Here is a 57,671-nt window from a genome sequence, read left to right on the forward strand (position 1 = left end):
CAGGAAGCTTCTTTTTTTGTTGCACGGCTTCGTGAAAAATTACCTAATATTGCGATTCAACTAGATGATATGCCCTCCCATGAAATGGAAAAACAGCTTCAAGAACATCAACTGCATATTGCCTTTACTCGCCACCTTGATACAGCCGCTACAAAAACACTTACAAGCCAGAAATTAAAACAGGAAGTACTCGCTCTTGCTATAGCCCAAGGTCATCAGAAGAAAAACACAATAAATGACTACTTAGCGCAATATCCATTACTTACATTGCGGGCTCAACGCGGTTTAGGTCTATATCAGCAAATTCAGCGCTACCTGCAATCTGAGGGGGTTAAAATTACCCCATTGCAGGAAGCTAATGATATTCAGACTCTTATTGCATTGGTTGCCGCTAAAGTAGGCGTAAGCCTTGTTCCATACAGTGCGAGGCATATTAGCCGGGAAGATATCTGCTTTATTCCTATTCAACATCACAAGCAAGCCCAATGGCAAATTGACGTTGTTTGGCAATCGTCATTACCTAAAGCATGGCAAACAGTTATTTACGCGCTAATTGACGAGGTTCATAAAGAGTTTACCGATAACAATAACTCCGTAATTCCTATATATTAAATGGTAGAACTCTGATATTTATTACCCCCATCTTTGTTAGATAGGCACTACTTTATATGTCTGGTAATAGCTTAATCACCCCACTTAAAATCATAGCTTCTGGTGTAGCACTGCCTAAGAATAAAATTTTTTCTTCAATGCTTGATGAAAAACTCAATAAATCGATAGGGTTTGTTGAAAAACATTCAGGCATTGAATACCGCTATCATGCCAGTAATACTGATTCGCAAGCCGAGCTGGCAGCTCAGGCGATCCAAAACACACTGGACGCTAGTCATATCAATCCTCAAAGTATTGATATGCTAATAAATGCCTCTGCTATCCCTGTTCAGGCGTTACCCTGCTCCGCAGCGCATATCCTAGAGCAATCAAACTTAAGGGAAGGCATTGCATGCTTTGATGTCAATGCCAGTTGTATTAGTTTTATTACCGCATTACAAGTTGCCGCGGGCTTACTCGCAACCAGTGCTTATCAGCGAATTGCTATCGTCTCTGCAGATATTGCTTCACGGGGAATTGATTGGCAGGACAAGGAATCATCATTGATTTTTGGGGATGGTGCAGCTTGTGTGATCGTTGAAAAAGGCGATGGAACTAGCGGTATTATTTCTTATACCCATACAACTTATACTGCTGGCATTGATTTTTGTGAAATCCGAGCTGGCGGTACAAGGCGTAATCCGCGTTCAGGTATGACTGAGGATGATTTCCTTTTCCATATGCAAGGTAAAAAACTATTCCGCTTAGCCTCCTCTTTAATTGAAGACTTTATGCAACAGGTTTTTCATGAATCAGGCTTACAACTCAAGCAAATAGAGACAGTTATTCCACACCAAGCTAGTCATTTATCGTTAGAGCATATGCGCCAACGTGTCGGGGTAACAACAGACCAATTGATTGATATCTATCGATATCGTGGTAACCAAGTCGCAGCATCTATCCCCTCAGCATTACATGAGGCGATTATTAGCGGTCGGTTTTATGAAAAGCAAAGTGCAATGTTAATCGGAACAGCAGCAGGATTAGCACTATGTGCAATGGTACTTATCCCGTGAAAATATTAGTCACCGGCGCAACCAGTGGGCTAGGACGCAATGCTAGCGAATATTTACTGCAAAGGGGGATTGAAGTCATTGCTTGTGGTCGTAATCAACAAGCAGGTCAACAACTGAGCCAAATGGGTGCTAAATTTATTTCAGTAGAATTGGCCGATTTAACCCAGCAAGATGCCAAAAAACTAATGGCCGGCTGTGATGCAATATGGCACTGTGCCGCACTTTCTTCGCCTTGGGGAAAGCGCCAAGACTTTGAAAAAACAAATATACATGCGACTCAAACCTTAGCAACTGCCGCTGGTGAAGCTAACGTTTCGCGCTTTATTCATATTTCTACCCCTGCAATTTATTTCAATTTCACACACCAGCAAGATATTAGTGAATCGACGGTTAATACCCATTTTGCCAATCAATATGCAAGAACAAAATATTTAGCAGAAACCGTTATCGAACAGTGTGTGAGCCAGTTTCCAACAACACGCTACACTATTTTACGTCCAAGGGGGTTATTTGGACCTCATGACCGTGTACTTTTACCGAGGTTATTAGCACAAATAAAATCATGCCAAGGTAAATTGATATTACCTAATGGGGGAAATAACCATTTCGACCTCACTTATGTGGGAAATGTGGTTCACAGTATGCAATTAGCGACTGTTAAAAATGGACTTAAAAGTGGAGCTGCCTACAATATCACTAATCAACAGCCTCAAGCGCTAAAGCAAACGCTTCAACAATTGTTTAGTGAATTGAATTTAAAGTGTGAAATTCGTTCTGCGCCTTACCCATTACTGTATGGTCTGGCAACTCTTTTAGAAGCGATTGGCTATATAACAGGAAAAGAACCCTTACTGACGCGTTATAGCCTTGGAGCCGCCTATTTCACCATGACACTTGATAACCAAAAAGCACAACAAGAACTCGGTTATTACCCTTTATATACGATGCAACAAGGGGTCAAATTAACGGCGAAATGGTTAAAACAGCAGGAGAATTTATGTTAACCATCCACCAGTATGAAGTGGGGTATTGCACACACCCAGGTTGCGTTGCCCTTAAAGGTGCGAGCTTTAAATCCTGTAAATTTCCTGCCAGAGCATGGTTAATTAACGATGAAAACCAACGTTGGTTATTTGATACTGGTTATGCGACGCATTTTTATGATCATACTCGCCACGGAATTATGCGGTTATATCGAGCCATTACCCCAGTTTACTTCGACAGTAAACAGGCATTAGTTAATCAACTGGCTGATGATGGAATAAAACCCGCAGATATTAATGCCGTTATTTTGTCTCACTTTCATGGTGACCATATCGCAGGGCTACGTGACTTCCCTGAGATCCCCATTATTTGCTCTGGTGATGGGTGGGCAAAAACACGTCACTTAACTGGTTTTGCCGCCTTAAAAAATGCCTTTGTCAGCGGGTTATTACCCGATGATTTTGAACAACGCACTGTGTTTTATGAAGGGTTTGAGCGTGTTTCTTTGCCTCATGAATTGCAAATATTAGGCGAAGGTTACGCCGTAAATAAGAAAAAGACCTTATTAATTGTACCGCTTCCTGGTCATGCAGCAGGTCATATTGGTTTATGCGTTTTAACGAATACAGGTTGGGTGCTCCTTGCGGGGGATGCCGCGTGGTCACCAACCAACTATAAACAATTACGTGGGCCAATGGCGATTGCTAATATCATCATGGATGATAAGCAAGCGTATTATGAAACGCTGAATAAATTACATGAAATTGATAAGCAAAATATTGTCATCCAACTTTGTCACGAGGGTGAATTGCAGTGATCTTTTCCATGCTTTGGCACTATTGGCGAGCACGCCGTCTAAAATTTGAAAACCGTGAACAACTTGAAGCCTATCAGCAAAAGCGCCTAACACAATTCAAGCAAAAAACATTGGCTAATAGCCGCTATTTTTCCCCGTATATTCATCAACCACTCCATGATTTTCCCATCATGAATAAACACATCATGATGAGTCATTTTGATACGATGAATACCGCAGGGCTTTCTCGCCAAACATTACTCGATTGTGCACAAAAAAGTGAGCAATCTCGCGATTTTGCCCCTAAAGTAGGGAAATATAGTGTTGGGTTATCCTCTGGGACATCAGGTCGCCGCGGCCTTTTTGTTGTTAGCCCTGAGGAGCAAAATATCTGGTCTGGCAGTATGTTAGCCAAAATGTTACCGAGTGGGCTGTTCAACGGTGAGCGTATTGCGTTATTTCTTAGAGCCAATAATAACCTGTATGAAAGCGTCAATAACCGCTGGATATCCCTGCGTTTTTATGACCTTTTCGCGGATTTTCAACAACAATTAATCGAACTAGAAAGATATCAACCTTCTATTATTGTTGCCCCAGCTCAAGTGCTGTGCGCTATTGCCCAAGCGATTAGCCGCCAACAAATTCAATTAAAAGTACAAAAAGTCATTTCAGTGGCGGAAGTGCTTGAACAACATGATAAACAAAAATTACAGAACTGCTTCCCGAGTGTTGGTGAGGTCTACCAAGCCACTGAAGGTTTTTTAGGCTGTACTTGTTCGCATGGAACTCTACATTTAAATGAAGCCTTTATTCATATTGAACCTAACTGGATCGATGATGAACGATTCTCTCCGATTATCACTGATTTCACGCGGAAAACTCAGCCGATTGTCCGTTATCAACTCGATGATGTTTTAGTTGTGAAAAAAACACCTTGCCCCTGCGGTTCCCCTGAATTAGCGATTGAACGTATCGAAGGCCGTTGTGATGACTTACTCCAACTCCCCGACCAAAAAGGGAATACGGTGACTATCTTTGCAGACCCCTGCGCCCGAGTCATTGCCAATAGCATACCCCTTACCGCTGACTTTCGGTTGACCCAGCAAGGCCAGTTATTAATTTTACAAGCGGAATGTACACAGCTTGAATTAAATGATTGCCAACAGCAACTCGAAAACTATTTCACTCGTCAGCAAGTCGATATCACTCAGTTACGTTGGCAATTATCATCTGAGCCAATTCAACAAGCTCTCTCTATTAAAAAACGCCGGATTATTCGAAAGGAAGAGCAATGAATATTAAAACGTTATTCATTAGGGCGTTATATTGTTTAATCGGCTGGGGAACAGTCGGCATTGTGTATAGTTATACTGGTCAAAATACAGATAATGTCCATCTACTGGCTCCAAGTGCGGTTGATAGCGCGGTGCCGTTCTCCCCTAGTGCGGTTTGGTTTTATCTATCCTTCTTTTTGTTTATCCCATTAGGCTATTTTTGCAGCCCAATAGAACGAACTCGGTCATTAATGTTTGCTATGCAATTATGTGCCTTAGTCTCTGGCGCTGTTTATTTACTGTATCCAACCACAATGCAATATTACGATTATGATTTAACCTCATTTTCGGCTCACGCTTTATCCGCTTTAATCAAGATTGATAGCCCTCAAAATTTATTACCTTCTCTACATGTCTCATTGACTCTTGTCGTACTGAATGCATTATGGTCGGTAAAATATAAATTTCGAACACTGTTGTACTTTTTATGGGCCGCAGCCATTTGTGTGTCTGTGTTGGTACTAAAACGCCACTTATTTATTGATGTTATCACTGGAGCAGTAACCGCTTGTGGAGCGCTGTTGGTTGTCCACATGGCAAAATACGGCTTAGAGAGAAAACGCTCATGAATGAATTAACCTTTCCGATTATTTTTATGTTAGCGGTCGTCATTGTTGAAGGCTTAGTGATCGCCAAAACACAAAAGGGGTCGGTAAGTTGGCAGGAATTGGTTTTTAACCTGAACTCTGGTCATATTATGTTGTGGCTATTTAGAGGGTTAGAGCTTTTTTGTTATGGCTTTGTCGTTACACACTACTCATTCAACCTTGTTGAAAACTGGCCAACAGCTTTAATTTGGATATTTGCTATTTTAGCGTGGGACTTTGGCTTTTACTGGCTGCATCGCTTACACCATACTTACCGCCTATTATGGGCAGTACATGTAGTACATCACCAAGGAGAACACTACAACCTATCATTAGGTGTACGTAATTCATGGTATTCATCTCTAACCTCAATCCCATTTTTTATGTTATTGGCTCTTATCGGGGTGCCTTTAGAAGTCTTTATTACTGTTTCCATTTTGCACTATACCATCCAATTTTTTAACCATAGCGCGTTGATCCCACGCCTTGGTTGGTTAGAAAAGTTTATGGTGACACCACAGCATCACCGAGTTCATCATGTAAAGGAAGGGCACTACTCAAACCGTAATTTTGCAGGTAGTTTTATTTTTTGGGATAAGCTATTTGGCACTTTTTCCAAGCTACCAGAAACAGAGCACCATTTTGGTATCAAGGGTGCACCAGCATCCGAGAACCCATTTATTGATAGCAATTTACCTTTTTGGAAAATTATTAATCGCCGCCGGCAGACAACCCAAAAACCATCACCGTTATTTCGCACTAACCAATTTGCTCTTGTGATAGGAACACTTCTGCTATTTATATTAGTAATTGGTTATGTCTACCTATACGGCTACGGTTATCAAGGTACAACACTGCAACAAGTCATTTTATTTGTTTTATTAGCACTGGGAACTATTGCCCTATCAGGGATATCTGATGGCCGTAAAAGTGGCTTAATAAGCTGGTTTTTTATAGCCTGCTTATTACTTATTTGTATTCTATTTATTTGGCAATGGACAAGCCCATTTTGGATAATTTCGACCAGTGCGCTGTGGTTACATAGTTTGCTGATGCTCATTGGCATTGGTCGTAAACCAGTGCAGGTGCTCAATGTCTAATGAGCCACTAAGACCATTAGGTTATCAACATCGCCATGATCAGGCTTTTCAAAAAGCATTAAACAATGCTGCTATGCAGTATTTAAAAGACCGTTCAGATCACCGTTTTGCAGATCTACGCTTCTATTTAAAAAGCCTAGTTTTAGTATTGTGCTGTTTCGGCAGTTACATCGTAGCCTTGTGCGCGAATGCGCAATGGGCTTTTTTCACTTTTTATCCGCTCTTTATCTGTTTTGCCCTGTTGTTGGCGATTAATTTGGTCCACGATGCCTCCCATAATGCGATTTTTAAACATGGGAAAGCCAACTATTGGCTTAATTTCTGGGTCACTATCCCACTTGGCCTAGACCCTGAGTGTTGGCGTGTTAGACACATTATTTTTCATCACGCCCACACGAATATTCGTCACTATGACCTAGATATTGAAGAAAATTTTGTGCTACGGCAGACCCCATACCAACGCTGGTACCCTTTTATGCGGGCGCAACATCTGTACTGGCCCTTGGTTGCAGCCATGACATTTCCGGCGTTGATCTGGTTTTTTGATTGGTTAGATAGGTTTCACTTCACGAGAGTCGCCCCACATATGCGCCATCAAGGGCAGAAAGGGCTTAGTACCTTTTTATTGGCAAAATTTCTCCATCTGTTTATCGCTATTATTATCCCTATCTTAGTTGTTAGTGATATCAGCTTAGGTACATTGCTGCTCACTTATTTGCTTAGCCAAATGTTTGCATCACTCATATTTGTTGTTTTGATACTCGGCACACACTGGGCAAAGGCAACCTTCTACACCCCACCCCAAGAAGGTAATATGCCCCACGGGTTTTATACACATACATTTTCAACCACTTATGATTGGCATACCACGCCTCGTTGGCTCACCTATTGGCTAGGTGGTTTAAACTTGCACTTAACTCATCATTTGTTTCCCAACTGGAATCACCGCCACTACCCTGCCCTTGCAAAGATCATCGAACAAACGGCAAAGCAGTTCTCAATGGAATATCACTGTATCAATGCCAAGGAACTGTTTATCTACCAGCAGCGGTTCTTAAAGGAAATGGGAACTGGCAAACAAGCCGATATGCACTGAATACCGATAAAAAGGAATTCAGTGCATTAAACGGGATATCACCTGTCGATAATAATATTTTGATTAACCACATTCTGTTCGCTATTCCCAACCATCTGAGAAAATTTGTCGAGGGGATCGGTACGAAATGCATACAAGCGTTTTAAAGCATATGGGTTATCCCCTAGCTTCACTTTCCCTTGAATTGTCGTCAAAGCTAGGTGTAAGCCCGCTTCTTTTGCGGCATCCATTGCAGATTGGTTATAGCCACCAAAGGGGTAGGCTAAATAGCGCTGCTCTGGCTCAAAATGGCTAAGTAGCCTCATTGAGCGTTTAAAATCCAACATGGCCGTGTGTTGTTTACGGCTAAAAATAATCGGTGAGTTATGGTTATCCAAACGATGTAAAAAGTGCGTGTGTGATTGAATATTAAATACATCTTGGCTATCTTTTATTTCTTGTTTGCTCATAAACTGTAACGAATCTGCAGACCACTTTTCTGGATGAGTTTTGACCCTTGAAGAAATAACAAACAAAGTTGCTTGCTGATGATTTTGCCTTAAAATCGGTAACGCATAACGGTATACGGATTTCAAACCATCATCGAACGTCAATACCACGGCTTTGCCGGGCAAGTTAGCTGATTTATTCAAATAATCTTCCACATCCTGCAAAGAAAGGGTTTGATAACCCGCTTGCTTGAGGTAATTCATTTGTTCACTGAATGCTTCCACTGAAGTGGCTGTCGATGTTTCACGAAACAGTTTATTTTCACTATCTTGTAAAATATGGTGATAAGTTAAGATTGGAATACCTTTATCCAACGCAACATCATCCAGATGAACATACCCTAGTCTGTCACCTAAGCGAATTGTCAGCCAAGCTGTCTTTGTACCTATTTTATCGGTTTTTATCATTCTAGCGACGACCGGATAACGTAAGTTTGCCCATAAAGAGGCAATTTGCCGGCCACTGCTATCAGCTGATTGATAAACAGGCGTTTTTTGCCGTGTGATTAGATAATCATAAACGGGTTTTTGTAAGTCATTTAACCTATCAATATCTGGAATATAACGAGGGGGTTTATTCGCAAGTGCTGTTGCCTTTACAAACGCATAATCATTACCAAATTGCATCGCGCTATAATCCCCTGAAGAGTTATAAGCATAGAACCCATGATTATGGTTAAGTTCAGCCACCGCACGCATTTCACCCGCGACCCTTGAAAAAATAATTTCTGTTTTTTGGGTTTGGATTAGTTTAGGGGGAATATCGGCTAACCGCCAATCCTGCGTATTATGCTCAACAACTGTGGCTAAAGATGGGGAAATAGAATTTATGAATAAGACTAAAAATAAAACAAGTAATTGTTTACACATTTTTTATCCATTACCAACAAAGTTTGCATTAATTATTCTAAACCTACTGAAGAATTAACCCTATACCCCATGAAAAATTTTTATTGAAAGGTCGCCCCCCTGTTACCTCACTCTCTTTATCAAGCAGCTACCCCCCCCTTACAGCTTAGCCCCAATACTCATTTTAATCAGTGTTTATTTCTTACGAAAGTTATTATACCAATTAGGTGATTTAACCTTGATGTATCATACAAAATAAAGAGATCTAGCTCATGTTTATCAGTAAAAAACGTTTTCAAGGTACGATCTGTAAATCATTTGACAGTTAATTCCATTTCCCACTGTTAGATTGGCAATCAACCACCTTTCAACACCTGGGAATAACAATGAAAATAAAAGAAATTAGTACCTTTATCATGCACGTTCCGGTCACTAATGATCTAATTGGTGATTCGACGCATAGCATTACCCATTGGGGAATGCCGGGTGTCATGATCAAAACTGAATGTGGGTTAGTCGGTTATGGTCATACAGGAACACATGCGGATATCACTACAGATCGTTTAATTACCACCATCATTGAAGATGTTTTTGGCCCCATGCTGCTGGGTGAAGACCCAACTGAAGTACGTTATTTACATCGTAAGCTCACTCGTAGTTCGACCAATATTTGGGTAGGCCGTGGTGGCTTGATGCAAATGGCTATCTCTGCCATTGATATTGCCTTGTGGGATCTCAAAGCGAAAGCTGCCGATCAGCCACTATGGCAACTGTTTGGCGGTTCAAAACACAATAAAGTGAACGCTTATAATACTGACTGCGGTTGGCTGGTTCGTAGCCAAGACGATCTCGTTGATGATTGTAAAAAAATGATCTTCGAAGAAGGTTTTAAAGCGATCAAAATGAAAATTGGCAAGCCAGATCCACGTGAAGATTTACAAAGAATCGAAGCCGTTCGCCATGCAATTGGCGATGATATTGACCTAATGGTCGATGCTAACGGTAAATGGGATATCAGCATCGCCAAACAATATGGCCACCGTTTAAATGATTTCAACATTAAATGGTTTGAAGAGCCACTGTGGCACGATGACGTGGCAAGTCACAAGCAGCTAGCAGCTTACATGGATACACCAATCGCGTTAGGTGAATTACTGTATCACAATGATTCATTTAAAGAATTTGTCCTTGCTGGCGCGGTTGATTACCTACAACCAGATGCAACCCGTTGTGGTGGTTTAACTGCAGTATGGGAAATTGCGGATTTAGGTATGGCATTTAACTTACCAGTAACACCGCACCATGGCGATATGATGCAAGCACAATTGCACTTAGTCATGGCACATCCAGCCTGTTCATTACTGGAATTTATTCCATGGACATTGGATTGCTTTGTTGACCCAGTTGAAGTCATTGATGGTGTTTATACCACCCCAACGGCTCCGGGAGCCGGTACGACGTTAAAACCGGAAGCATTGGCTAAATTTAACGTGAAATAATAATAATTCCCTTTTTCGCTATTTCATCACTAACACCACGAGAAAGGGAAATAAATAACAAGAATTATTCATTTTAAGTTACTTATTCATTAGCTCTATACTCTACCCTGCTGATAACTCAGCGGTGGGCTAAACACGTAATAAAAATGAATAGATAACATCATTACCTTACAAAACTGGGGTGAACCATGTCCACCAATACTGATCATTTATCATCGGCTACCAGCAAAGCAATACGAAAAATAATACCCATGGTGGTATTAATGTTCATATTAGCGTATTTAGACCGTTCAAATATCGGTTTTGCAAAGCAAGAATTTCAATTAACAACAGGGTTAAGTGACGCCGCCTATGCATTCGGTGCAGGGATCTTTTTTATTGGTTATGCACTATTTGAAGTACCAAGCAATATCTTACTGTACCGTATAGGTGCACGTGTATGGCTATCACGCATTATGGTCACATGGGGGTTAGTTTCAGCGGCAATGATGTTCGCTCACGATGAAACTACCTTTATTGTCTTGCGTTTCTTATTAGGCGTGAGTGAAGCGGGCTTCTTTCCAGGGGTTATTCTGTATTTAACTTTCTGGTTCCCACAAAATATTCGTGCCCGTGTCACTGGCTATTTTTTATTTGGTGCACCATTAGCCTTTATTATTGGAGGACCATTATCCGGTTCATTACTCGCACTAGAAGGCTCATCATTCGCATTCGGTTTATATGGCTGGCAGCTAATGTTTGTTGTCGAGGGGTTACTCGCCTCTCTCGTCGGGATTTGGGTATTTTTCTACCTTGATGACCGTCCAGAAAAAGCAAAATGGCTGACAGCAGAAGAAAAAAGTGCGCTTTCCGCTAAATTAGCCACAGAAGAAAATGCCAAAGCAGGGCATAGTCCAAAAGGCGCTTTAAGTGCGCTATTAGATATGCGAGTTCTCTATTTATGCTTAATTTGGTTCACTGTTCAAGTATGTGGTTACGGTATTTATTTCTTCCTGCCAACCCAAATCGGGACGCTATTAGGCAGTAAAGTTGGAATATTAGTCGGCTTCGTGACGGCAATTCCACCTCTGTGTGCGGCTATCGCAGTTTACTATGTCCCGCGCATTTCTGAACGCCTAAAAGAGCGTCGTAAAGTGGCTGCGATTACCTTTATGTTAGGGGCTGCGGGGATTGCTGTATCCGGCTTGTTCGATAGCATTCCAGTCATTGCCATTATTGCACTGTGTGTGGCAGCAGCAGGTCACTTAGCGATGCAACCTCTGTACTGGAGCTTCCCATCGGCTTACTTAGGTGGAACCGCTGCGGCATCCGGTATTGCCTTAATTAACTCCGTAGGCAACTTAGGCGGTTTTGTGGCACCAAACTTAAGAGTCTGGGCAGAAACGACGTTTGAATCTGCGCGAGCTGGGTTGTACTTTATCGCGCTCGTTGCCTTTATTGGCGGTCTTTTAATACTGACATTAAAACGATTAGGTATTGAAAAACGATTCGAAGATTAAATCTTTGTTCCCGGGCCACCATCGGTGGCTCGTTTTTACTTAATTAATGGCAACATTAGCTTTCATTTATTACACAAAGAGGTTTAATCAAATATTGCGGTGGTTCAGGATTGAACATACCCCTACCAAATGTCATGATAAAGTCAGCTTATTTCATGCAGGGAGCATTCAGATGAACATTGCAGTACAAAATAGCCAGTTAGTTTTGCCCCATGCAAACATTCTTGAAATTTTACAAACCAATAGCTGGTTTAATAACTTACCTGACTATTTGATTAGTATATTAATGGAATGCGCAACGCTACGTTTTTATAACGATGGCGAAATGGTTCACTACCAAGGCGACCCAGCTAGAGGGCTATACGCCGTCATTCAAGGCTCCGTTAAAGTGAGTTCCATCTCTACTGATGGGCGTGAATGTGTATTCCGCTATCTTTCCCCCGGGAACTGGTTTGGCGAAATTGCCATGTTAGATAAATCCGCCCGTACTCACGATGCAAAAGCGATTAGCCCAACAATTTTGTTGACGATTTCACCAAAAGACTTAGCTACAATCTTAGAGAAATACCCTGTTTTTTATCAATCATTGAATATCTTACTGTGTAAGGTCATTCGCAACGCTTTTACCATTATCAATGACAGCGCTTTATTGTCAGTTTCTGCTCGGTTAGCTAAACGGCTGCTTAGCTTAGCCGAAGGGTACGGAGAACCCCATGAGAAAGGCATCCAACTTAGCCTATACCTAACACAAGATGACCTAGCAACGATCATTAATACCACTCGACAAACCATCAATAAGCGCTTGGTTGCTTGGGAAAAATTAGGTTGGATCGATGCAAAATACGGGAAAATTATCTTAGTGAATCTCCCCGCATTAAAGCAAATCTCTGAAGATGATGAGGAATAACTAATCGTTATGATCGACGGTTGGACTATCCGCAAAAAAGTAACGATCCATGGTAAATTCGAAGTCATCACTAGTGGCATTAAACAACATTTTTTTAGTGTTTTCCAAGTGTTGCCACATTGCTTGCCTTGCCCCCTTTGCATCACGGCGTGCAAGTGCCTGTAAAATTTGGTCATGTTCATCACACCAACTTTCAATCGACCTATTATCAATGTGCTCATGAAGTTTTAACCAGTATGGGTTACGCAAGCGCTGGCTCCACATCTGCTCAACAATAATTACCATGGCGCTGTTATGAGTCGATGCTGCAATTTGCATATGGAATGCTAAATCCCACGTTGAATCACGAAAGCGGTCTTCTTTCCGTGCATTTTTTTGTATATCAACCAGTTTTAAAATATCTTCTTTAGTTGCTTGAGTCGCGGCAAACTCTGCAATATGGCTTTCAATCAATTGCCTTGCTTGTAGTAATTCAAATGGGCCACAACGACTAAACTCGAGCCCGCTGTCCGTATTAACCGAGTTGTTAGACCGATTACTAATAACATGTATACCTGAGCCTTTGCGAACATCCACATAACCTTCGACTTCTAACATAATAATGGCTTCACGGATCACCGTACGGCTGACATTCATTTCGTCTGCAAGTAAGCGTTCTGCGGGGAGTTTTGTCCCTATTGGGTACGCATCATTTTCAATTCTATCTTTAACCAAAGCGGCAACTTGCTGATATAAGCGTGGTTCACTCTCTTGTGAGCTCATCATTTTCTCCTTTCGCAATACAACCCTGTGTAACCAGCATCTAAACGCTCTAAGTATAACGAAATTTACCATGTCTGGGTGAAATAGAAAATGTTAAGAAAAGAAATTACAGTTAAATTGGTATAACACCTTTAAAAGATATAAACCAAATAGTATAATGCCTGAAATTTAGTCAATAAAATGATTGATCACACCTTGATATGATTGGTTGATCCCATTACATCCGATTTCCAGCCCAGGGAACTAAACATGATAAAAGATATAATTAAAATACATGCCAATGACAATGTCGCTGTTACGCTAACTGATAGGCAAGTAGGAGAAACTATCACTATTGATAACCACTCCGTCACCCTAAAACAGGATGTCGCCCGCGGTCATAAAATCGCATTAGTGCCGATTGAAAAAGATCACAATATCTTAAAATACGGTTCCCCAATTGGTCATGCAACCACTGCAATTAGTGCTGGTGAGCATGTGCATACTCATAATATTGCAACAAATTTAAGTGCATTAAATGACTATGAATATGACCCAGAATGTAACCTAATTGCGGCAACTCTCCCTGACCCTGAAGTACAAATTTATCGCCGCAATAACGGTGACATTGCCGTCCGTAATGAAATTTGGGTGATCCCAACGGTTGGATGCGTCAATGCCCTTGCAAGAAAAATGATCGAACGCTTCAATAAACAGCACAATGAAGCGACTGATATTGACGGGGTCTATCTTTACAACCATACCTTAGGCTGCTCTCAATTAGGCGATGACCACTTAACCACCCGTACTATTTTGCAAGATATGGTAAAACACCCTAATGCAGGGGGCGTTCTGGTGATTGGGTTGGGATGTGAAAATAACCAAGTGGCTGAGTTTAAAGCAACATTAGGTGATTTCGATACTGATCGCGTTAAATTTATGGTATGTCAACAATTGGAAGATGAAATTGAAGCGGGCGTTGAACACCTTAATGAACTTTATCAATTAGTTAGACAAGATAAACGTGTGTCAGGCAAGCTTAGTGAAGTGAAATTTGGCCTTGAGTGTGGTGGATCTGATGGGTTATCAGGGATCACCGCCAACCCACTATTAGGCTGTTTTTCTGATTTCCTTGTCAGCCATAATGGAACGACTGTTTTAACCGAAGTGCCAGAAATGTTTGGTGCTGAGCAGATTTTAATGAACCATTGTCATGACCAACAAACCTTCGAAAAAACAGTAAATATGATCAATGACTTCAAACAATATTTTATTGCTCATGATCAACCTATCTATGAGAACCCCTCTCCGGGTAATAAAGCAGGCGGTATCTCTACGCTAGAAGAAAAATCCCTTGGTTGTACTCAAAAAGCGGGAACCAGCCAAGTAATGGATGTATTAAAATACGGCGAACGCCTAACAAAACCGGGCTTTAACCTATTAAGTGCTCCAGGTAACGATGCGATTGCAACCAGTGCATTAGGCGCCGCAGGCTGCCATATAGTGCTATTTACTACGGGTCGTGGAACTCCTTATGGTGGGTTTGTACCAACATTAAAAATTGCCACTAATAATGAACTGGCCGCCAAAAAACCCCATTGGATTGATTTTAATGCAGGTGCCTTATTAACCGGTAAATCCATGGATCAGTTATTGGCTGACTTTATTCAACATGTGGTTAAGGTCGTAAATGGAGAACAAACCAAAAATGAAGTGAATGACTTCCGCGAATTAGCCATTTTTAAAATGGGCGTCACACTTTAGAATAAACTGCCCCTATTGTTTTCGCTATTAGGAAACAATAGGGGCGCTTCTAACCTATTCTATTGTCTTAATTTCATTTCCCTATAGATAATAATGAATTACCGCCTATTTTCTATTTTAGGATATGGGTATATAAACATTATATTTAAACTTTAATGAACAGTTTTATGATGGTATCTCTTTAAGGGGTATTATTTTAATAACAGTAATAATCACACTGCATTTCTTTGTGGTTATTTGTATAATAACCCCTTCCTTGACTATAATAAAAATCAAGAAATAGTATTTGTTATTTTTAATCAATTTATTATGTCAATTACACTACATTTAATTCTTTACTTTTGCCCATAATAGGCATTTTTACCATGCTTACGTAAATAATGTTTATCTAACAGTTCTTGCTGCATTGCCCCTACAGCAGGCTGTAATTGACGAGTAAATAAATTCATATAAGCGATTTCTTCTAAGACAACCGCATTATGCACCGCATTATCAGGGTTTGTCCCCCATGCAAATGGGCCGTGACTGTTAACTAATACTGCGGGAACATCTTTGGCTGTGATACCTTTTTCTTTAAATGTTTCAATGATGACATTACCCGTTTCCCTTTCGTAATCCCCAGCAATTTCATTTTCTGTCATTAAACGCGTGCACGGAATTTCACCATAAAAATAATCTGCATGTGTGGTGCCTAATGCACTTAATGGCTGCCCTGCTTGTGCCCAAATAGTGGCATGACGCGAATGAGTATGCACGATACCGCCAATTTCAGGGAATGCCTTGTAAAGTGCCAGATGGGTATCTGTATCAGAAGATGGTCGAAAATTACCTTCAACAACTTTTCCCGTTTCCAGTGAGACAACCACCATATCTTCTGCTTTCATGGTTTCATAATCCACACCGGATGGCTTAATTACCATTAACCCTGCTTGGCGATCAATGCCACTGACATTTCCCCAAGTAAAGGTCACTAGGTTATGTTTTGGTAATGCGAGGTTTGCTTCAAAGACTTGTTGCTTCAATTGTTCTAACATAATAATCCCCTAGCTATAAAATTTGCTTTAATATCAACAACAAAAATTTATTCTCTGGGTATATTTTGTGTGTTGATAACCTGTCTCTACCTATTAAGGTAAACAGATTTTGCTGATTTAAAAAGCGGTCACATTTACAAACTCGCAACAAACCACAGTCAATCGGTCATAATCAGTCATCATCGGTCACATTAAGTCAATATTTAGGCGTGGAAATATGACCGAGTTAGCCCATTTTTTTTTGTTTCTTATGAGTAACACAGAAAGATACTGCAAATAATGCGACTTAAATCACAACTAAATGTAACGATTACATATTGCTTTCAAATATAGCTATACAAGATCACTTTAAACGGCTTTGTTTTTTTCAAGAATGGAATACTTGAATCTAATCACGACAAAAAAAAAGCAACACAGGCAGAATAAATATCGTGGAAAAAATAGGAGTTAAACATGTTACAAGCCGAACGCCATAAATTAATTTGTTCTCATGTTTCACAAAATGGTTCGGCGTTAGTGCGTGAATTAGCTCAGTTATGTCTTGTTTCCCAAGAAACGATCCGCCGTGATTTAACAGTACTAGAGCGAGAAAACCGAATTATTCGTAGCTTCGGCGGTGCCGTTGCCATTGACCAAGAAGAAATGCCAATGGTCAATGTAATACCTTCTTCGGTCAAACTCAGTCAAATGGTCGATGGTGCAGAATCCTTTCGCAAAAGAACCGAAGAACACCCTGATGCGAAAATGAAAATTTCTAAGGCTGCACTGAAGTTTATCCAACCCGGCGACTGTATTATGCTAGATAACAGCAGTACTTGCTGGTTTTTAGCACGGCAAATACCTGATATCGATATTACTGTTGTCACTAATTCGGTCAAAATTATCCAAGCACTGGCTTGCCGTGATCGTGTACGAGTGATTGGGATTGGTGGTGAATACTCAGAACGTCATGATGATTTTCATGGCCCTATTGCAGAAAGTATTATTCGTAGCTTTCAGATAAAAACCTTATTTTTATCATGCCAAGGTTTTAATATTGAAAATGGTATTCGTGATGGTAGCGAAATAAATTCAAAGCTGAAAAATATTATGTTGCAAGTTTCAGAGAATAAAGTTTTGCTCGCCGACAACAGTAAACTCGGAAAATATGCTTTTAGCCAAGTTTGTACCTTTGAGGATATTAACGTACTCATTACTAACAAGCTTAATGATACTAATTTTCAAAAACAATTCCCGAATTTAAATATTATCGAGTGTGATAAGTAATTTATTAAAATATAAAAAGTCCGTAACCGTGATGTAAGTAAAATAATAATCATTCATTTATTTTCTGTATTAAAAAGTGCAGGGATATTATGTACCCATAATTCCTTAGCGCTTAATTATAGGCATACCTAAATGAGATAATAACATTGACCCTATGTTGATGAGAGATCTCGATTTAGTATCCATCTACACTAAGGAATACAACTATGAACATGAAAAAATTAGTTTTACCTTGTTTAATGAGCGTTGCACTGTTTTCCAATGTCGCAATGGCCGAATCACAAAAAGCACAAAAGCCATTCACGATGGGCGTAGTCGTTAAAGTCGGTGGTATTCCTTGGTTTAACGTTATGGAACAAGGGATCACCGAAGAAGGTAAAAAACTGGGCGTTAACGCATTCCAAGTTGGCCCTACAACGGCTGATCCAGCAGAACAAGTTCGTGCCATCGAAGATTTAATCGCCAAAAAAGTGGATGTCATTGGTGTCGTTCCTAACGATGCAAAAGTACTTGAGCCTGTATTAAAACGCGCTCAAGAAGCTGGTATTAAAGTCATTACTCACGAATCTCCAAATCAAACCAACGCAGACTGGGACTTTGAATTACTTGATACCCAAAGCATGGGAGCTAACCATATGAAAGATATGGCAGCTTGTATGGGTGAAGAAGGTAAATACGCCATGTTCGTCGGCAGTTTAACGGTCCCTCTTGTTAATGAGTGGGCGGATGCTGCCATTGCTTACCAAAAAGCCAATTACCCAAAAATGCAAATGGTAGATGACCGTTTTGGCGTTGCAGAATCCGTTGATGATTCAATGCGTACCGCTAATGACCTGTTATCTAAGCACAAAGACTTAAAAGGCATTATGTCATTTGGCTCGCAAGGCCCTATCGGTGCAGGTCGTGCTATTGATAAGCGCCGCAAAAATGATACCACCTGTGTATTCGGCACCTTTACCCCAGGCCAAGGCATTAAGTTACTAGAAAAAGGCGCTATTGATGGTGGCTACATTTCTAATCCTAAAGTTGCAGGACAAGTCTTCGTTCAAGTTGCGACTGCAATGATGAACGGTGAAGAAATTAAAGATGGCGTTTCAATCGGTGATATGGGTGAAATTAAAGTCAGTGGCAATACCATTTTAAGTGATAACCCTGTCAATCTGAATATCGAAAACACCAAAAAATTGGTTGAAGTCGGCCTGTAATTCTTCACTAGCAAAATAACATTTAAAACAAAAATACAATATTAATTAGCATTTTGAATTTACTGTTTTGTATAGCGCGAGTTGTAGCCAACAACGCAACAGCTTGCGCTATGACAAACAAGCCAACACCAATTTATTTGCAGTAGGAATTATACCTATGACAACCACCTCAAAAGCTGACAAATCCGACCCACTCATCACCTTACGAGACCTTTCCAAAAGCTTTGGGGGTCATCGTGCATTACGCAATATTGATTTGACGCTAAACAAAGGTGAGGTGCACTGTTTAGCAGGCACCAATGGGTGTGGAAAAAGTACCCTGATCAAAACTATCAGCGGTGTGTACGCTCCTGATAATGGCAGTAAAATCGAGATTGATGGCAAAAGTTACCACCGGTTAACACCCGATAAAGCTCGTGAATTAGGCGTACAGGTTATCTATCAAGACTTATCGCTATTCCCTAACTTAACGGTGGCTGAAAATATCGCTTTTGAGCTGAACCTCAAAGGGTATTTTGGTTGGTTCCAAAAAAAGAAATTGCGCGAAAAAGCGTTAGAAATACTCAATGAACTCGCTTTTTCCATTAACCCAGATACGCCAGTTCAATTTTTACCCATTGCTCAGCGCCAACAAGTCGCTATCTGCCGTGCCTTAGTCGCGGATGCTCGCCTAGTAATTATGGATGAGCCAACGGCGTCCCTCACTCGAACCGAAGTAAATCAATTACTATCGACAGTGAACTACTTAAAAAACAAAGGGATCACCGTCGTTTTTGTCAGTCATCGACTTGAAGAAGTCAAGGAAATATCTGACCGCATTACGGTGATCCGTGATGGGCAAAAAATTGGTACATGGCCTGCTGAAGGCTTAACCACCCGCAAAATTACCGAACTCATGACTGGTTTAGACATCGTTCATGAACGCAAACCCCCAAACAATGCGGAAGATAGACGTACGGTTCTAGAAATTAAAAACTTCAGCCGCTCAGGCCAATATCAAGATATTTCGTTGAGTTTAAAACGCGGTGAGGTATTAGGTTTATGTGGTTTGCTCGGTTCCGGCCGTACTGAACTAGCGCTCTCTTTATTTGGTATTACTCACCCCGATAATGGTGAGTTACGTATTGAAGGTAAACCCGTTAAGCTGAAGAACAATACCGAAGCGATTAAACACGGTATTGGCTATGTATCCGAAGACCGCCTAACGTTAGGTGCGATATTACAGCAATCTATCGCCGATAATATGGTCATTTCCATTCTTGATCGTTTAAAAACCCCATTGCATTTGATTGATGAAAAACAATGTCAAGACATTGTCCAAGAGTGGATTGCTGACTTAGATATTAAAGTAACTGACCCCAATAATCCCCTTTCCACGCTATCTGGCGGTAACCAACAAAAAGTGGTTCTTGCTAAATGGATTTTAACTCGCCCAAAAGTATTGATTTTAGACTCTCCAACTGTGGGTGTCGATATTGGTGCAAAAGACAGTATTTATAAATTAATTCACCGTTTATCTGGTGTGGGTATTTCAATTCTTCTAATTACCGATGAAGCCTCCGAAGCTTATTATAACTGCGACAGAATTTTACATATGAAACAAGGAACTATCGTCAAAGAAATCATGACAGATTCCATCAATGAGCAACAGTTGGAGGAAATCATCAATGGCTAATTGGCAAAAACTTCGACCACAATCAGTTGAAGGTTGGTTAATTTGGGTCATTATCATTATGGTGGTTTTCTTTACTGCTATGAGCCCACAATTTCTGACTATTCAAAACTTACTCGACCTAAGTGAAAGCTATGCAGTCACAGGTGTCTTTGCTTTAGGGTTATTTGTCGTCTTAGTCACTGGTGGGATAGATATTTCTTTTGCGGCCGTAGCTTCGGTCGTTCAATACGTCATAGCAACATGGTTATTACAAGGAATTATTGCTAGCCCAGCCCTGAGTATCACATTGGCGATTGTCATTGGTATCGCTTTTGGTTTAATCAATGCAATATTAATTTACTCCCTCAATGTGGTTTCCATCATTATCACCATCAGCATGCAATCATTGTTATTTGGCATGCTGATGTGGTTAACAAATGGCCATAGTATTTATGATTTACCCGATTGGTGGGTAGACCCTGTGACTATCTTGCCGTTCGAAGTCGATGGGGAATACTACCAAGTTGGCCTGCCTCTTTTAGTGATGCTTGGTATTGCCTTCCTGACTTGGGTTTTAATGAATAAAACCCATATTGGCCGCCAGTTATATGCGGTTGGGGGCAGCCAAGAGTCTGCGACTCGTATTGGTATTCGAGTTTCTGTCATTTATTTGTTCGCTTATGGCTATCTAGGTGCTATGGCAGCCATTGGTGGCATGTTGCAAACTTATCGAATGAGTGAAGTGGTACCCAGTGCCCTCGTAGGAGGAGAACTCGATGTACTTGCAGCGGCGGTGTTAGGAGGGGCAAGTTTGTCGGGGGGACGCGGTACGGTGATCGGTACGCTCATGGGGGTTTTCCTGATCGGTATCTTAAAGAATGGCCTCAACTTAATTGGCGTCTCTAACTATTTCGTCAATATCGTCATCGGCATGGTTATCCTCATTGCGATTTGTATTACTCACTACAAAAAACGCAAAGAGACGGACGTAGGTTTTGTTTAACAGGAATATCACCATGAAAAAACACGCTTTTTTTAAAATTGATGGCTCTGTTATCGGACTGCTTTCAATCTTCTTATTGGCGATTGCTGCATTCAGCATCGCTATGCCGGGGCATTTTTTTACGCAAAATACTTTTTTAAGTATTACCTTCCAATTACCTGAGCTAGGTTTACTCACTTTTGCCATGTTTGTCCCGATGTTAAGCGGTGGTTTAAACCTTGCGATTATCAGCACCTCTAACTTAACGGGCTTATTTATGGCGTGGGTCTTTATTAATTACCTACCCGTGGAGGCAGGAACTGGTACGCAATTAATGTGGTTATTATTGGCATTAGTCGGTGCAACGGTCATCGCGGTAATTATTGGCACACTCACAGGGCTAATGATTTCCCATATCGGTGCCCACCCAATTCTAGTCACACTTGGTACGATGACCATTATCAGTGGTATTGGGGTTTACCTTACTAAAGGTGCCGCACTCAGCGGTATGCCACCGATTGTACGTGCTATTGGTGCTGACACTGTATTTGGTGTCCCTATTGCTATGATTATCTTTATTGTCACCGCTATCTTGTTAGCCCTATTTTTAGGTTGTACACGCTTAGGGAAAAATATTTACATGAGTGGCAGTAATATCAATGCCACATGGTTCAGCGGTATTCGTACAGACCGCGTAATGATCGCCATCTATACCATTTCTAGCCTTCTGTGCGTACTTGCAGGCCTCATTATGATGGCACGCTTTAACTCTGCACGTATGGGCTATGGTGACTCTTATTTATTACTCACCATCCTTGCCATTGTATTAGGTGGGACTAACCCATTTGGCGGAGTTGGGAAAGTTAGCCGTGTATTCTGCGCTTTATTAGTTTTACAAGTCATCGCAACGGGTTTAAGCCTACTGGGAGTCAGCCTGCACTTTAACCTTGCGGTTTGGGGGATCACCCTAATTTTGGCACTGGCGTTCAAATTCTTCAAAGAAAGATGGAGTGCTAAACGAGCCATGACCCGCAACCAGCGCCTTAATAAAACATCACCACAAAGTTAAATTTTTCAGGGAGAACACCATGCGCAAGCATCCAATTGGAATTTATGAAAAAGCATTACCTAAAGATAGCAGTTGGTTAGAGAAATTAGCGTTAGCTAAAGCCGCTGGATTTGATTTTGTTGAAATGTCAGTGGATGAAACCGACGAACGCCTTGCACGCTTGGACTGGAGCCAAGCTGAGCGCCTAGACATTGTCAAAGCCATCCAGCAAACTGGCGTGCGTATTCCAACAATGTGTTTATCTGGTCACCGCCGTTTCCCTTTCGGTAGCCACGATGAAGCAACTCGCATGATGGCTTATTCCTTGATGGAAAAAGCCATCAAATTAGCGCAAGACCTTGGGATCCGGACTATCCAACTTGCAGGTTACGATGTCTATTATGAAGAGCAAGATGCACAGACCATTGCCCATTTTGAAAAAGGGATGCAATGGGTCAGTGAAGTTGCCGCAGCGGCTCAGGTAATGTGTGCCGTAGAGATCATGGATACGCCATTTATGAATTCCATCACTAAGTGGCAAGCCCTATCTGACAAAATTCGCTCTCCATGGTTTTCTGTTTACCCTGACGTGGGTAACTTGACCGCATGGGGGAATAATGTCGAACAGGAATTCACACAAGGCATTGAGCACGTCACGGCTATTCACTTAAAAGATACCTACGCGGTAACAGAAACCTGCCAAGGCCAATTCCGTGATGTCCCTTTTGGGGAAGGCTGTGTCGATTTTGTGAATTTATTCAAACTATTAAAGCGTTTAAATTATCGCGGTACCTTTTTGATTGAAATGTGGACAGAAAAAGCAGAAGAACCATTGATTGAAATCATTAAGGCTCGCCATTGGATAGAAGATAAAATGCAACAAGCTGGTTGGTACAACGCTTAAAGGAGCCCACAATGAATGCATTTTTTATGGGTGTCGACCTTGGTGGTACTGTTATTAAAGCGGGAGTCTACACACCTGAAGGCCAAGAAATTGTTGTTGCAGAGCACCCTTTCCCCACTGAGAGCCCTGAAGCAGGGTTTAGTGAACGAAATATGGATGTGCTATGGGAAGCAGCCTGTAGCGTGATCCGCGAAGCGATTAAAAATAGCCGCTTGAATGCTTCACAAATTTCGGGCGTTAGCTTTTCTTCGCACGGTAAGGGCCTCTATTTACTCGATAAACACGGCAAACCCGTTAGAAATGGGATTGTATCTTCGGATTCCCGCGCTCAGGCCATTGTTGATGAATGGCATAAAAATGGCACGGCAGACAAAGCCTATCCGCTGAGTTTACAGCAGCTCTGGGCTTCTCACCCCGTCGCATTACTACGCTGGTTAAAAGAAAACGAACCCGATAACTACCAGAGTACAGGTCATGTTTTAATGGTACATGACTATATTCGCTATCGCCTTACTGACCAAATTGCCTGTGAAGAAACTAATATTTCAGGTAGCCAGTTATTTAACCAAACTAAATCAAGTTACGACCCTAGCTTATGCAAACTATTTGGTATTGACGAGGTCAATGACAAATTAGCACCAGTGATCAATTCAGCCCAACTTGCGGGGACTGTAACGCATAAAGCAGCAGCAGAATGTGGCCTGACAGAAGGGACGCCTGTCTTTGGTGGTTTCTTCGATGTTGTCGGTGCAGCCTTGGCTTCGGGCGTCAATCAAAAAGATAAACTGAGTGCAGTTGCTGGGACATGGACAATCTCCACCCGTGTTTTTGATGAAATTATCCCATCAGATTACCCGTATGTTTGGAGCAAATACTGTATTCCAGGTACTTATTTTGTCCATGAAGGAAGCCCAACGTCAGCCAGTAACCTCGCGTGGTTTACGCGCCATTTCTTCAATCAACGCTTACAGGACTATGAGGTACTTAACCATTGCGTAGCCGAAGGGGCAACAAGGCAAAATGATATCCTATTTTTCCCTTGGCTATATGGCTCTAATTACCATAGTAACCTGCATGGCGGCCTATTAGGTTTAAGTTCTCACCATACAGATGCAGATATTGTTTACGCGATTTACCAAGGTATTGTGTTCTCTCACTTGCTGCATCAAGACCGCATTGTTGGGCTCGATAATACCACTGAGTCCATTCGCTTTACGGGTGGCCCAACCCACTCCCCATTGTGGATGCAAATGTTCTGTGATGCGAGTAATTTACCGTTAGATGTCGTCAACATACAACAGTCTGGCTGCCAAGCGGCGGCGCTGTGTGCTGCCGTTGGAACCGGTTATTATTCCGGCTTCGATGTCGCCATTTCAGCCAGTACAGCGAAAATGACAACTTACCAACCCAATGCCGTTGGGCATCAGCAATTACGCGATAAATTTGCTCGTTTTAAATCCGTGGCGGATGCTCTGAGCCGCTAATTAAGGTTTTATATCGATAAAAAGGCAGTGCTGACATTAGGCCCTGCCTTTTTTGTTTAGTTAATCCGCAATAATTTTTGTATTAACGGTTACAGGGGAAAGTACTGTGCCCTGCGGTAAGCTATTGTATTTTACTTGCGATATTCAGCTAACCTGCTGTTTTAACCACTGAATAAAAATATCCGCTTTTGGGTGCCGCTTATCATTAAGCATCGCAAAGTAATACCGCTGTTGGCAGGTTAATGGCGTATCGCCAAAAGGCATCACGAGCTCACGGCTTTTAATCCGCTTTTCCACCAGCTGCTTGCGCCCCATTGCTACACCTGCGTGGTTCATTGCGGCTACAATAGCTAAGTCTGAACGGTCAAAACACAGGTTTCGGCGGTGGGGAAACAAGGATAGCTGATAGTATTCGCTCCATGCTTTCCACTCATCATAGTCGGAATTGCTGCTCCATGCTTGCCGGTCATGCAGTAACGTACAGTTTTTTAGTTGATGAATATTATTCAGCAAATCATATTGCTGGGCATATTTCGGACTACACACTGGAACCATCGACTCTGACATCAGGTCTTCACAATAGAGATTAGACCTTGTCATATCATCATAATAAATTGCCACATCAATACCATAGCCGCGAAAATTAACATCATCGTTCCCTGTTAATAAATTTAATTGAATCGATGGGTATTGATTAGCAAAATCTGCAATTTTCGGGATCAACCAGCACTGGGCAATCGATGGGCGTGAGTAAACTGTTAATTCCCCAGAAATTTCTTGGTTTTTGATATCAATAATTTCTTGGTTAATATCATCCAGATTTTTACGTAACGCCCAATAAATACGCTCACCATCGGAAGTTAACTCAATACGCCGATGAAAACGCTCAAATAATTTAAAACCCAGTTCTCCCTCTAAGGTATTAATACGATGACTTACCGCACTGGGTGTGAGGGCAAGCTCCTGCGCCGCTAGGGCAAAAGAGCTATGTCGCGCCGCAGCTTCAAAGGTATGTAGGCGGGATAATTGATAGCTCGATAACCGCTTATTCCATTGAATAAAACCGGATTGTTCAAATTGATTCAAATTCGATGACACCAACCTCTTCCCCCCTTATTTGAGAAATGACCCAGCTCGTCGCTATCAACAATATAGCGCCTTTAAGGTGAATTTATATGATGCAAATCCTAATATTGGTATTTTATATGACCCATATCACGCACTTGAGTTAATTGAATTCATCTAAAGCTTAGGTTTCATCGTTTGTCACCCTTGCATATTTATTATCCAATAGAAGTACAACAACAAAATGATTAGGGGTAGGATATGGACTCTACAATGTGGATGCTCGGTACTCTGGTTATTAGTATCTTGCTGATCATAGTCTCAATTATTAAATTTAAGTTTCACCCTTTTTTAGCCCTGTTACTCGCCAGCTTTTTTGTCGGTATTGCAATGAAAATGAACCCGTTAGAGATGGTGAATGCTATCGAAAATGGGATTGGCGGTACACTCGGTTTTTTAGCCGCTATTATTGGACTAGGCACCATACTAGGGAAAATGATGGAGATTTCAGGTGCAGCAGAGCGCATCAGGATCACCCTACAGAAAAGCCGTTGGTTAACTCCAGACGTCACCATGGTACTAATTGGTTTAATCTGTGGTATCACTCTATTTGTTGAGGTGGGGGTTGTTTTGTTGATCCCACTGGCATTTTCCATCGCCAAAAAAACCAATACCTCTTTATTAAAACTGGCTATCCCGCTATGTACTGCGCTGATGGCCGTACACTGTATCGTTCCGCCACACCCTGCTGCACTATTTGTCACTAATGAACTTGGGGCAGATATTGGCACTGTGATTGTTGCGGGCTTAGCCGTTGGTTTAGTCGCCTCACTGGTCGGCGGGCCATTATTCCTAAAGTTCTTAGGTGAGCGCTTACCTTTTAAAACGGTACCAGAAGCCTTTTCTGACTTAGAAGTCCGTGAAGAAAAAGATTTACCCTCGCTAGGTGCCACTTTATTTACCGTTTTACTGCCAATTATTCTCATGTTGATCAAAACCGCAGCAGATTTGAACATGAGCAAAGACAATCAATTATTTACCCTTTTACAGTTTATTGGTAACCCAATCACTGCCATGTTTATTGCCGCATTTGTCGCTTATTACGTACTGGGCATTCGCCGTAATATGGGCATGAGCGTGCTACTCAGTAAAACGGAAGAAAGCTTTAGTTCCATCGCCAATATTTTATTAATCATTGGTGCGGGAGGGGCGTTTAATGGCATCTTAAAAGGAAGTGGGTTAAGCGATTCCCTTGCGCTGGTTCTTTCAGGCATTGATATGCACCCAATCCTATTGGCTTGGTTAGTGGCTATCATTCTACATGCTGCGGTAGGCTCTGCGACCGTTGCCATGATGGGCGCCACTGCAATTGTTGCCCCATTAATGCCAATGTACCCGCATATCAGCCCTGAGATCATGACATTAGCCATCGGCTCAGGCGCAATTGGCTGTACCATCGTGACGGACTCCTTGTTCTGGCTGGTCAAACAATATTGTAATGCCACCTTAGCTGAAACATTTCGTTTTTACAGTGTCGCCACACTTATCGCATCCCTCGTTGCGCTGGCAGGCACCTTTGCACTTTCATTTGTGATTTAAAAGAGAGTAATTATGACTCAGATAAATATTGATAAGTTAATTGCTGACACCCCTTTAGTTCAGGACTTAATCGATTTAAAGCAAGTTACTTGGTTTAACCCAAACTCAACCACCACACAAGCGGGTTTACCCTATGTGGGGTTGACCCTCGAGGATGTGCAAGACGCCGAGGCACGTTTAACACGTTTCGCCCCATATTTAATGAAAGCGTTTCCTGAAACGCAAACCACACAAGGGATCATAGAATCCGACGTGGTTGCTATTCCCAATATGCAAAGTGCTCTTGAAACACGTTATAAAACGCCAATTACTGGGGAAATGTTACTTAAAAAAGATAGCCACCTACCTATTTCGGGCTCAATAAAAGCGCGAGGCGGTATCTATGAAGTTTTGACCCATGCGGAAAAGCTCGCTTTAGAAGCCGGTTTATTATCAATTGATGATAATTATGAAATTCTATCCTCAGATAAGTTTCGACAATTCTTTAGCCAATATAGTATCGCCGTTGGCTCAACCGGCAATTTAGGCATGTCTATTGGCATTATGAGTGCAAAATTAGGCTTTAGTGTCAGTGTACATATGTCGGCGGATGCACGTCAGTGGAAAAAAGATAAGTTACGTTCTCACGGCGTAAATGTTGTTGAATATCAACAGGATTATAGCATTGCGGTCGAACAAGGCCGCAAAGAAGCTGAAAAAGACCCGCGCTGCTTCTTTATTGATGACGAAAACTCAACCACACTATTTTTAGGCTATGCGGTTGCAGGTTTACGTTTGAAAAAACAATTTGTAGAGCAAGGCATTATTGTTGATAACCAACACCCGCTGTTTGTTTATCTGCCTTGTGGTGTCGGCGGAGGCCCGGGTGGCGTTGCCTTTGGCTTGAAGTTAGCCTTTGGTGATGCGGTACATTGTTTATTTGCCGAACCCACACATTCACCTTGCATGTTGCTTGGTGTGCATACAGGGCTCCATGATGCCATTTCAGTACAAGAAATCGGCATTGATAACATCACGGCCGCTGATGGCCTTGCAGTGGGACGCGCGTCAGGGTTTGTGGGGCGTGCAATGGAACATTTAATTGATGGTTATTACACGATTGATGATACCGAGATGTACAACCTATTAAGCTTACTTAATCAAACGGAGTCGATTAAGCTCGAGCCTTCCGCACTAGCAGGTATGACCGGCAGTGTTCATGTCACCCAAAACACAGACTATTTACAGTCTAAGTCACTGACACCAGAAGTCATGGCCAATGCCACCCACCTTGTCTGGGCGACCGGTGGCGGTATGGTACCGCAAGATGAGATGGATAAATATTTATCGCAAGCCAAACTAAGCTAGTGATACATAGGATTAAAGCCATCTTCTTTTTTTATCAGAAGATGGCTTTAAAATTATTGCCCCGGTAATGGCACTAAATCACTTTCAATATAACGTCGTACCAATGTTGCTAACGCAACCAGTGAATCAATATGCGTTCTTTCCCAACCATGGGAGCTATCTAAGGCAAAACATGCTAATGCAACCCGAATATCCCACCCAGCATCAATAGCTGCCGCACTATCAGAACGGTAATGTTTAAATGTATCGCGCACATGAGGGATGTTATATTGCTGGCATAATTGCAGTAAGTGGCGCGTAATCGCTAAATCAAATGGCCCCGTTCTATCACGAAATGCCAATGTTAATGCGTCATCACGTGTTGTTTGATCAGGCGCTGAAACAGAATTATCAATCGCTAATAATTCCTGAACTTGCTCACCAAAGCCATGAGTCCCTCCAATCCCGACCTCTTCAGAAATCGTGAACATCAATTGGCAAGAAACAGCTGGTAGCACACCATCGTCCACTAGCGATTTTAATGCCGCTAACATCACCGCACAGCCTGCTTTGTCATCTAAATGACGAGAAACAATAAACCCATTGTCAATAAATTCAGGTTGGGCATCAACTGCCACCATATCCCCCACATTCAGACCATGAGATTGTAGATCTTCCACACTATAACATGGGGCATCAAGGCGAATTTCTAAGTTATCCCAATCAGCCACTTGAGTATCCACTTCGGTATTAAAGCGGTGACCTGATGCTTTTAACGGTAGAATGGTGCCGCGATACTGGTGATTATCACCATACACGGTGACTCGAGCGCCTTCAGCAAAGCGCGCAGCCCAAGTGCCCGTATTACGTAACGCTAACCGCCCGTTAGGTTTGAGCTGAGTAACCATTGCCCCTAAGGTATCCAAATGGGCTGCAAGTGCCCGTTTGGGTTCATCATTACCGAATGTAATATATAACACTCCACGGCGCGTATACTGCGGTGTAAAACCCAACTCAGTCAACCATTGGTGCGTTTGTGCGACCGCTTTCTCAGTCATACCCACCGGGCTAGGTGTACATAAAAGTGTCTTTAATACTGAGGTTAGATATGCTTTATCTATCATTATGTTACCTATCTTCACTTAAAAAACGTTCTTGCAGTGTGGCTTGTAGAGCCAACATTGCTTGCTCGGCATAATTCATGTGCTCTTCCATCACCGCCTGTACCTTAGCGGCATCTTTACGGCGTAATGCCTCTATTAATTGATACTGATATTCAATGCCTTGGCATCTATCTACTGGTTCGGGTTTCAGGTAAATGTCTTTACAAACCGCTAAATCTTTAAGTAAACGCTGTAAAAAATGGCAGATAAACACTAAGAGAACATTATCTGAGTAACTGGCAACGACGGCATGGAAATCCAACTCTGCCATTCGCTGTTGCCAGCGTTCCTCTTCATTAGCAGGCTCATGGTCGTAAATCGCAATGGTGTCATACAGTTTTTGAATTCCCGCATTATCGATATTATCAATGGCACTCACTGCAACAACTGGCTCTAATAATTTACGCAATGTATAGATATCTTTAATGGAAATATCTCGCGTGAATAAATAGTTTGATAACAAGCTCATCGCACGGGATTCGGTCATTGAATCAATAAACGCCCCCCCGCCTGGGCCCGTTTTGGTTTTAATTAACCCCTGCACTTCCAATGATTTTAAGGCTTCTCTTACCGTGCTTTTACTCGCGCTATAACGCTCAATTAGCTCTTTTTCTTGGGGTAAGCGGTCACCCGGTATCAGGTTATCCGCCATAATCGTTTCTTTTATCGCATTAACAATTTCATCAGTACGTTTAATGCGAACTGGCTCGATAGCCGCTGTCTTATCCGTGCTCATATTAGGACCCCAACTGATTTTAAATATATTTCTAAGCTTCAACGCGAATACGCGGCGCACTCGCCAGTAAGTTACGAGTGTAGTCGTGTTCTGGTGCCGCAAATAAGTCACAAGTATCACGACATTCTAGCAAATCCCCTAAATAGAGTACGGCCACCCTATCTGCTATAGACTCTACCACCGCCAGATCATGGCTAATAAATAAGTAAGACAGTGAAAACTGTTGCTTTAGTTCTTCGAGTAACAACAAAACTTGGGCTTGTACTGACACATCCAATGCGCTCACAGGCTCATCAAGAACTAAGATTCGCGCATCTGCGGCAAGCGCTCGCGCAATCGCTAAGCGCTGAGCTTGCCCCCCTGAAAACTCGTGAGGGTAACAGGCTAATGCATCCATTGGCATATGGACAGCCTCAAGCAATTCAGCCAACCGCCCCTGTCTTTGTGTTTGATTCATATGCTTTAAATATTTTAAAGGCACCGACAATGTTTCACCGATGGTTTTGCGTGGATTTAAAGAAGCAACAGGGTCTTGGAATACATATTGAATAGCTTGACCGAAAGCACGAGCCCCCTGTTTTTGCCACTGAGCACGAGTTTGCCCGAGTACCGTAATGTCGCCTGAGGTTTCTTTCTCTAACCCAACTAGAATACGGGCTAAAGTGCTTTTCCCTGAGCCGCTTTCCCCTACGACGGCTAACGTTTCCCCTTCGTACAATGACAATGAAATATTTTTCAGCGCCTGAACTTCTCTCCCTCGGGGATGAAATAAGCTGCGAGGGTGACCAAAGGTTTTCACCAGTTGATTAACGTCAATAACCTTGTTCATTAGGCCTCCTGTGCGGAATTATTTCCATAAAGCTGCTCAACCTGAGTCAAAAACGCTCTGCCCTCTCCCAATTTTGGAACACTGGCTATCAGCCGCTGTGTATAAGGGTGCTGAGGTTGCTGTAACACGTCTTGTGTATTACCGGTTTCTACGATAACGCCCTGCTGCATAACGGCCACTCGGTCACAAATTTGGTTAATCACCGCAAAATCATGAGTAATAAATAACAATGCTACCCCTCGTTCACGACGTAGTTGATCGAGCAATTCTAAAATTCGCGCTTGTACGGTGACATCTAGTGCGGTTGTCGGTTCATCGGCAATAATCAAAACAGGGTCATTCGCTAATGCCATCGCAATACCAACTCGTTGGCGTTGCCCACCGGATAACTCATGAGGATAAGCATCAAAACGCTCCGCTGCATCCGGTATACCGACGCTATCAAGTAGTTCAATCGCTTTCATTTTGGCATCATAACTCGATAACGCTTGGTGAGCCGTGATCGCTTCACGAAGCTGTACACCCACGGTAAATTGGGGGTGTAACGTAGTCAGAGGATCTTGGAAAATATATGACACCTTAGCACCACGGCGTCTTTGCATAACGGATAAAGGTAAAGACAACATTTCTTCATGCTCAACATAGATGCCACCTGCGGTGATCACCGCGGGCGGCGAAGCCAAAAGCCCCATAACAGATAATGCAGTTACACTTTTCCCTGAACCACTTTCACCAATTAACCCCAAACATTCCCCCGCACCAACATTAAAGCTAATACCTTTAACGGTAGGCCGTAATTGCCCCCCCTGACGAAAGGCGACAGAAAGGTCTTTAACTTCCAATATCGCCTGTTTTCCCTCGGTTTTGGCAGGAATATTTACACGGTCTGTTTGTGTCATCGGTTGTGAACGATGTAAGGCACCTGATTTTAGGCGAGGGTCAAGGATGTCACGTACCCCATCCCCCAGTAAGTTAAAGCTAATCACAATCAGGAAAATCATAATTCCAGGAACCAGAGCAACATGTGGTGCAACAAACATCTGAGCACGCCCTTGACCTAGCATCGACCCTAAATCAGCATTCGGCGGCTGGGTTCCTAATCCTAAAAATGACAAGCCAGCGGTTTCTAAAATCATCCACCCGATGGTCGTCGACATTGTGACAACAATGATTGGCAATACATTCGGTAAAACCTCGGTCAGTAAGACCTGTAAATGGTTTTTACCTGACAACCTTGCGGCCTGAATAAAGTCTCTATCTCGCAGCCCAACCGTTAACCCACGGATATTTCTCGCGAAAAAAGGAATATTCACTAATGCGATAGCATATAGCGCATTTAATAAACCGGGGCCAAGTACAGCTACAATCGCTAACGCTAATAGGATATATGGAAATGCCATCAACATATCAATACAGCGCATCAATAAGGTATCAGTTCGGTGGCCCACATAGCCGGCGATTAAACCAATTAGGGTTCCAAGTATTGCAGCGATTAACGTCGCTGAAATACCCACCATCAGCGAAACACGAGTTCCCCACAATAATCGAGACAAGATATCCCGCCCTAAATGGTCAGTGCCTAATATATGCCCCGGTGAAAAAGCTGGGAGCAAGCGGTTCACTAAGTCCGTTTCATCTGGATTAACCAAAGGCAACCAAGGCGCAAGCAAGGCAAGTAGCATAATAATGGTTAAAATAAACAGCCCTAGTGTCGCAAGGCGATTAGCGAGCAATAAAGAACCTATTGATTGACGATGACGATGTTGAATAACTGGGGCGGTATTATGACTCATGATTTCAACCTCGGATCTAACATTGCTTGCACCACATCAGCCAGCAAATTGATAAACACATAGGACGCAGCAGCAATTAACACGCCCCCTTGCACTAAAAATAAATCACGGGTAGCTACCGCTTTGACCAACATTGCCCCTAAGCCCGGCCATTGAAAAACCGTTTCAATATAAACCGCACCACCAAACACAAACCCTGCCTGAATACCAATAACAGGGATCACCGATACCAATGCCATACGAAATGCATGGCGGAAAATGACTTTGCGTTCACTCAACCCTTTTGCGCGTGCAGTACGAATAAAATCAAGGCGTAGAACCTCTAACATTGCTGTTCGCGTCAAACGCGCTATCACGCCTGTCGCAACTAGCGAAAGGGTTATTGCGGGTAAAACAAGGTGATGCAATAAGTCGCGAAAGCCGCCACCCTGCCAAATATCATACATTCCTGATGCGGGGAACCATTGTAGCTGTACCGAAAAAAGCATGATCATCAACAACCCAATCCAAAAGGATGGCATTGAAATACCAAGTAAAACTGCCAATGTGATCGTCCTATCACTCCAACTAAATTGACGGATCGCAGAAATAATCCCAGCTAATAGCCCCAGCACTGAGCTGAGCAATAACGCACTTCCCCCCAAAATTAAGGTGGCAGAAAAACGCTCAAGGACCTCATCAACCACAGGACGATTCAGCACAAAAGAACGCCCTAAGTCCCCTGAAATCAAATTATTCATCCAAATAAAATACTGCTGATATAACGGTTTATCTAAACCAAGCTCAGTTTTCACTCGAGCCACGTTCTCTGGTGTTGCCCAAGGTCCAAGCAATGCTTGAGCTGGCTCCCCAGGGATCATTGCCATGATAAAAAAGACAATTAATGTTAGACCAATCAGTATGGGTATCGTCGCTAACAGGCGTTTAAAGCAGTATAACCACATAGTTTTTCCCCATAAAATCTATTAACCAACTGAAAATATTCACGTTAATTAATCTTTGCGAACATCTTTAAGTAATAAATTAAAATTCGGCTGCAATTTAAAATGTTTAACATGCTCATTCGCGACTGCATTTTGCTTCCAATTAGCAACAAACAGCCAAGGTGCATCTCGGTGAACAATTTTTTGTACTTGTTTATACAGTTGAGCGCGTTCTTCAAGGTCATTCGTGACTCTCGCTTTATCTAACAACCTATCGAGTTGTTGATTACTGTAATAACCGGAATTAAAGCCGCCTTTATCGGGCCAAGATGCAGAATGTAAGGTTAGGAACGGCAAGGTATCAGGGTCATTCGTCATCCATGCCATTTCAGCCATGTGGGCTTGCTGTAAGCCTGAATTAACTTTAGATAAATAGGTATTCCACTCAAAGGTTTGAATTTCAACAGATAACCCAACAGCTTTGAGGTCTGCTTGGATTGCGGTTGCCATCGGGATAGGGTCTAACATACCTGAGCCCCCTTCCGTAACATAAAAAACAATTTTTTGCCCTTGTGCTCCCGCTTCTGCAATTAATTGCCGCGCTTTTTCAGGGTCATAAGGGTAAGCCTCTGTTTCTTGGTCAAACGCCCAGTCAAAAGCAGATGGAATAGGCCCTTCAGCCACACCAGCTGAATCTTGGAGAATATACTTAACGATATTTTGCTTATTAACCGCATAATTTACCGCTTGCCTTACACGCACATCATCGAAAGGAGGTTGTGATGCATTTAGCATCACGTACCACACATGTGGCCCTACGGCTTCATAAACCTTAAAACGCTCATCCTTGATAAATAAAGGGACGTTATCCGCAGGCACTTCAACCATCGCGTCAATCCCACCTGATAGCATTTCTGCTACCCGTGTATTGGCGTCAGTTATTGGTCGGAAAACCACATTTTTTAAGTGTGGTTTTCCATCCCAATACTGCTCATTTGCCGAGACCACAACGCGCTGGTTTGCCGTCCATTCGTCAAATTTAAACGGCCCTGTCCCGCTTGGATGACGACTAAAGTCCTTGTCATATTGCTTGACGGCTGCCGGTGACACAATCAGCCCTGCGGGGGTAGCTAAATTTGATAAGAACGGTGCAAATGGCTCTTTTAAGGTAAATACCACCGTTAAATTATCTGGGGTGGTAATTTTATCTATCGCAGAGAAAAAAAATGATAAAGGAAATGGACCAGTATGATAGTAAGGATGTTGGCTATCTAGCATGCGGTCAAACGTAAATTTAACTGCCTGCGCATCAAACGCACTACCATCATGGAACTTGATGTTTTCACGTAAATGAAATGTGTAAGTCAAACCGTCATCGCTGACTGACCATGACTTTGCCAATGCAGGTTCAAGTGTCAATGTACCATCGGCATTGCGAACTAACCCTTCGTATATATTCACGAGTATCCGAGAATCATTGGCCGCAGTCGCCACTTGCGGGTCGAGTGATTGCGGCTCCGCAACCTGCCCAAGCAATAGTACATCACTATGGTTTGCCGCCAATGTCGGTGTAGAAATAAAGCAGAAAAACCAAAAACTGGCTATCCACCTGCATAAACGCATCCTCATACGGCCCTCCCCGAGCGTTGACATTGCTATGTGATTTTTAAATGTGATTTGTGTCAATTTTGTTAATTATTTTATCTTTTATCCTATTTATGATGATAAATTATGTTTCACGCAACAATTTATAATGATAAATTTGATCGATGTCTAATTTATGAGGTGTGAAATGACATTTTCAATTGTGGCTCACTGTCCGCAAACAGGGAAAATTGGCGCAGCAACAGCAACAGGCGGGCCCGCTGTCGGTGCCCTTGTTTTGCATGGTGCAAGCCAAGTGGGAGCTATCGCAACCCAAGCCATGACCAACCCGATAGCAGGTTTAAAAGGTATTGAACATTTACGGCTTAGTGACCACGCCAAACAGAGCTTAGATTTCCTTCTGATGGAAGATACCAACAGTGAATTACGGCAACTGATCATTATTGATAAATATGGGGAAAGTGCAGACTGGACAGGAAGTAAATGCTTACCTTGGTGTGGTAGTTTGTCTGAAAAAAACTTCGCTACAGCAGGGAATATGCTAACCGGTGAGCAGGTTCTTCAAGCAATACACCAAAGTTATCAGCAAAACTCACATCTTGAGCTTGCAGACAGGCTATTACTCGCCATGCAAGCAGGGGCAAATGAAGGTGGTGATTACCGTGGGATACGCTCTGCTGCATTAAAAATATGGAATAACCGGCAATATGCAGATATTGATATTCGCTGTGACTGGTCAGAAACCCCGTTAACTGAGCTTTATTTGGTCCTTCAACAGGTTCGTTCCGAGGATTATGCTAATTTCTTTGCTCAAATCCCAACTGGGAATGAATATAAAACTGAAAATTAACATCACGATGGTGTATATTAACTAATAATGTAAATATTCTTAATAATATACACCCAGTAATTAAATGTATATTTAATATTCTAATTACATCTGCATCGTAATATAAATCCCCCAACGACATCAAAATTATCGCCAATTATTATTTAGTACAATTATATGTTTATTTTTATCAACCAGTTAAAATAAATTATTGTCTATATTTAGAATTATATTTTATTAACTAGCCTATCTGACTTATACGACAAGGTAATGTCTAATCTATAAAATAATTTTATCTTATTAAAATGAAATATTATTCTCCATTTAGAAAAACCAACAATAAATTAAATTAGACTCACCACGCCAATCATAAAATAAAATCATAAATATCAATTAATTAACTAAAACTTAAAAACAAAACAGTCCCACAAAGCTATATATTGATTGAAAGGTAACCATAAAGACTAATTAATAATCAACTGAACAAAAAATAGCTCATTCTTTTTAACTAAGCCTTTTTTTACATCATATTTGATTATTAGGACTTAAATGATATTTAGCATTTTCATCTACGATTAATAATTAACCTCTCGCTGATAATTAATTACTAATTATTCAACTTATGCAAAATACCAATATTTACACCTGTACACTTTTAATGACATTTACATTTTTAAAATAAGAATTGATGTATAGATAAAATAGAGCTACTCGCGACAAACCCTTTACAGCACTGACTATATCAATTTACTTCACTTTTCATTTAATCGACAGTTATTAACAAATGCTAACCCTACTTAACAATTTCAAAATATATGATAAGATCATTATCTCAATTTGAAATTATTTACTATATAAAAAACAAGATTGTTATTGAGGTTATAGATGAAAATCTCGAGAAGAAAGCTATTATTAGGGGTTGGTGCTGCTGGGGTTCTAGCAGGGGGTGCTGCGGTTGTTCCTATGATCAATCGTGAAGGTCGTTTCGAATCGACTAAATCACGAGTACCTGCGGTTGCAGGTACCGAAGGCAAACTACCGGAATCTGCTGATGCAGTTATTATCGGTGCTGGTCTTCAAGGGATCATGACGGCAATAAACCTTGCGGAAAAAGGTCTTAATGTTGTTATCTGTGAAAAAGGTGTTGTCGGTGGTGAGCAATCAGGCCGCGCATACAGCCAAATTATCAGTTACAAAACCTCTCCAGCAATTTTTCCTTTACACCACTATGGGAAAATTCAATGGCTCGGTATGAACGAAAAAATTGGTGCTGATACCAGCTACCGTGTTCAAGGCCGTGTTGAAGTTCCTTCAAGCGAAGAAGATTTAGAAATTTCAAGAGCATGGATTAAATCTGCTTCTGAAAACCCAGGTTTTGATACGCCATTACGTACCCGAATGATCGAAGGTACTGAGTTAGCTAATCGTCTAGTCGACGCTCAAACACCATGGAAAATTGGTGGGTTTGAAGAAGACTCAGGTAGTCTAGACCCTGAGGTTGTCACCCCAACCATGGCTAACTACGCTAAATCAATTGGTATTCGCATCTATACCAACTGCGCAGTACGCGGTATTGAAACCGCAGGCGGCAAAATTTCTGATGTTGTCACTGAAAAAGGCGCAATCAAGACCTCTCGTGTAGTTCTAACTGGTGGTATTTGGTCTCGTCTATTTATGGGCAACTTAGGTATCGACGTTCCAACGCTGAACGTTTACCTGTCACAACAACGCATTACCGGCGTTCCGGGCGCACCGAAAGGCAACGTCCACTTACCTAATGGTATTCACTTCCGTGAACAAGCTGATGGCACCTATGCCGTTGCACCACGTATCTTTACCAGCTCTATCGTTAAAGACAGCTTCCTGTTAGGTCCTAAATTTATGCACCTGTTGCAAGGTGGTGAATTACCATTAGAATTCTCTATCGGTAAAGACTTATTTAACTCGTTCATGATGGCAACGTCTTGGAATTTAGATGAGAAAACACCATTTGAAGAATTCCGTACCGCGACCAATACACCAAACAATGATCACTTAGATGGCGTCCTAGAAAGACTGAGAAAAGAATTCCCAGTATTTAAAGAATCTAAAGTGGTTGAACGTTGGGGTGGTACAGTGGCACCAACGGATGATGAAATTCCAATTATTTCAACAATCGAACAGTACCCAGGTCTGGTCATCAACACCGCAACAGGTTGGGGTATGACTGAAAGCCCAGCATCTGGTCGATTAACGGCAGAACTATTAATGGGCGAAACACCATTTATCGACCCAACGCCGTATAAACTTTCTCGTTTTAATTAATAACCGAGAATACGCTTTTTTTTACTGGGATCTGCGAGTCAATGGAATTAAGCTAAACTTAAATTTAGTTTTAAATAACACTAACAGATCCTTTTTACTTTGATAATGTTAAGGAGTTTACATGCGCTATAAAACTTTATTGCTTTCTCTACCGTTAATTTTAGGTGTAGCGAGTGCAAATGCAGCTGAAGATGTTAAACGCGTTCCAGTGAAAGGATTTCCTATCTCTGAATCAGTAGAAATCAGCGCGGGCAATAGCCTTATTTTCCTAAGCGGAAAAGTCCCTTCAAAAATCTCTGCAGATGCTAAAGAAGGCGTTTTAGAGTCTTATGGTAATACTGAAGCACAGACAATCAACGTGCTAAAACAAATTCAAGCAAACCTAGCTGACATGGGTTTGACAATGAATGATGTTGTTAAAATGCAAGTATTCTTAGTTGGTGGTGAAGAAACTCAAGGCACTATGGACTTCGCTGGTTTCATGGCGGGTTATAACAAGTTCTATGAGTCTGAGAAAATTACTAATCTGCCAGCTCGTTCTACTTTCCAAGTCGCTAAGCTAGCAAACCCAGCTTGGAGAGTTGAAATTGAAGTTACCGCAGTTCGTCCAGCTGCAAAAAAATAAGTTATTCTAACGAGTAACAACACGATAATGGGGCATAACTTATTTATGCCTCGTTATATTTTCTTGTTCCTTCCCTTTTCCTTTCATCATACTTTTTCACTATCTTTCACAGGTTGTCATCGTAATTTCCGCTATTTTAGGGTTTTGACAAACCATGTTATGCTTCACTGATTGATAGAAAAATAAAAAATATAAAAAGTTACTTATAAAGGCGCAATATGATCAGAGAGTCTCTTAAGATCCACGGGAAAAAGCAATTTGAAATAAAACAAAAAGTTTTATTTCCACGCAAATCTAAAGAGATCCGCTACCAAGTTGAAACATTTTTCTTTCTGCCTTCTTCATTGCAAGTTAACCCTGACTTATACACACCGTCAAACCTTCAACGTAGCCTCAAAAATTATATTCGCCTCAGCCCTCCTGCGATTAAACTGTCTGCCTCACCAGATGAAAACGGGGAGCTAAACGATTTAAAGCGCTGGTTAGAACAATGTGACCCGCTGAATCCCCCATCGCTAGATGAGTATGAAAATAAACTAAAACGCTATGCGCTCACCATCAAGAAAACCGTGCTTCTCAATATCAAAATGGTCAGCAAAAACCCGCAGCGACAAACTCCCGAATATCTAACCGAGCTAGTTGCTGATATTGGGAAATGCCTAAACGCTTACCGTGCCTTGTTACCGCTTGCAGCTCATATAGAAGAAGCCATTCACTCCAATGCATTTTCCTATTGCGATGAGTTTATGACTTATTACACCATCAATTACTTACGTGGTTTATTGGCTGATAAACAAATACCGATACGTGAAGAAATACACCATTTTTGGTATCAAGAAATGCGTTACTTGAAGAAGCACTACCCTGATTGCTTTCCCAGTGACGAAACAGATGCTGAATTGGTTACCTACCGACGCAATCTATTAAAAAAATATATTAATCGCTATCTCTACTTAGAAATCCGCCATAAGCGCGGTTTACCGCTACTGTTGCATTCTATTTATGGTATTGCTGCGGCTATTTCGATGATTTTTGCCACGCTAATTGCCTTTCTTTGGCAGGGCAAATACGGTGCATTAAGTGCAAACTTATTTTTGGCTATGGTCATCGGTTATATTTTTAAAGATAGGCTAAAAGAAATCGGTAGGGAGCAATTGTACCGGCTCTTCCAAAAATGGATACCTGACAGGCAATTACGTATTTATCGCGAAGGCGTTAAAGCCCCTGTTGGGGTATGTAAGGAATCCTTTCGGTTTATCAGCGAAAACATGCTATCGCCAGATATTCGTGAAATGCGCCAGCAATCTCACTGGGTGAATTTGGTCAATGTACAGCGTATGGAAGATATTCTATATTATCGAAAGGACGTATTACTCCATAACCGCCATTCTGTTTTTGAGAAAAACCAGTCTTCTATTGCTGATATCACCCGCTTTAATATTTCTGACTTTTTGAAATACATTGATATTAGCTATGAAGAATTAACCGTTAATGAAGATGAACCCGCTATTATTGGTGAAAAGGTTTACCATATTTACCTCTGCCGCCGCGTCACCATTAACAAGAAAACTTACAATGAGCTGGCGCGTTTGGTAGTAAATGCTGATGGGATTAAACGCTTGGAAGTATTACAGTCTTTGGATTTATTAGCGACTGATGAAGATATTGAAATCACACCACAGTAATTTTCACTGCGAATATTGTAACCAATTGAGCTTGTAGCAAGGCGGAAAGCGGCGATATCTCGGGTCAGTATGTGACCCGAGTAGCTAAACCACTACCGCCTAAATGAGGACGAATATTTAGTAGTACAGCGCAATGAACTGATCATCAACTCGCTTTATATCCACTGGGGTATCAAAAATATCCTCAATAATATCTGATTTCATAATATCCTCAGGTTTACCATGATAAGACAGTTTTCCGTCTCTTAAGGCAACAATATAGTCAGAATATACCGAAGCGAAGTTAATATCGTGGATAACTAAAATAATAGTTTTCCCCAGCTCATCAGCCGCTTTGCGCAGCAACTTCATCATAATTACCGCATGTTTCATATCGAGGTTATTTAAAGGCTCATCAAGTAAAACATATTCAGTATCCTGACATAAAACCATTGCCACATAAGCCCGTTGGCGCTGGCCCCCCGATAACTCATCTAAATAACGATGGCGTAAATTCGATAAATTAAGAAAAGAGAGTGACTCATCAATTTTCTTTTTATCCTCAATATTTAAACGACCTTTAGTGTAAGGATAGCGCCCAAAGCCAACTAACTCTTCAACAGTTAACCGACTGGCAAATTGATTTTCTTGGCGCAGTACTGACAAACATTTAGCTAGCTGATCACTTGGCGTTGTCGATACGTCTAACTCATTGACTTTGACATAGCCACCATCGTCTGGCACCAATAAGCGCCCAATAATCGATAATAGTGTTGACTTACCCGCGCCATTAGGGCCGATAATTGAGGTAATGCCGCTATTTTTAATTGATGTTGTCACGTCATCTAAGACTTTAGTACCCTGATAACTTTTCGATATCTGACTAATTTCAATCATACTAAAACCTTCTTAACACCATATAAATAAAGAATATCCCACCGACAAACTCGATAACAACCGATAATGTCCCTGCCATATTAAGGCCATACTCTAGGATTAATTGCCCACCAATCAGCGCTATTACCCCAAGTAAAAACGAAACAGGAAGTAAATAACGATGTTGGCTGCTACCACTCACCAAGTAAGCTAAGTTTGCTACCATTAACCCTAAAAAGGTCAGGGGCCCAACCAGTGCGGTCGAAACTGCAACTAATATTGAGATTAGCAATAAAATAACCGTTACTTGCTGACGATAATTAATACCAAGGTTCACCGCATTAGCTTGCCCTAATGCAATAACATCAAAACAATAGCGCATCCGCCAGAGTAAGATACCCACCACGACTGTAATCAGTAATGTGAATAAAATCAGCTCCGGCGTCCCTTTAGTAAAGGTTGCAAACATACGACTCTGTAAAATAGAGAATTCATTAGGGTCCATCAAACGTTGTAGCAAGGTAGCCACGCTACGGAATAAAGTCCCTAAGATAATACCCACCATTAAAACTAGGTTGATATTCATTTTAACAGACACGAATAACCAGCGATAAAGCAGGACGGAGAATAACACTAATAATGTTGACTCTAATAAAAACTTACCGATATTCAGTAGCCAAGAGGCAGGAAAGCTATCTGTATAAAAGATAAAAATGGTTTGTAATAAAACAAATAAGGCCTCTAACCCCATGATAGAGGGCGTAAGTATCTTATTGTTTGCAACGGTTTGGAACAGAACCGTCGAAACCCCTGCGGCAAAAGCAACCACAACCATGGTTAGAACAATATACCCGCGGTGCGGTAAAATATAAGCAAGATTACTGCCGAGATTTACCGTCATATAAAGAATGATAGATAACAGCGACAATGCCAGTAATATCCATATTCTTTGCAATGGTGTTACCCCTTTTTTGGGTAATGCCATTGATGAGTTAACTTTTTGCATAACGTTGCTGCTTCAACAATAAATATAAGAAAATCACCGCACCCACAACACCTAAAATCACACTCGCGGGGATTTCAAATGGGTAGCGAATTAAGCGCCCAATAATGTCGCACAGTAGCACTAAGCCCCCACCCGCAATACAGATCCACGGGATAGTTTTGCGAATGTTATCCCCCATCACTAAGCTGACAAGATTTGGAATAATTAAGCCAAGGAAAGGTAAAGCCCCAACGACGACGACAACCACACCACTAATTAATGCGATGATGGATAAGCCAATTGTCATTACTTTGCGATAATTTAACCCAACATTAATCGAAAACTCACGCCCCATACCTGCAACGGTAAAACTATCGGCAATCCAGCAAGCAATTAGCGTAAGAATTCCTACTAGCCACAGCAATTCATAACGACCTTGGATAATGCTAGAGAAGTCCCCGCTCATCCATGCGCCTAGTGATTGCAACAAATCAAAGTAATAAGCCGTAAAAATAGTCAATGCACTAATGACTGCACCAAGCATAATCCCGACAAGCGGCACAATTAATGCAGATTTTAAAATAATTCTGCGTAGAAGTACCATAAACAGCATCGTCCCCATCAACGCAAACCCACTAGCAACCACCATTTTGGTCATAATACTTGCAGCAGGAAATAACACCATCACGACCAACAAACCTAAGCTCGCTGACTGTGTTGTTCCAGCTAAAGAAGGCTCGACAAAACGGTTTTGTGTGAGTAACTGCATGATAAGGCCTGCAACGCTCATTGCACTGCCCGCTAAAATTAAAGAGAGAGTTCGAGGAATTCGGCTAATAAAAAAGATGTCTTGCATCTCTGGGTCGGTGAAAAGCGAAACGGGTGACACGTCACCCGCTCCAATAAACAAGCTTAATACCGCTAAAACCAATAACGCGATAATTCCACAAAAAAGATAAAGCGTTTTCATGGGTTATTTTGCTTGGCTCTTCTCTAACGCGTTATTGATGTCATCCATTAACTTAGAATAAGTCTGAATTCCGCCTGAAATATACACCGCTGTTGGGTCAAGGTAAGTAATTTGGCCTTTTTGCCATGCTGCTGTTTTTCTCACTAAAGCGTTATCTAATACTTCAGCAGCAGGTTGGGCGTCTGTTTTACCAATCGCGCTATCACGGTCGATAACAAACAACCAATCAGGGTTTAGTTTCACCAGTAATTCCGCATTCACAATATTACCATGGCGGCCCGTATTTTCTGTAAACACATACGCAGGTTCAAAACCTAGCACATCAAAGATAAAACCAAAGCGTGAACCTGGACCATAAGCAGAAATTTTACCGCCGCTAACCAAGATCACCATCGCTTTACCCGCTGTTGGTGCTTTAGTTTTAATACCCTCTATCTTATTATTGAAATTAGCAATCAGTTCTTTGGCTTTATCTTCTTTACCAAATAACATACCAAGTTCATTAGTACGCTCAGTTAAGCTACCAATAAAGTTTTTGTTATCAATATCTAATGAAATAGTTGGCGCTACACCGCTGAGTTTGTCATACGCATCTCGTGCACGGCTACCGCCTAAGATTAGGTCAGGTTTAGCATTACTGAGTGTTTCATAGGCAGGTTCAAATAATGTCCCGCCATTGACGTATTCAGAACCACTGTATTTAGTTAAGAACTCAGGGAAGTGAACGTTGGTTTGCGGAACACCGGCAACTGGTGCCCCGAGTGCATCCATAATGTCCAATGTTTCCATGTTCATCACCATGACTTTTTGCGGATGACGAGGAATTTCAGTTTTGCCTTGGGCATGTTCAATTGTGATAGTTTGTTGTTCTGCAACCTGAGTTGTTTCTGTCTTTTCTTTAGCGTTATCGCAACCAACTAATACTAAAGCAGATAACAAGGCAATACCTGAAACTAATGATTTTGCAAACATCTGATTTTCTCCATCCGTCTATAAAAATACTGATGATAAAATTCGGTGATTTAAAGATGGGAAGTATATTACACACAATCAAGCGCAAATGATATTAGTTTGCATTTGCATTCACTAAAAAATTGTCAGAACGCACAAAAACATCAATTTGACTGTTTCAATATTTTTTGCACATAAAAGAAGAGAATAAGTCACGAGGATAAATATTACAGAGGAAGTTTAAGTTAATAACAAATTGATTTTTATGATTAAATAAAAATCAATAGGTTGAATTTTCGACTGTAGTTGCTTAACTATTTCTATTACAGCAGACCACATAAACCTCAACTTCAACCTATTTACTATTAACAAGCATTAAAATGCTCATTATTGTATATCATCTAATTGACCATTTTCAGTGAGCTGAGAACTGATATCTTCAAGGAACCAATCAATGGGTGTCCTCATTAAAAATGAAAGTTTAAACAAATGAAATAAATCAATCTTAATTTTACCTCTTTCATAGCGAGAGATTTGTTGCTGACTCACACCTAACAACTGAGCTAACTGAAACCCTGTATATCCCAGTTCTCTACGTTTTTCTAAGATCCTCTGACCTACCATATAATGGATTTTTTCACTGCCGTTTTCTGAATACATATTTTCACCATTTATTAAGGCACAGTTAAAATAAGAGCTGCGGCACCTTCAAATTGACCGGCTTGAACTCGGCCATTGGTACCTAATACTGCTTTCAGGGTGACCGAATTTGTTCCACCAGCAGGTACATGGATTTTGTAACCATTTTCCCCTGGGGTATCGTTCCCACCTAAATACAAATTCGCATATAAGCTATTATCTGCCCGTAAATTTACACGGCCATTTGTCACGTTAACACCTGTGGCAATCACCAAAACATCCATTGCTAAGTTACATGTCACACTGATGTTCACTTGTTTTGATTGGCCAGCAAGTTCTGCTTCGCTAATTGGGCCAAAGTTGATATCTGGGATCGTATTGTTGATCTTACAAGCTCCAATCGGTGGAGGCGCAATACCACATAATGAGCCGGGAATTAACCCACCACTACTTGTAACCCCAGTACGATCTTGGTAAAACAGCCCCACACACTCTTGATTATTCTGTAATCTAACTCCGGTATGAACAGCCCACTGAGCTGCTGGAGCTGTCGCCTTTGCCCAAACACCAGGTATATTCTGAACATCACGCATATACCGATACTTAGAAATTTCGGCCAACTCGACTGTTGCAGCCCCCGGTGTTCCATTAGCGTTATGCTTATGGCTTATGGTGAGATAGCATGTCGGCCACCCATAACAAGGATTAAGCGTACTCGGCAATTCAGGGTCCCAACGAGCAATGACGTACTTGTAGTCTGCATCCCCATTACTTGGGTTATTACCGGGTCTTGATTCAGTGATATAGGAAAAAACAGAAGCTGATGCAGTAGATGAAAATATGACTGCACCAATTAATAGCGATAACAAAACTTTCATATTAGTCACAGCCTTATTATTCATAATCTAATTTAAATGTTGCCACGGCACTGTAAGGCCCTACTTTTATTGTCTTATCCGCAATAGCATCCGGTTCACCTTTTAAATAGGCATAGAAACGCAACTGGTTAGCGCCATCTTGTAGCGTTAGCTTCGATCCTTTCTGTTCAATTGCCAGTGGTGTTTTATCTGAATTTTGCAGCCCCACCGCAAAACCCGATGCAACACTACTTGTTGATAATGCTAAAAAACCAGGAAGTGCTAGATTAGGCGTTCCTGAAAAGGTGACTTCCACAAATTTACCTATTGACGTGTCACAATCAGCCAACTTAATCACAAACTCTTTAGGCGGGGTTTCCCCATAGGCATAAAAGTTTTTTTCTGGCGTATCAAAAAAATCCATCGGAATGTTTTCATCACCCGGTAAAATAGTGCAGGGTTCCTCGACTAAATTACCGATAACTCTTAGATTATCAGGCACAGCGAAAGCCATGCTAACGTTGATAAGTAAAGCACTAGCTACTGCACATTGAATTAGTTTGTTCATTATTGGTACTCCGCTAGCAATGTCCCTGTTGCGGTAAAGCCTCCTTCAGGCAACGTAACTCCCAATCTCTTGACAGGAACAACTTCTAAAACAGGCGGTTGCCCATAACTAATCTTTAACGGTTTATTAATTTCAAAACCGAGACCATTTTGGGTAATACGCATGCCAAGATCTCGGAAATTGGTTTCCAAAGCCGACTTATCAAAATCTGTTGCTGTTCCTTTGATAGTTAGCATTAAGTCCCAACCTTTTAAGTTGTCTTCACACTTCAATGCGTAATTAATAGGTTTCGTAAAGTTGACGCCATCAATCTTATGTAAACCAATATCTTTATATTCGATGACATGGACTTTATCTTCAAAAACAGTGCAAGGTGGCGGAATTAACAAGGTTCCCGTAAATTCCACATCGTTTGCCACCGCAGTGCTAACAGGTATAACTAACAAACTCATTATCAGTGGAAGTCTTTTCATTATTTTTTGCATTATTTACCCCTCACTGATAATCAAGTTTGATAGTGACGCCTGCATGAAAAACCCCACCCTTTGTTAATGTTGTAGATAAATCACGAACAGGTATGGCTTCAAACTGAGGGGCGTTTGGGTACACAAACTTGATCTCTTGGTTCAATCGAAGCTTGCTTCCGTTATAACGAAAAGCAATCCCTAAACCTGGAAGGTCGGTTTCAATTGCCCCACTATCAAAAGATGCAGGAACACCAACCAATGTCATTTTCATTTGTGACGTTGGCCTTTTTTCACAATCAATATTGTAATTTATGGGTCTCGAATAGGCGTTACCGTCAATTCGCGTACTCATGATTTCATCAAAATTGACTTTGATAATATTTCCGCCATTGATTTTGCAAGGCGGCGGAGCCAAAACAACCCCTTTAATCGGCACTGTTATCATACCGGGCGTGATTGTCGCCCGTGTATTTCCCGATGGGCTAATACGCGAATCGGGTAATCCAGCATAAGAAATCGATGTAAAAAATAGTCCAGCGAGACATGATGCCAGCAGGTACCGCTGCTTATTTAAATCACTCATAATCCACCTTAAAGTCCATTACGGCGCTGAAACTTCCTTCCGTCAGTTTTTCGGGAGTTCTCACTGGTGTGACAAAATACTGAAGAGTTCCCTGCGGTGCATCGAGAAATTGAGGACGACCTCGGCTTCCTAGCCTGATGTCTTCTCGTTGTGCATCTGTCACTTCTAACGCCAAGCCGGAGACGCCTTTTACACTTAACATTTCTGGAAAATGTTTGTCTGATACCGCAACAAATGAAACTGAAATCACTGGTTGCATAGCATCCCAAAGCGGTGTATCAGTTCTAACATCTCTCATTCGGCTTTCGGTACGAATACAATGTCTAAATTCTAATTCGAATGAAACTGGCTCAGCTCTATCTCCAGGTTTACGGAGTGAATAAGAAGGGATCTCCCCTAGAGACACTTCTTGGCGCATTGAATTGGTCACATCCATCGTACAAGGTGCTTCGGTCATCATGCCATTGACTGTCAATGTTCCGTGTAATCCATCAATATCCCAACTGTCTGCTCCAAAAGTGAACACTGGAACTAAACCGAATAAGATAGTGCTGAACAGGAGAGTCCTTTTCATACGTTATTCCCCGTTATCTGTCCGTCGAAGATTCAACTTTGCAAGTTGTACCAGCGCAACCAAACGTCAATTTAGGCCTTCCACCATAATCGTTGATATAAGTTAGAACTGGTTTTGCCCCCATGGCACTTGCGCTACCTTTAAGCATTCCGTTACTTTTTGGTGAAATCATGACAGGCTCAAACTGCTTTACTGTATCTCCACCCACTTTTGCACTTGCATCTACAATTGTGACAAAATAAGCAGTTGGATTCGTAACTTCGTAGGCATCACCTTTACGGGTTAACGTAATTTTTTCTTGCCATGGATTCTCTAAATCTGTACGAGTGGCGTATAACGCTTTTGGGCGATAAAACAATTTAATACGCGTCTGTAATGCAATTTGTAATACGTTAGCTTCTTTACTACGTGGTGGAATTTCACGTAAGTTAAAGTAATAAACACTCTCTCTATCCTGTGGCAATGCCGCGATATCAGGAAGAGCTTGAATTTTAACTTGGCTACCTTCTCCAGGCTCTACACGTTGAACTGGAGGTAAAACCGTGAGTGGACTTTCAATTTTGTTACCATTAACATCTTCAATCCAACCCTGTGCAAGGTAAGGTAACTCTGTGTTTTCATTCTTAATATTCAAGCTAATGGTCTTTTCAGCCCCATTATAAATGACGCGTGTTCTATCGAGTGCAATCGCGGCCAAAGCCTGCCCACATAGCACCGCAGATAACGTGATTGTCGTAGTAAAAAATGCAATTTTCTTAATGTTCATATGTACCAACTATTTATAGAATCAAGCAACTTGGGTTACTCGGTATAATCTGTGCTGTAAGCAATATCCGGTGGTTTCAATAACCAACGCTGACTCGGCGCTACGCCCTGTTTAACCGGTGCAGGTTTGTAAACTGGTGCTGACTGCCCAACAGGAACGGCTTTTGCTGGCATATACCCAGGTTCAACACTTGGGCTGCTTGTACACGGTAATAACAGTGAGTTAAATTCAGCCGTTGTAATATTTTCTGGAACCTGAATTTTGCATTGCGTACTTCCATCCCAATGCACATCTAAAACTTCATTTGGGTTAATGCCAGAGATATACACGGAGCCATTGTCCGTCACGATACCAAGCTCCCTATTCTTCTCATTTCTCACGGTGGCGCCGAATGGCGGGTAACTACCATCAGCCAATGCCAATCTCACCATGGTTTTAACACCTGATAACACTTCAAACTCGCGGTAAGCAACCGCCCCTTCGGTCAGCGTAATTGGCTGAGACGTTCGAATAGCTTCTACGTTGTCAGGCAATTGAGTCACATCAATATGTGTATTGGTACGGTAGTAATCACTGATATCAGCGACCACCGCTTTACCAAAAATATTGGTTTCAGTGTTCGGTCCGAAACCTTGGATAGGCACATTTTTCACACCTTCAGTACTCACCATCACACGGCTACCGCCGGGTGTATTAATACGGTGTAGTGCGGCACCATGCCCTGTAACTGTTGCACCACCTTGTAATGAAAAGGCGGCTGAAGAAGTATCACCATTGATATAGCTGGTACTTGCAGTCACTGTTGCTAAATCTGCGTAACGCGTATAGAAACCATCAATAGTTCCACGACCTCGGCTACTCACCCCAGTACCAACACGATAGTTGGTCTTATCATCAACGGAGTCGAAATAGCTGACAGTGTGTGAGTTACCATCTCTCGTTATCATATTGTTGTAGCTAATTGATGCTCTATCTGCCCATGGCAAAGAGAGGTTCATGTATAGCCCATCGTCATTATTTCTATTATCAAATTTGTTGCGGAATGCCGTTAAACTTAAATTGATATTTTTAAAACGACCAATATTGAAATATTTCGCAATAGAAAGGTTATAACGTTTTGCCGCTGGCTTATTCCAATAGGTTTCGTGGTTATAGTTCAGATACGCAGTTAGATCTGCATTCGTGAAATACTTATTAAATGTAATGGTGTACAATTCTTTACTATTATCGAACTCCACGCCTCTATAACGACGGTCGAGGTATTGGTTCATACTCATAAAGTCACGTTCAGAGAATCGGTATCCAGCGAAAGTCACTTGGCTATCATATTCCTCAAAACGTTTTGAATAACTCAGACGGTACGATGCACCCGTATAGATTTTGTTATCTGTTTTCAGTTTTGCGCGTGATTCAGTGATGTCAAAAGAAATCGCACCAAAAGCTAGTAAATCTCGACCAACCCCCAGCGATAACGCGTTATAGTCGCCCGCACCAAGTGCACCACCAAATAATGACCAACCGTTAGAGACCCCCCAACTGAATTCGCCCATGACGAATCCTTGCCCCTCAGTCTTGTGTTCCATATTGTTAGGACGACCACCAGCGATTTTAAATAGTATCGAGCCAGGTCGTGTTAAATACGGAATTGATGCCGTATTCATTTGGAACTCTTGTACAGAGCCATCTTGCTCTTCAACGCGAACATCTAACTTACCACTAACCGCATCACTTAAATCTTGAATACGGAAAGGACCAGGAGCGACTTGCGTTTCATAAATAACACGCCCTTGCTGAGTTACAACCACTTTGGCATTGGTTCTTGCGACACCGGAGACCTCAGGTGCATACCCACGTAGATTTGGTGGTAGCATTCTCTCATCAGAGATCAAGCTTGCCCCTAGATAACGGAATGAATCAAACAAACCTGAGCGTAAAAATTGTTCACCCATCGTTAGCTTTGCATTTAGTTCTTTGACTGCTCGATAGGCATAATATTGACTCCAATCCCATTTACGATCGGTTGACTGCCCATTAGTCCGATTATAACTTGCTTGCCAATCCGCTCTAAAACGCCAAGCACCAAGGTTAAAACCTGTTGTGCCATTACCAGTAACCGACTGAGTATTGGCTGAATCAGCAGGTCTTGTCACATTAGCATTCAAGTTATAGTCAAAAATGAGGGCGGGAACCCCTTCGTCCCAACGTGATGGTGGGTCCCAATTTTCAGAGGAAAATTCGATATAAGCTTGAGGTACAGTAATTGTGATAGTTTCTTTAGCTAAAGAGCCATTTATTGTCATTCCTGGAATCGTTTCTGGAATTAAACATTGGCCATTGTTAGAAAATTCAACCTTCTGTTTCCATTCATCGCGTAAAGCAATATGTTCAACAACATTTGGTGTTAAACAAGGTTCCGTCATGCCCGGATCATTAGGATCTGCAATATACTCAATATCAAAACTATCTGCTAAGTCGCGACTATTTAAGTTAATTTTAAATGGATATTTCCCTGGCATCACATAACCTGCACGAGAGAACTCATTTAAGGAAATATTGCTTTTATCCTGAAGGTCTAAAACATCCGTATTAAACTCAATACTATCATTATTTGCATTAGCTAAATTTATATGAGCAATCGCAAGAAACACCATAGTAGCAACAGGCGTTAAAAAATAACTTACTGAGTTATTAAATACTTTATTTTTACTTTTAAATAGCAGAGCCATAATAGTCCCTTAGTAATAACTCAGTAATAATCCATCTTAAAACGGATAGTAGTCTGATAGTTTCCTGGTTTTAAACGTTTATTATTAGACACAACACGAACGTTATAATGTAGAATAGAATCACCCACAGTTATGGGTAAACTAGGCATAGGTTTCCCAGGTATAGCAATATTTCCAGCCATGTCAGAAATTTTTATTGATAACCCATTTGCATGCCCGAAAACATCGAAGCTGCGACCATCTGTCGGGCCATCAAATGTAATATTGAAAGTTTGCCAATTAGGAGTTCCAGGAGTTACCGGTGTTAGAACACAATTGATAAGGCGTATAGAGAAATTACTTGCAGGGCTTTCTCTATCGTTAATTATCTGGCTAACCGGTACAGTTGTTATGTTAACTGATTGATCTCGGCTATCTGCATCAATTGCACAAGGGCTCTCAATGATTGAACCACCCATAGTGACAGTTCCTTTGAACTGACTTTGTGCCCGAGAATTTTGATTTTGCGCACTCGCTATCGGGGCAAATATCATTCCTGAAAGCACCATGACAATGATGCCAAAGTGATTCATAGCGACTCCATTTCAACTTAATAACCAATTTCAACGCATTAAAATTAGTGCCCATACATCCTTGTACGGGCGATACCAATTACTGGTAGCTCAGAGCAAATGTTGCGATTGCGTCAAATTCACCTGGTACAGCTGGTTTATTTGTTGCATCAGCATCACCTTGCAAATACGCTTGGAAGCGCAGTGTGTTTGCACCAGTGAATAAAGCTTGAGATGGAGATTTAGCACCTAAAGCAATTTTAGTACCGTTGAAATCAGTGATCACGATACCTGCGTTTTTCGCAGTACCTGCAATCGCTAAACCATCAGTTACAGAGTCACTTGGCGTACCAGTAAATGTAGTTTGAACAGTTTTCAGAGTCGTGATATCGCACTGCTCTAATTGGATGTTGAAATCGCGAGCAATACTTTTACCGCCACCGTTTAATGCAGATGTTGCGATAGCACCCATTGGGACTTCAAATGCTTGAGAACCTGGTGGAATTGAGCAAGGAGCATCAATGATTGAACCTTTAAAAGTGACTTGGCCGCCACCTTGGTTTGCAGCTGCAGAGCCAGCAACAACAGCCATACCTAAACCTAATACTAAAGCAAGTTTATTTAATTTCATTTTATACATTTCCATTAGATAAAAAGACGACACAAATTAAAATAATGAGTTATTATTAATCCGATTATTTTAATTTTTTCTTAAAATATGTTTGATTAGTAAACATTAAAAAATTGATACCAAGAATTATTCCCTTTTATCAAACTCCATTAATAAAATGAATAATTAAGCAACGTATCAATACGTCGCCATTATTATACCTCATTTTGGTTATGTCAAATTTCAGGTTTAATTAATAACTTTACCCGTAAGCTGGTGATATATATATAATATTCAAAAAAAACATCTTAACTAACACACTGTAATAGGATAAATTGATATAACAAATCTAATTAAGTTGTAGTTTTTCCATTAAAAAACCACAAAATAAACCCAAACATTATTAATAAAGTTTTTTATACTCATAAAACAGGTTTTCATTAGTGAAAAAAAATGTCGCTAAAGGAAAAGTTAAATATAGAGAAATTAGATTAATTAAAACGATATTTATATCGCATAATAATTAATGAGAAACATCTCAAAATCACAAATAAAACAATTTCACAATATTTCTATTTTTACTTTTTGTTACATTTATAAACTCAAATAAAATAAAATAAAACCATAGTAAAATCAATAGGTTAATCTGGAACAACAAAGAAAGAAAAACAAAGTAAATACTAAATGAAATATATAATAGGAAACAATTAAGTATAAAATAACATAGATTATTAGATATATGGATTCAGAACAAAAAATTAACATCATGTCAAATTAAAGAGTAAGATTACTATTTAATAGAAATAAAAAATGTTACAAGATTTATCAAAAGGTAATTAAAGGTAATTTTTCACAATCATATATGATGCGTTATCACTCTATTTTAAGTAGCAAACTTTAAAATACTCTATTTTAGCTTAAAACTTTATAATAAAACCACTTAATTTAATTGGTTTCATATCACTACCAAATAATACATAAAATCAAAACAACTGATAGGCGTAATGCTTTATATATTAATTAATAGTTACGTGATAAAAATATCAGAAATCATTAATACATCATTATTACCACTAAGAAAAAACACGTAACTTACTTTATAAGTCATGATTATTTCATTACCTAATCTTAATCACATATTATAAGCTAATTACATTGAACATTTGATATACATCAAATTGAGCAATTATAAGTATTACAAAGAGGCTCACTTGTTCAATAGGGTTTCTCTATTATCATCAATACGCTAACGATTGAATGGATTTAAAGTAGAGAGCAAATAAAACACAAACAAAAAACCCCCATCTCATATGAGATGGGGTGCCAAAATGGCCACATTTGTTGTTGATATAAGAACAAGTTACACAAGAGCAATGTACTGGCTCACATCCTTGTGAAGCCTGAACTTAATGGCGATTTCTCACCAATTGATACCGACGAGTCAGGTATTCGATAGGTGCACTCCAAATGTGCACTAAACGGCAGAATGGGAAGAGTAAAAATATCGTCATCCCCAACACAATATGCAGCTTGAACACGATACCAACGCCTTCAAGGTAATTTGAAGCCCCCCAATGGAATGTCACAATGGACTGCGCCCATCCCACAAGTTTCAACATCTCGCTACCATCCATATGTTGCGCTGAAAATGGAATAGTCAGTAACCCTAAACACACTTGTACCACTAGCAACACCATAATCATGATGTCACCAAAAGAAGATGTTGCGCGAATACGAGGGTTAGTCAATCGGCGTTTCAATAACATCGCGCCACCAATTAACATCATCACACCTGCAGCGCCCCCACCAATCATCGCCATTAATTGCTTTATATGCATTGGCAAGAAAGATTCATACATCCAATGTGGGGTTAACATCCCTAAAAAGTGCCCTGCGAAAATACCAATAATACCCACGTGGAATAAATTTGATGCTAAGCGCATGTTTTTCTTATCGAGCATTTGGCTAGAACCTGCTCGCCACGTATATTGCCCATAGTCATAACGCAACCAACTACCCACAATAAACACAGTACCAGCAATATATGGATAGATGTCGAAGAAAAATTGATTGAGAAAATTCATTTTTGCACTCCTACATGGCTGCTAGAGCCGAGATCCAAGTATTGTGGGGTGACGGCGTTGGCAAAACGATGTTGATGGGCTGTAACTTCTCCACCACAGTTTTTTTCATCAGCAAAAAATTTCACTTGCTCCTCTTCCCAAACTGCATCCAGTGCTTGTGGAGTATCATCGCGCGATTCCAAAGCCACTTTTTCGGTTAATTGCTCGGTGGCAATTTCACTATTTGATAATTCGAGTAATACTTCAAACAATGTGGCAAAACGACTTTCACGTTGCTTCAGCCTTGCACCAAGGAGCGCTAAAATAGGGGCGATATCCTGTAAACCGCCAACGGTCTCTGTTGTGGGTAAGACCGTGAGATACTCCAAATAAATAGGTAAATGATCAGGAAGTTCGCGGCAATCAATCTGTAAACCATATTGTTGATATTGCGCCATTAAATCGACCATAGCTTGGCCACGGTCACGAGACTCGCCATGAACATGCTCAAATAACAATAATGATGTTGCCCGGCCTCTATCAAATAATTCACAATATTGTGCCTGCATATCCAACAATTCTTCATTAAGATATTCACGTACAAACATCATCAATTGGATCGCCCGAGTTATCGGTAATTCATCTGCTTGTTCTAATGCCTCAATCAGTTCATCACGATGTAACCAAAGCGCCTCTGAAGGGTATTCTAATAAACGAGAAATCACTTTTAACGTCATCATAGTGCTTTCTCCTGTGTTGTTTTTGGTGTGATATCAATGGCATCAATACGTTTACTGTTAAACAGATTTGTTTTGCTATCACTACCATGGCAACCGTCACCAAAGCTAAAACCACAAGCTTTAGCTTCAGGGAAAGCTTCACGTGCTAATTCACGGTGACTAGATGGGATCACAAAACGGTCTTCATAATTCGCAATCGCCAAATAACGGTACATTTCTTGAGCCTGTGATTCAGTTAAACCCACTTGCTCTAGTGCACTAGTATCACATTGGTTTTCAACGGTTTCTGCACGTTTATAATGGCGCATCGCCAACATCCGTTTCAGTGCTAATAATACCGGCTCGGTGTCCCCCGCCGTTAATAAATTGGCAAGGTACTGCACAGGAATGCGCAAGCTTTCTACATCGGGTAATACCCCATTACTTGCCAATAGCCCTGAATCTGCAACAGATTGAATGGGTGACAAAGGCGGCACATACCAAACCATCGGCAATGTACGATATTCAGGGTGTAATGGCAGTGCCAACTTCCATTCCATTGCCATTTTGTACACTGGGGATTTTTGTGCAGCTTCAATCACGCTCAATGGTATCCCTTGTTTTTCAGCCTCAGCAATCACTTGCGGATCATGGGGATCTAAGAAAACATCCAACTGGCTTTGATAAAGATCGGTCTCTTTTTCCACACTAGCTGCTGACTCAATTTTATCTGCGTCATATAACAAAACGCCTAAATAACGGATGCGACCAACACAGGTTTCAGAGCAAACAGTTGGCATCCCAGACTCAATGCGTGGATAACAAAAAATACATTTTTCTGACTTACCGCTTTTCCAATTGAAATAGATTTTTTTATATGGGCAACCGGTTAAACACATACGCCAGCCGCGGCATTTATCTTGATCAATCAGTACAATGCCATCCTCAGAACGCTTATAAATGGCACCGCTTGGGCACGTGGCCACACAAGTAGGGTTCAAACAGTGTTCACAAAGACGAGGTAAATACATCATGAAGGTATTTTCAAACTGCCCATACATTTCCTTCTGAATGTGCTCAAAGTTTTTATCTTGTGCACGTTTAGAAAACTCGCCTCCCAGATCATCCTCCCAATTGGGGCCCATTTTTACATTGCTCATTCGCTCGCCCGTGATCAAAGAGCGCGGACGTGCCGTTGGCACATGTTTACCTTCTTTGGCATTTTTTAAATGGCCATAGTCATAATCAAATGGCTCATAATAATCATCTAATGCAGGGACATCGGGATTGGCAAAAATTTTGGATAAAACCCCAACTTTGTTACCCATTCGCGGCACTAATTTACCTTTGATAGTACGGATCCAACCGCCTTTCCATTTGTCCTGATCTTCCCAATTATGGGGATAACCAATACCCG

Annotated in this window: 52 protein-coding genes (2 of these 52 only partly in view); 25 read left to right on the plus strand and 27 right to left on the minus strand. The window is 41.2% G+C overall.

Translation table 11 applies throughout. The annotated features are described in order from the left end of the window. The 8 genes in view from P3L56_RS18390 to P3L56_RS18425 are tightly spaced (at most 56 nt apart) and all read left to right on the plus strand, a layout consistent with a single transcriptional unit that may run on beyond the window. A protein-coding gene (locus tag P3L56_RS18390) for a LysR family transcriptional regulator (RefSeq protein ID WP_166696478.1) crosses the window boundary here: on the plus strand, positions 1-612 show its 3' portion. 306 nt of this gene lie to the left of the window's left edge; the window shows 612 of its 918 coding nt (coding positions 307-918); the start codon falls outside the window, past its left edge; it ends in the stop codon at positions 610-612. Between the two features lie 56 nt (positions 613-668). Further along, positions 669-1,667, plus strand: coding sequence for a 3-oxoacyl-[acyl-carrier-protein] synthase III C-terminal domain-containing protein (locus P3L56_RS18395; protein ID WP_042845492.1), 999 nt, complete (start codon positions 669-671; stop codon positions 1,665-1,667). After that, a complete protein-coding gene (locus P3L56_RS18400; protein WP_210831808.1) occupies positions 1,664-2,671 on the plus strand; it encodes an NAD-dependent epimerase/dehydratase family protein in 1,008 nt (335 codons plus the stop codon). Before P3L56_RS18395 ends, P3L56_RS18400 begins: the two co-directional genes overlap by 4 nt. Then, entirely contained in the window at positions 2,665-3,468 is an 804-nt protein-coding gene (locus P3L56_RS18405; RefSeq protein ID WP_210831806.1) for an MBL fold metallo-hydrolase, read from the plus strand. Before P3L56_RS18400 ends, P3L56_RS18405 begins: the two co-directional genes overlap by 7 nt. Positions 3,469-3,476: 8 nt before the next feature. Continuing rightward, positions 3,477-4,742, plus strand: a complete 1,266-nt coding sequence (locus tag P3L56_RS18410) for a F390 synthetase-related protein (protein WP_131680218.1) — start codon at positions 3,477-3,479, stop codon at positions 4,740-4,742. Next, positions 4,739-5,350, plus strand: a complete 612-nt coding sequence (locus tag P3L56_RS18415) for a phosphatase PAP2 family protein (protein WP_131680118.1) — start codon at positions 4,739-4,741, stop codon at positions 5,348-5,350. The genes P3L56_RS18410 and P3L56_RS18415 overlap by 4 nt, the downstream gene beginning before the upstream one ends. After that, positions 5,347-6,468: a sterol desaturase family protein gene (locus P3L56_RS18420; protein ID WP_210831807.1), complete on the plus strand. Its 1,122-nt coding sequence runs from the start codon at positions 5,347-5,349 to the stop codon at positions 6,466-6,468. Before P3L56_RS18415 ends, P3L56_RS18420 begins: the two co-directional genes overlap by 4 nt. Further along, positions 6,461-7,564 carry a fatty acid desaturase family protein gene (locus P3L56_RS18425; protein WP_048606001.1) on the plus strand — a complete coding sequence of 368 codons (1,104 nt, stop codon included), beginning with the start codon at positions 6,461-6,463 and terminating at the stop codon, positions 7,562-7,564. The genes P3L56_RS18420 and P3L56_RS18425 overlap by 8 nt, the downstream gene beginning before the upstream one ends. A gap of 38 nt (positions 7,565-7,602) precedes the next feature. Here the strand turns inward: P3L56_RS18425 and P3L56_RS18430 are convergent, their stop codons facing one another. Continuing rightward, complete coding sequence (locus tag P3L56_RS18430) at positions 7,603-8,922, minus strand: polysaccharide deacetylase family protein (RefSeq protein WP_042845498.1); 1,320 nt, start codon at positions 8,920-8,922, stop codon at positions 7,603-7,605. Between the two features lie 365 nt (positions 8,923-9,287). Here P3L56_RS18430 and P3L56_RS18435 point away from each other — a divergent pair, with 365 nt between their 5' ends. The 3 genes from P3L56_RS18435 to P3L56_RS18445 all read left to right on the plus strand — a co-directional run bounded on the left by P3L56_RS18435 (position 9,288) and on the right by P3L56_RS18445 (position 12,806). Continuing rightward, on the plus strand, positions 9,288-10,400 hold the full coding sequence (locus tag P3L56_RS18435) for a mandelate racemase/muconate lactonizing enzyme family protein (RefSeq protein ID WP_048605999.1): 1,113 nt from the start codon (positions 9,288-9,290) through the stop codon (positions 10,398-10,400). Positions 10,401-10,588: 188 nt separating this feature from the next. Continuing rightward, positions 10,589-11,899 carry an MFS transporter gene (locus P3L56_RS18440; RefSeq protein ID WP_042845500.1) on the plus strand — a complete coding sequence of 437 codons (1,311 nt, stop codon included), beginning with the start codon at positions 10,589-10,591 and terminating at the stop codon, positions 11,897-11,899. A 172-nt stretch (positions 11,900-12,071) separates the two neighbouring features. Next, positions 12,072-12,806, plus strand: a complete 735-nt coding sequence (locus P3L56_RS18445; RefSeq protein WP_042845502.1) for a Crp/Fnr family transcriptional regulator — start codon at positions 12,072-12,074, stop codon at positions 12,804-12,806. Here the strand turns inward: P3L56_RS18445 and exuR are convergent, their stop codons facing one another. After that, positions 12,807-13,568 carry a transcriptional regulator ExuR gene (gene exuR, locus P3L56_RS18450; protein WP_042845504.1) on the minus strand — a complete coding sequence of 254 codons (762 nt, stop codon included), beginning with the start codon at positions 13,566-13,568 and terminating at the stop codon, positions 12,807-12,809. 249 nt (positions 13,569-13,817) lie between these two features. Here exuR and P3L56_RS18455 point away from each other — a divergent pair, with 249 nt between their 5' ends. After that, positions 13,818-15,311 carry a UxaA family hydrolase gene (locus P3L56_RS18455; RefSeq protein WP_042845506.1) on the plus strand — a complete coding sequence of 498 codons (1,494 nt, stop codon included), beginning with the start codon at positions 13,818-13,820 and terminating at the stop codon, positions 15,309-15,311. A gap of 335 nt (positions 15,312-15,646) precedes the next feature. Here P3L56_RS18455 and araD read toward each other — a convergent pair whose 3' ends face one another. Further along, on the minus strand, positions 15,647-16,345 hold the full coding sequence (gene araD / locus P3L56_RS18460; protein WP_042845508.1) for an L-ribulose-5-phosphate 4-epimerase: 699 nt from the start codon (positions 16,343-16,345) through the stop codon (positions 15,647-15,649). 453 nt (positions 16,346-16,798) lie between these two features. On the opposite strand from araD, the gene P3L56_RS18465 reads away from it, so the two are divergent. From P3L56_RS18465 to P3L56_RS18495, 7 genes are all read left to right on the plus strand, one after another. Then, complete coding sequence (locus tag P3L56_RS18465) at positions 16,799-17,611, plus strand: DeoR/GlpR family DNA-binding transcription regulator (protein WP_042845509.1); 813 nt, start codon at positions 16,799-16,801, stop codon at positions 17,609-17,611. Between the two features lie 212 nt (positions 17,612-17,823). After that, on the plus strand, positions 17,824-18,816 hold the full coding sequence (locus P3L56_RS18470; protein WP_042845921.1) for a substrate-binding domain-containing protein: 993 nt from the start codon (positions 17,824-17,826) through the stop codon (positions 18,814-18,816). 157 nt (positions 18,817-18,973) lie between these two features. Continuing rightward, positions 18,974-20,491, plus strand: coding sequence for a sugar ABC transporter ATP-binding protein (locus P3L56_RS18475; protein ID WP_131680072.1), 1,518 nt, complete (start codon positions 18,974-18,976; stop codon positions 20,489-20,491). Further along, positions 20,484-21,473, plus strand: coding sequence for an ABC transporter permease (locus P3L56_RS18480; RefSeq protein WP_210831675.1), 990 nt, complete (start codon positions 20,484-20,486; stop codon positions 21,471-21,473). Before P3L56_RS18475 ends, P3L56_RS18480 begins: the two co-directional genes overlap by 8 nt. Positions 21,474-21,486: 13 nt before the next feature. Further along, positions 21,487-22,521: an ABC transporter permease gene (locus P3L56_RS18485; RefSeq protein WP_210831676.1), complete on the plus strand. Its 1,035-nt coding sequence runs from the start codon at positions 21,487-21,489 to the stop codon at positions 22,519-22,521. Between the two features lie 19 nt (positions 22,522-22,540). After that, on the plus strand, positions 22,541-23,404 hold the full coding sequence (locus P3L56_RS18490; RefSeq protein ID WP_048605994.1) for an L-ribulose-5-phosphate 3-epimerase: 864 nt from the start codon (positions 22,541-22,543) through the stop codon (positions 23,402-23,404). Positions 23,405-23,415: 11 nt separating this feature from the next. Continuing rightward, the gene (locus tag P3L56_RS18495) at positions 23,416-24,888 is read left to right on the plus strand and encodes an FGGY-family carbohydrate kinase (protein WP_210831677.1); all 1,473 of its coding nucleotides are present in this window, start codon (positions 23,416-23,418) and stop codon (positions 24,886-24,888) included. 144 nt (positions 24,889-25,032) lie between these two features. On the opposite strand, the gene dsdC is transcribed toward P3L56_RS18495, so the two are convergent. Next, the gene (gene dsdC / locus P3L56_RS18500) at positions 25,033-25,986 is read right to left on the minus strand and encodes a DNA-binding transcriptional regulator DsdC (protein ID WP_272686043.1); all 954 of its coding nucleotides are present in this window, start codon (positions 25,984-25,986) and stop codon (positions 25,033-25,035) included. Positions 25,987-26,214: 228 nt separating this feature from the next. Here dsdC and dsdX point away from each other — a divergent pair, with 228 nt between their 5' ends. Together dsdX and P3L56_RS18510 are read left to right on the plus strand one after the other, a co-directional pair. Continuing rightward, the gene (gene dsdX, locus P3L56_RS18505; RefSeq protein ID WP_272686042.1) at positions 26,215-27,552 is read left to right on the plus strand and encodes a D-serine transporter DsdX; all 1,338 of its coding nucleotides are present in this window, start codon (positions 26,215-26,217) and stop codon (positions 27,550-27,552) included. Positions 27,553-27,564: 12 nt separating this feature from the next. Then, positions 27,565-28,899, plus strand: coding sequence for a D-serine ammonia-lyase (locus P3L56_RS18510; RefSeq protein ID WP_210831679.1), 1,335 nt, complete (start codon positions 27,565-27,567; stop codon positions 28,897-28,899). A gap of 53 nt (positions 28,900-28,952) precedes the next feature. Here the strand turns inward: P3L56_RS18510 and P3L56_RS18515 are convergent, their stop codons facing one another. Genes P3L56_RS18515 through P3L56_RS18540 form a run of 6 tightly spaced genes read right to left on the minus strand, consistent with a single transcriptional unit; the run spans position 28,953 to position 35,951 of the window. Further along, positions 28,953-30,002 (minus strand): osmoprotectant NAGGN system M42 family peptidase, encoded by a 1,050-nt coding sequence (locus P3L56_RS18515; protein ID WP_210831680.1) that lies wholly within the window; start codon positions 30,000-30,002, stop codon positions 28,953-28,955. Positions 30,003-30,006: 4 nt separating this feature from the next. Then, positions 30,007-30,777 carry a FadR/GntR family transcriptional regulator gene (locus P3L56_RS18520; RefSeq protein WP_042845532.1) on the minus strand — a complete coding sequence of 257 codons (771 nt, stop codon included), beginning with the start codon at positions 30,775-30,777 and terminating at the stop codon, positions 30,007-30,009. A 31-nt stretch (positions 30,778-30,808) separates the two neighbouring features. Continuing rightward, positions 30,809-31,606 carry an ABC transporter ATP-binding protein gene (locus P3L56_RS18525; protein WP_187549622.1) on the minus strand — a complete coding sequence of 266 codons (798 nt, stop codon included), beginning with the start codon at positions 31,604-31,606 and terminating at the stop codon, positions 30,809-30,811. Then, positions 31,606-33,399 carry a dipeptide/oligopeptide/nickel ABC transporter permease/ATP-binding protein gene (locus tag P3L56_RS18530; protein ID WP_210831681.1) on the minus strand — a complete coding sequence of 598 codons (1,794 nt, stop codon included), beginning with the start codon at positions 33,397-33,399 and terminating at the stop codon, positions 31,606-31,608. The genes P3L56_RS18525 and P3L56_RS18530 overlap by 1 nt, the downstream gene beginning before the upstream one ends. Beyond that, the gene (locus tag P3L56_RS18535) at positions 33,396-34,343 is read right to left on the minus strand and encodes an ABC transporter permease (protein ID WP_042845538.1); all 948 of its coding nucleotides are present in this window, start codon (positions 34,341-34,343) and stop codon (positions 33,396-33,398) included. The genes P3L56_RS18530 and P3L56_RS18535 overlap by 4 nt, the downstream gene beginning before the upstream one ends. A 48-nt stretch (positions 34,344-34,391) precedes the next feature. Continuing rightward, a complete protein-coding gene (locus P3L56_RS18540; RefSeq protein WP_042845539.1) occupies positions 34,392-35,951 on the minus strand; it encodes an ABC transporter substrate-binding protein in 1,560 nt (519 codons plus the stop codon). Positions 35,952-36,114: 163 nt separating this feature from the next. Between P3L56_RS18540 and P3L56_RS18545 the strand changes: the two genes are divergently transcribed. The 4 genes from P3L56_RS18545 to P3L56_RS18560 all read left to right on the plus strand — a co-directional run bounded on the left by P3L56_RS18545 (position 36,115) and on the right by P3L56_RS18560 (position 41,370). Continuing rightward, positions 36,115-36,777: a DUF1028 domain-containing protein gene (locus P3L56_RS18545; protein ID WP_042845541.1), complete on the plus strand. Its 663-nt coding sequence runs from the start codon at positions 36,115-36,117 to the stop codon at positions 36,775-36,777. An 864-nt stretch (positions 36,778-37,641) separates the two neighbouring features. Continuing rightward, the gene (locus P3L56_RS18550) at positions 37,642-39,060 is read left to right on the plus strand and encodes an NAD(P)/FAD-dependent oxidoreductase (RefSeq protein WP_042845542.1); all 1,419 of its coding nucleotides are present in this window, start codon (positions 37,642-37,644) and stop codon (positions 39,058-39,060) included. Positions 39,061-39,181: 121 nt separating this feature from the next. After that, on the plus strand, positions 39,182-39,685 hold the full coding sequence (locus P3L56_RS18555; protein ID WP_042845544.1) for a RidA family protein: 504 nt from the start codon (positions 39,182-39,184) through the stop codon (positions 39,683-39,685). Positions 39,686-39,903: 218 nt separating this feature from the next. Beyond that, positions 39,904-41,370, plus strand: a complete 1,467-nt coding sequence (locus P3L56_RS18560; protein WP_272686041.1) for a hypothetical protein — start codon at positions 39,904-39,906, stop codon at positions 41,368-41,370. Between the two features lie 117 nt (positions 41,371-41,487). Here the strand turns inward: P3L56_RS18560 and P3L56_RS18565 are convergent, their stop codons facing one another. The 17 genes from P3L56_RS18565 to narH form a co-directional block, all read right to left on the minus strand. Further along, positions 41,488-42,246 (minus strand): ABC transporter ATP-binding protein, encoded by a 759-nt coding sequence (locus P3L56_RS18565; RefSeq protein ID WP_042845548.1) that lies wholly within the window; start codon positions 42,244-42,246, stop codon positions 41,488-41,490. Position 42,247: 1 nt separating this feature from the next. Next, a complete protein-coding gene (locus P3L56_RS18570) occupies positions 42,248-43,231 on the minus strand; it encodes an iron chelate uptake ABC transporter family permease subunit (RefSeq protein WP_042845549.1) in 984 nt (327 codons plus the stop codon). Then, on the minus strand, positions 43,218-44,180 hold the full coding sequence (locus tag P3L56_RS18575; RefSeq protein ID WP_042845551.1) for an ABC transporter permease: 963 nt from the start codon (positions 44,178-44,180) through the stop codon (positions 43,218-43,220). The genes P3L56_RS18570 and P3L56_RS18575 overlap by 14 nt, the downstream gene beginning before the upstream one ends. A 3-nt stretch (positions 44,181-44,183) precedes the next feature. Further along, entirely contained in the window at positions 44,184-45,152 is a 969-nt protein-coding gene (locus P3L56_RS18580; RefSeq protein ID WP_198860946.1) for a siderophore ABC transporter substrate-binding protein, read from the minus strand. 366 nt (positions 45,153-45,518) lie between these two features. Then, entirely contained in the window at positions 45,519-45,791 is a 273-nt protein-coding gene (locus P3L56_RS18585; protein ID WP_042845554.1) for a helix-turn-helix domain-containing protein, read from the minus strand. Positions 45,792-45,805: 14 nt separating this feature from the next. Next, entirely contained in the window at positions 45,806-46,648 is an 843-nt protein-coding gene (locus P3L56_RS18590) for an adhesin (protein ID WP_166684986.1), read from the minus strand. A 16-nt stretch (positions 46,649-46,664) separates the two neighbouring features. Continuing rightward, entirely contained in the window at positions 46,665-47,195 is a 531-nt protein-coding gene (locus P3L56_RS18595; RefSeq protein WP_166684987.1) for a fimbrial protein, read from the minus strand. After that, complete coding sequence (locus tag P3L56_RS18600; protein ID WP_166685033.1) at positions 47,195-47,668, minus strand: fimbrial protein; 474 nt, start codon at positions 47,666-47,668, stop codon at positions 47,195-47,197. The genes P3L56_RS18595 and P3L56_RS18600 overlap by 1 nt, the downstream gene beginning before the upstream one ends. Positions 47,669-47,690: 22 nt before the next feature. After that, positions 47,691-48,245: a fimbrial protein gene (locus tag P3L56_RS18605; RefSeq protein WP_166684988.1), complete on the minus strand. Its 555-nt coding sequence runs from the start codon at positions 48,243-48,245 to the stop codon at positions 47,691-47,693. Continuing rightward, the gene (locus tag P3L56_RS18610; RefSeq protein WP_166684989.1) at positions 48,238-48,819 is read right to left on the minus strand and encodes a fimbrial protein; all 582 of its coding nucleotides are present in this window, start codon (positions 48,817-48,819) and stop codon (positions 48,238-48,240) included. Before P3L56_RS18610 ends, P3L56_RS18605 begins: the two co-directional genes overlap by 8 nt. A 13-nt stretch (positions 48,820-48,832) precedes the next feature. Next, a complete protein-coding gene (locus P3L56_RS18615; protein WP_166686583.1) occupies positions 48,833-49,585 on the minus strand; it encodes a fimbria/pilus periplasmic chaperone in 753 nt (250 codons plus the stop codon). 35 nt (positions 49,586-49,620) lie between these two features. Beyond that, positions 49,621-52,311 carry an outer membrane usher protein gene (locus P3L56_RS18620; protein WP_198860948.1) on the minus strand — a complete coding sequence of 897 codons (2,691 nt, stop codon included), beginning with the start codon at positions 52,309-52,311 and terminating at the stop codon, positions 49,621-49,623. A 20-nt stretch (positions 52,312-52,331) separates the two neighbouring features. Then, entirely contained in the window at positions 52,332-52,883 is a 552-nt protein-coding gene (locus P3L56_RS18625) for a fimbrial protein (protein WP_166684992.1), read from the minus strand. Positions 52,884-52,962: 79 nt separating this feature from the next. Beyond that, positions 52,963-53,493 carry a fimbrial protein gene (locus P3L56_RS18630; RefSeq protein ID WP_166684993.1) on the minus strand — a complete coding sequence of 177 codons (531 nt, stop codon included), beginning with the start codon at positions 53,491-53,493 and terminating at the stop codon, positions 52,963-52,965. Between the two features lie 1,385 nt (positions 53,494-54,878). Continuing rightward, positions 54,879-55,556 carry a respiratory nitrate reductase subunit gamma gene (narI, locus tag P3L56_RS18635; protein ID WP_042845582.1) on the minus strand — a complete coding sequence of 226 codons (678 nt, stop codon included), beginning with the start codon at positions 55,554-55,556 and terminating at the stop codon, positions 54,879-54,881. Then, positions 55,553-56,275, minus strand: a complete 723-nt coding sequence (gene narJ / locus P3L56_RS18640; RefSeq protein ID WP_210831518.1) for a nitrate reductase molybdenum cofactor assembly chaperone — start codon at positions 56,273-56,275, stop codon at positions 55,553-55,555. Before narJ ends, narI begins: the two co-directional genes overlap by 4 nt. Further along, on the minus strand, positions 56,272-57,671 hold the 3' portion of the coding sequence (gene narH / locus P3L56_RS18645) for a nitrate reductase subunit beta (RefSeq protein ID WP_129466499.1). 142 nt of this gene lie beyond the right edge of the window; only the last 1,400 of its 1,542 coding nucleotides appear in the window; its start codon lies off the right edge, out of view — the gene reads right to left on this strand; its stop codon occupies positions 56,272-56,274. The genes narJ and narH overlap by 4 nt, the downstream gene beginning before the upstream one ends.

This window comes from Providencia sp. PROV024 (genome assembly GCF_032709665.1).
Classification (GTDB): Bacteria; Pseudomonadota; Gammaproteobacteria; order Enterobacterales; family Enterobacteriaceae; genus Providencia; species Providencia huashanensis.

Excerpts from the sequence above, each read along its gene's own strand:
- P3L56_RS18485 (WP_210831676.1), top strand. The coding sequence starts at position 21,487 with ATGAAAAAACACGCTTTTTTTAAAATTGATGGCTCTGTTATCGGACTG.
- P3L56_RS18470 (WP_042845921.1), top strand. The coding sequence starts at position 17,824 with ATGAAAAAATTAGTTTTACCTTGTTTAATGAGCGTTGCACTGTTTTCC.
- P3L56_RS18595 (WP_166684987.1), bottom strand. The coding sequence starts at position 47,195 with ATGAACAAACTAATTCAATGTGCAGTAGCTAGTGCTTTACTTATCAAC.
- P3L56_RS18435 (WP_048605999.1), top strand. The coding sequence starts at position 9,288 with ATGAAAATAAAAGAAATTAGTACCTTTATCATGCACGTTCCGGTCACT.
- P3L56_RS18600 (WP_166685033.1), bottom strand. The coding sequence starts at position 47,668 with ATGAAAAGACTTCCACTGATAATGAGTTTGTTAGTTATACCTGTTAGC.
- P3L56_RS18620 (WP_198860948.1), bottom strand. The coding sequence starts at position 52,311 with ATGGCTCTGCTATTTAAAAGTAAAAATAAAGTATTTAATAACTCAGTA.
- araD (WP_042845508.1), bottom strand. The coding sequence starts at position 16,345 with ATGTTAGAACAATTGAAGCAACAAGTCTTTGAAGCAAACCTCGCATTA.
- P3L56_RS18615 (WP_166686583.1), bottom strand. The coding sequence starts at position 49,585 with ATGAACATTAAGAAAATTGCATTTTTTACTACGACAATCACGTTATCT.
- P3L56_RS18580 (WP_198860946.1), bottom strand. The coding sequence starts at position 45,152 with ATGTTTGCAAAATCATTAGTTTCAGGTATTGCCTTGTTATCTGCTTTA.
- narJ (WP_210831518.1), bottom strand. The coding sequence starts at position 56,275 with ATGATGACGTTAAAAGTGATTTCTCGTTTATTAGAATACCCTTCAGAG.
- P3L56_RS18530 (WP_210831681.1), bottom strand. The coding sequence starts at position 33,399 with ATGAGTCATAATACCGCCCCAGTTATTCAACATCGTCATCGTCAATCA.
- P3L56_RS18625 (WP_166684992.1), bottom strand. The coding sequence starts at position 52,883 with ATGAATCACTTTGGCATCATTGTCATGGTGCTTTCAGGAATGATATTT.
- P3L56_RS18545 (WP_042845541.1), top strand. The coding sequence starts at position 36,115 with ATGACATTTTCAATTGTGGCTCACTGTCCGCAAACAGGGAAAATTGGC.
- P3L56_RS18610 (WP_166684989.1), bottom strand. The coding sequence starts at position 48,819 with ATGAAAAGGACTCTCCTGTTCAGCACTATCTTATTCGGTTTAGTTCCA.
- P3L56_RS18550 (WP_042845542.1), top strand. The coding sequence starts at position 37,642 with ATGAAAATCTCGAGAAGAAAGCTATTATTAGGGGTTGGTGCTGCTGGG.
- P3L56_RS18575 (WP_042845551.1), bottom strand. The coding sequence starts at position 44,180 with ATGAAAACGCTTTATCTTTTTTGTGGAATTATCGCGTTATTGGTTTTA.
- P3L56_RS18495 (WP_210831677.1), top strand. The coding sequence starts at position 23,416 with ATGAATGCATTTTTTATGGGTGTCGACCTTGGTGGTACTGTTATTAAA.
- P3L56_RS18555 (WP_042845544.1), top strand. The coding sequence starts at position 39,182 with ATGCGCTATAAAACTTTATTGCTTTCTCTACCGTTAATTTTAGGTGTA.
- P3L56_RS18490 (WP_048605994.1), top strand. The coding sequence starts at position 22,541 with ATGCGCAAGCATCCAATTGGAATTTATGAAAAAGCATTACCTAAAGAT.
- P3L56_RS18395 (WP_042845492.1), top strand. The coding sequence starts at position 669 with ATGTCTGGTAATAGCTTAATCACCCCACTTAAAATCATAGCTTCTGGT.
- P3L56_RS18420 (WP_210831807.1), top strand. The coding sequence starts at position 5,347 with ATGAATGAATTAACCTTTCCGATTATTTTTATGTTAGCGGTCGTCATT.
- P3L56_RS18515 (WP_210831680.1), bottom strand. The coding sequence starts at position 30,002 with ATGATAGATAAAGCATATCTAACCTCAGTATTAAAGACACTTTTATGT.
- P3L56_RS18540 (WP_042845539.1), bottom strand. The coding sequence starts at position 35,951 with ATGAGGATGCGTTTATGCAGGTGGATAGCCAGTTTTTGGTTTTTCTGC.
- P3L56_RS18535 (WP_042845538.1), bottom strand. The coding sequence starts at position 34,343 with ATGTGGTTATACTGCTTTAAACGCCTGTTAGCGACGATACCCATACTG.
- P3L56_RS18520 (WP_042845532.1), bottom strand. The coding sequence starts at position 30,777 with ATGAGCACGGATAAGACAGCGGCTATCGAGCCAGTTCGCATTAAACGT.
- P3L56_RS18480 (WP_210831675.1), top strand. The coding sequence starts at position 20,484 with ATGGCTAATTGGCAAAAACTTCGACCACAATCAGTTGAAGGTTGGTTA.
- P3L56_RS18415 (WP_131680118.1), top strand. The coding sequence starts at position 4,739 with ATGAATATTAAAACGTTATTCATTAGGGCGTTATATTGTTTAATCGGC.
- narI (WP_042845582.1), bottom strand. The coding sequence starts at position 55,556 with ATGAATTTTCTCAATCAATTTTTCTTCGACATCTATCCATATATTGCT.
- P3L56_RS18455 (WP_042845506.1), top strand. The coding sequence starts at position 13,818 with ATGATAAAAGATATAATTAAAATACATGCCAATGACAATGTCGCTGTT.
- P3L56_RS18410 (WP_131680218.1), top strand. The coding sequence starts at position 3,477 with ATGCTTTGGCACTATTGGCGAGCACGCCGTCTAAAATTTGAAAACCGT.
- P3L56_RS18425 (WP_048606001.1), top strand. The coding sequence starts at position 6,461 with ATGTCTAATGAGCCACTAAGACCATTAGGTTATCAACATCGCCATGAT.
- exuR (WP_042845504.1), bottom strand. The coding sequence starts at position 13,568 with ATGAGCTCACAAGAGAGTGAACCACGCTTATATCAGCAAGTTGCCGCT.
- P3L56_RS18560 (WP_272686041.1), top strand. The coding sequence starts at position 39,904 with ATGATCAGAGAGTCTCTTAAGATCCACGGGAAAAAGCAATTTGAAATA.
- P3L56_RS18475 (WP_131680072.1), top strand. The coding sequence starts at position 18,974 with ATGACAACCACCTCAAAAGCTGACAAATCCGACCCACTCATCACCTTA.
- P3L56_RS18430 (WP_042845498.1), bottom strand. The coding sequence starts at position 8,922 with ATGTGTAAACAATTACTTGTTTTATTTTTAGTCTTATTCATAAATTCT.
- P3L56_RS18585 (WP_042845554.1), bottom strand. The coding sequence starts at position 45,791 with ATGTATTCAGAAAACGGCAGTGAAAAAATCCATTATATGGTAGGTCAG.
- P3L56_RS18565 (WP_042845548.1), bottom strand. The coding sequence starts at position 42,246 with ATGATTGAAATTAGTCAGATATCGAAAAGTTATCAGGGTACTAAAGTC.
- P3L56_RS18570 (WP_042845549.1), bottom strand. The coding sequence starts at position 43,231 with ATGCAAAAAGTTAACTCATCAATGGCATTACCCAAAAAAGGGGTAACA.
- dsdX (WP_272686042.1), top strand. The coding sequence starts at position 26,215 with ATGGACTCTACAATGTGGATGCTCGGTACTCTGGTTATTAGTATCTTG.
- P3L56_RS18590 (WP_166684986.1), bottom strand. The coding sequence starts at position 46,648 with ATGAAAGTTTTGTTATCGCTATTAATTGGTGCAGTCATATTTTCATCT.
- P3L56_RS18605 (WP_166684988.1), bottom strand. The coding sequence starts at position 48,245 with ATGAGTGATTTAAATAAGCAGCGGTACCTGCTGGCATCATGTCTCGCT.
- P3L56_RS18405 (WP_210831806.1), top strand. The coding sequence starts at position 2,665 with ATGTTAACCATCCACCAGTATGAAGTGGGGTATTGCACACACCCAGGT.
- P3L56_RS18630 (WP_166684993.1), bottom strand. The coding sequence starts at position 53,493 with ATGAAATTAAATAAACTTGCTTTAGTATTAGGTTTAGGTATGGCTGTT.
- P3L56_RS18510 (WP_210831679.1), top strand. The coding sequence starts at position 27,565 with ATGACTCAGATAAATATTGATAAGTTAATTGCTGACACCCCTTTAGTT.
- P3L56_RS18440 (WP_042845500.1), top strand. The coding sequence starts at position 10,589 with ATGTCCACCAATACTGATCATTTATCATCGGCTACCAGCAAAGCAATA.
- P3L56_RS18465 (WP_042845509.1), top strand. The coding sequence starts at position 16,799 with ATGTTACAAGCCGAACGCCATAAATTAATTTGTTCTCATGTTTCACAA.
- P3L56_RS18525 (WP_187549622.1), bottom strand. The coding sequence starts at position 31,606 with ATGAACAAGGTTATTGACGTTAATCAACTGGTGAAAACCTTTGGTCAC.
- P3L56_RS18445 (WP_042845502.1), top strand. The coding sequence starts at position 12,072 with ATGAACATTGCAGTACAAAATAGCCAGTTAGTTTTGCCCCATGCAAAC.